Annotated in this window: 51 protein-coding genes, 1 tRNA gene and 1 pseudogene (1 of these 53 running past the window's edge); 15 read left to right on the top strand and 38 right to left on the bottom strand. The window is 61.0% G+C overall.

What is annotated here, in order from left to right:
• The 14 genes from M0814_RS13145 to M0814_RS13080 all read right to left on the bottom strand — a co-directional run.
• Positions 1-252, bottom strand: partial view of an amino acid ABC transporter ATP-binding protein gene (locus tag M0814_RS13145; protein ID WP_103485223.1) — the beginning only. The gene continues 531 nt to the left of window position 1, outside the view; 252 of the gene's 783 nt are visible here — the first part of the coding sequence; it begins with the start codon at positions 250-252; its stop codon lies beyond the left edge, outside the window.
• Complete coding sequence (locus M0814_RS13140; protein WP_003220580.1) at positions 249-908, bottom strand: amino acid ABC transporter permease; 660 nt, start codon at positions 906-908, stop codon at positions 249-251. Before M0814_RS13140 ends, M0814_RS13145 begins: the two co-directional genes overlap by 4 nt.
• Complete coding sequence (locus tag M0814_RS13135; RefSeq protein WP_003220579.1) at positions 889-1,554, bottom strand: amino acid ABC transporter permease; 666 nt, start codon at positions 1,552-1,554, stop codon at positions 889-891. The genes M0814_RS13140 and M0814_RS13135 overlap by 20 nt, the downstream gene beginning before the upstream one ends.
• Positions 1,555-2,133: 579 nt before the next feature.
• Positions 2,134-2,931 carry a MetQ/NlpA family ABC transporter substrate-binding protein gene (locus M0814_RS13130; protein WP_003220575.1) on the bottom strand — a complete coding sequence of 266 codons (798 nt, stop codon included), beginning with the start codon at positions 2,929-2,931 and terminating at the stop codon, positions 2,134-2,136.
• Positions 2,932-3,098: 167 nt separating this feature from the next.
• A complete protein-coding gene (locus M0814_RS13125) occupies positions 3,099-4,031 on the bottom strand; it encodes a sigma 54-interacting transcriptional regulator (RefSeq protein WP_003220574.1) in 933 nt (310 codons plus the stop codon).
• 56 nt (positions 4,032-4,087) lie between these two features.
• A complete protein-coding gene (locus tag M0814_RS13120; protein ID WP_003220572.1) occupies positions 4,088-4,669 on the bottom strand; it encodes an alpha/beta hydrolase in 582 nt (193 codons plus the stop codon).
• A gap of 289 nt (positions 4,670-4,958) precedes the next feature.
• On the bottom strand, positions 4,959-5,360 hold the full coding sequence (locus tag M0814_RS13115) for a biopolymer transporter ExbD (RefSeq protein ID WP_003220570.1): 402 nt from the start codon (positions 5,358-5,360) through the stop codon (positions 4,959-4,961).
• A gap of 1 nt (position 5,361) precedes the next feature.
• Positions 5,362-6,087 carry a MotA/TolQ/ExbB proton channel family protein gene (locus M0814_RS13110; RefSeq protein ID WP_003220564.1) on the bottom strand — a complete coding sequence of 242 codons (726 nt, stop codon included), beginning with the start codon at positions 6,085-6,087 and terminating at the stop codon, positions 5,362-5,364.
• An 86-nt stretch (positions 6,088-6,173) separates the two neighbouring features.
• A complete protein-coding gene (locus M0814_RS13105) occupies positions 6,174-6,989 on the bottom strand; it encodes an energy transducer TonB (RefSeq protein ID WP_003220562.1) in 816 nt (271 codons plus the stop codon).
• A 274-nt stretch (positions 6,990-7,263) separates the two neighbouring features.
• Positions 7,264-7,599, bottom strand: a complete 336-nt coding sequence (locus M0814_RS13100) for a hypothetical protein (protein WP_003220559.1) — start codon at positions 7,597-7,599, stop codon at positions 7,264-7,266.
• Positions 7,600-7,654: 55 nt separating this feature from the next.
• Positions 7,655-7,978 carry a hypothetical protein gene (locus M0814_RS13095; RefSeq protein ID WP_003220556.1) on the bottom strand — a complete coding sequence of 108 codons (324 nt, stop codon included), beginning with the start codon at positions 7,976-7,978 and terminating at the stop codon, positions 7,655-7,657.
• 162 nt (positions 7,979-8,140) lie between these two features.
• The gene (locus M0814_RS13090) at positions 8,141-8,467 is read right to left on the bottom strand and encodes a hypothetical protein (RefSeq protein WP_003220553.1); all 327 of its coding nucleotides are present in this window, start codon (positions 8,465-8,467) and stop codon (positions 8,141-8,143) included.
• A 189-nt stretch (positions 8,468-8,656) separates the two neighbouring features.
• Positions 8,657-10,000: an aryl-sulfate sulfotransferase gene (locus M0814_RS13085; RefSeq protein WP_103485224.1), complete on the bottom strand. Its 1,344-nt coding sequence runs from the start codon at positions 9,998-10,000 to the stop codon at positions 8,657-8,659.
• A gap of 23 nt (positions 10,001-10,023) precedes the next feature.
• Entirely contained in the window at positions 10,024-12,384 is a 2,361-nt protein-coding gene (locus M0814_RS13080; RefSeq protein WP_103485225.1) for a TonB-dependent receptor, read from the bottom strand.
• Between the two features lie 165 nt (positions 12,385-12,549).
• Between M0814_RS13080 and M0814_RS13075 the strand changes: the two genes are divergently transcribed.
• The gene (locus M0814_RS13075) at positions 12,550-13,494 is read left to right on the top strand and encodes a LysR family transcriptional regulator (RefSeq protein WP_103485226.1); all 945 of its coding nucleotides are present in this window, start codon (positions 12,550-12,552) and stop codon (positions 13,492-13,494) included.
• A 190-nt stretch (positions 13,495-13,684) separates the two neighbouring features.
• Complete coding sequence (locus M0814_RS13070; protein ID WP_103485227.1) at positions 13,685-15,301, top strand: alkaline phosphatase family protein; 1,617 nt, start codon at positions 13,685-13,687, stop codon at positions 15,299-15,301.
• A 107-nt stretch (positions 15,302-15,408) separates the two neighbouring features.
• Here M0814_RS13070 and M0814_RS13065 read toward each other — a convergent pair whose 3' ends face one another.
• Positions 15,409-16,329 carry a TauD/TfdA family dioxygenase gene (locus M0814_RS13065; RefSeq protein WP_103485228.1) on the bottom strand — a complete coding sequence of 307 codons (921 nt, stop codon included), beginning with the start codon at positions 16,327-16,329 and terminating at the stop codon, positions 15,409-15,411.
• Positions 16,330-16,509: 180 nt separating this feature from the next.
• Here M0814_RS13065 and M0814_RS13060 point away from each other — a divergent pair, with 180 nt between their 5' ends.
• The gene (locus tag M0814_RS13060) at positions 16,510-17,430 is read left to right on the top strand and encodes a LysR family transcriptional regulator (protein ID WP_045122247.1); all 921 of its coding nucleotides are present in this window, start codon (positions 16,510-16,512) and stop codon (positions 17,428-17,430) included.
• Between the two features lie 122 nt (positions 17,431-17,552).
• On the opposite strand, the gene M0814_RS13055 is transcribed toward M0814_RS13060, so the two are convergent.
• Positions 17,553-18,566: an ABC transporter substrate-binding protein gene (locus M0814_RS13055; RefSeq protein ID WP_003220542.1), complete on the bottom strand. Its 1,014-nt coding sequence runs from the start codon at positions 18,564-18,566 to the stop codon at positions 17,553-17,555.
• Between the two features lie 407 nt (positions 18,567-18,973).
• Here M0814_RS13055 and M0814_RS13050 point away from each other — a divergent pair, with 407 nt between their 5' ends.
• From M0814_RS13050 to M0814_RS13040, 3 genes are read left to right on the top strand one after another with little or no spacing between them, the layout of a single operon-like run.
• The gene (locus M0814_RS13050) at positions 18,974-20,572 is read left to right on the top strand and encodes an ABC transporter permease (protein WP_103485230.1); all 1,599 of its coding nucleotides are present in this window, start codon (positions 18,974-18,976) and stop codon (positions 20,570-20,572) included.
• A complete protein-coding gene (locus tag M0814_RS13045; RefSeq protein ID WP_103485231.1) occupies positions 20,569-21,384 on the top strand; it encodes an ABC transporter ATP-binding protein in 816 nt (271 codons plus the stop codon). Before M0814_RS13050 ends, M0814_RS13045 begins: the two co-directional genes overlap by 4 nt.
• Positions 21,385-21,397: 13 nt before the next feature.
• Positions 21,398-23,008, top strand: a complete 1,611-nt coding sequence (locus tag M0814_RS13040; protein ID WP_103485232.1) for an arylsulfatase — start codon at positions 21,398-21,400, stop codon at positions 23,006-23,008.
• A 103-nt stretch (positions 23,009-23,111) separates the two neighbouring features.
• Here the strand turns inward: M0814_RS13040 and M0814_RS13035 are convergent, their stop codons facing one another.
• Positions 23,112-24,185 carry a fatty acid desaturase gene (locus tag M0814_RS13035; protein ID WP_103485233.1) on the bottom strand — a complete coding sequence of 358 codons (1,074 nt, stop codon included), beginning with the start codon at positions 24,183-24,185 and terminating at the stop codon, positions 23,112-23,114.
• Positions 24,186-24,285: 100 nt separating this feature from the next.
• On the opposite strand from M0814_RS13035, the gene M0814_RS13030 reads away from it, so the two are divergent.
• On the top strand, positions 24,286-25,290 hold the full coding sequence (locus M0814_RS13030; RefSeq protein ID WP_003220532.1) for an AraC family transcriptional regulator: 1,005 nt from the start codon (positions 24,286-24,288) through the stop codon (positions 25,288-25,290).
• Between the two features lie 3 nt (positions 25,291-25,293).
• On the opposite strand, the gene M0814_RS13025 is transcribed toward M0814_RS13030, so the two are convergent.
• From M0814_RS13025 to M0814_RS13010, 4 genes are all read right to left on the bottom strand, one after another.
• A complete protein-coding gene (locus tag M0814_RS13025; RefSeq protein WP_103485234.1) occupies positions 25,294-26,517 on the bottom strand; it encodes a type II toxin-antitoxin system HipA family toxin in 1,224 nt (407 codons plus the stop codon).
• Entirely contained in the window at positions 26,510-26,758 is a 249-nt protein-coding gene (locus M0814_RS13020; RefSeq protein ID WP_003220528.1) for a helix-turn-helix transcriptional regulator, read from the bottom strand. Before M0814_RS13020 ends, M0814_RS13025 begins: the two co-directional genes overlap by 8 nt.
• Positions 26,759-26,872: 114 nt before the next feature.
• A complete protein-coding gene (locus M0814_RS13015; protein ID WP_103485235.1) occupies positions 26,873-28,261 on the bottom strand; it encodes a heavy metal sensor histidine kinase in 1,389 nt (462 codons plus the stop codon).
• On the bottom strand, positions 28,251-28,931 hold the full coding sequence (locus tag M0814_RS13010) for a heavy metal response regulator transcription factor (protein ID WP_103485236.1): 681 nt from the start codon (positions 28,929-28,931) through the stop codon (positions 28,251-28,253). Before M0814_RS13010 ends, M0814_RS13015 begins: the two co-directional genes overlap by 11 nt.
• 136 nt (positions 28,932-29,067) lie before the next feature.
• Between M0814_RS13010 and M0814_RS13005 the strand changes: the two genes are divergently transcribed.
• From M0814_RS13005 to M0814_RS12995, 3 genes and pseudogenes are all read left to right on the top strand, one after another.
• Complete coding sequence (locus M0814_RS13005; protein ID WP_103485237.1) at positions 29,068-29,553, top strand: heme-binding protein; 486 nt, start codon at positions 29,068-29,070, stop codon at positions 29,551-29,553.
• A gap of 11 nt (positions 29,554-29,564) precedes the next feature.
• Complete coding sequence (gene uraH / locus M0814_RS13000) at positions 29,565-29,975, top strand: hydroxyisourate hydrolase (protein ID WP_097086822.1); 411 nt, start codon at positions 29,565-29,567, stop codon at positions 29,973-29,975.
• Positions 29,947-30,096 (top strand): annotated as a pseudogene (locus M0814_RS12995) (metal ABC transporter ATP-binding protein); the annotation flags it as partial. The gene uraH and the pseudogene M0814_RS12995, both read left to right, overlap by 29 nt.
• Positions 30,097-30,101: 5 nt before the next feature.
• On the opposite strand, the gene M0814_RS12990 reads toward M0814_RS12995, so the two are convergent.
• Positions 30,102-30,779: a Crp/Fnr family transcriptional regulator gene (locus M0814_RS12990; RefSeq protein WP_103485238.1), complete on the bottom strand. Its 678-nt coding sequence runs from the start codon at positions 30,777-30,779 to the stop codon at positions 30,102-30,104.
• 82 nt (positions 30,780-30,861) lie between these two features.
• Here M0814_RS12990 and M0814_RS12985 point away from each other — a divergent pair, with 82 nt between their 5' ends.
• The gene (locus M0814_RS12985) at positions 30,862-31,386 is read left to right on the top strand and encodes an Mpo1-like protein (protein ID WP_103485239.1); all 525 of its coding nucleotides are present in this window, start codon (positions 30,862-30,864) and stop codon (positions 31,384-31,386) included.
• A gap of 95 nt (positions 31,387-31,481) precedes the next feature.
• On the opposite strand, the gene M0814_RS12980 is transcribed toward M0814_RS12985, so the two are convergent.
• The 6 genes from M0814_RS12980 to dibA all read right to left on the bottom strand — a co-directional run bounded on the left by M0814_RS12980 (position 31,482) and on the right by dibA (position 37,950).
• Complete coding sequence (locus M0814_RS12980; protein WP_003220514.1) at positions 31,482-32,471, bottom strand: sulfate ABC transporter ATP-binding protein; 990 nt, start codon at positions 32,469-32,471, stop codon at positions 31,482-31,484.
• Between the two features lie 3 nt (positions 32,472-32,474).
• Positions 32,475-33,347, bottom strand: a complete 873-nt coding sequence (gene cysW, locus M0814_RS12975; protein ID WP_003220512.1) for a sulfate ABC transporter permease subunit CysW — start codon at positions 33,345-33,347, stop codon at positions 32,475-32,477.
• 12 nt (positions 33,348-33,359) lie between these two features.
• Positions 33,360-34,178 carry a sulfate ABC transporter permease subunit CysT gene (gene cysT, locus M0814_RS12970; protein WP_003220511.1) on the bottom strand — a complete coding sequence of 273 codons (819 nt, stop codon included), beginning with the start codon at positions 34,176-34,178 and terminating at the stop codon, positions 33,360-33,362.
• 229 nt (positions 34,179-34,407) lie between these two features.
• Positions 34,408-35,421: a sulfate ABC transporter substrate-binding protein gene (locus M0814_RS12965; RefSeq protein ID WP_027611146.1), complete on the bottom strand. Its 1,014-nt coding sequence runs from the start codon at positions 35,419-35,421 to the stop codon at positions 34,408-34,410.
• A 136-nt stretch (positions 35,422-35,557) separates the two neighbouring features.
• A complete protein-coding gene (gene oscA, locus M0814_RS12960; protein ID WP_003220508.1) occupies positions 35,558-35,740 on the bottom strand; it encodes a sulfur starvation response protein OscA in 183 nt (60 codons plus the stop codon).
• Positions 35,741-36,030: 290 nt separating this feature from the next.
• A complete protein-coding gene (gene dibA, locus M0814_RS12955; protein WP_103485240.1) occupies positions 36,031-37,950 on the bottom strand; it encodes a phosphodiesterase DibA in 1,920 nt (639 codons plus the stop codon).
• A 146-nt stretch (positions 37,951-38,096) separates the two neighbouring features.
• On the opposite strand from dibA, the gene desA reads away from it, so the two are divergent.
• Both desA and M0814_RS12945 read left to right on the top strand, forming a co-directional pair.
• Positions 38,097-39,281: a delta-9 fatty acid desaturase DesA gene (gene desA / locus M0814_RS12950; protein ID WP_103485241.1), complete on the top strand. Its 1,185-nt coding sequence runs from the start codon at positions 38,097-38,099 to the stop codon at positions 39,279-39,281.
• Positions 39,282-39,528: 247 nt separating this feature from the next.
• The gene (locus M0814_RS12945) at positions 39,529-40,518 is read left to right on the top strand and encodes a sensor domain-containing diguanylate cyclase (protein ID WP_103485242.1); all 990 of its coding nucleotides are present in this window, start codon (positions 39,529-39,531) and stop codon (positions 40,516-40,518) included.
• 138 nt (positions 40,519-40,656) lie between these two features.
• Here M0814_RS12945 and M0814_RS12940 read toward each other — a convergent pair whose 3' ends face one another.
• From M0814_RS12940 to gabD, 3 genes are all read right to left on the bottom strand, one after another.
• Positions 40,657-41,868 (bottom strand): response regulator, encoded by a 1,212-nt coding sequence (locus tag M0814_RS12940; RefSeq protein ID WP_003220504.1) that lies wholly within the window; start codon positions 41,866-41,868, stop codon positions 40,657-40,659.
• 140 nt (positions 41,869-42,008) lie between these two features.
• Complete coding sequence (gene gabT, locus M0814_RS12935) at positions 42,009-43,286, bottom strand: 4-aminobutyrate--2-oxoglutarate transaminase (protein WP_003220503.1); 1,278 nt, start codon at positions 43,284-43,286, stop codon at positions 42,009-42,011.
• 185 nt (positions 43,287-43,471) lie between these two features.
• Entirely contained in the window at positions 43,472-44,914 is a 1,443-nt protein-coding gene (gene gabD, locus M0814_RS12930) for an NADP-dependent succinate-semialdehyde dehydrogenase (RefSeq protein ID WP_003220501.1), read from the bottom strand.
• A gap of 445 nt (positions 44,915-45,359) precedes the next feature.
• Here gabD and M0814_RS12925 point away from each other — a divergent pair.
• Positions 45,360-45,436 (top strand) — tRNA-Arg (locus M0814_RS12925).
• Between the two features lie 77 nt (positions 45,437-45,513).
• Here M0814_RS12925 and M0814_RS12920 read toward each other — a convergent pair.
• Positions 45,514-45,786 carry a hypothetical protein gene (locus M0814_RS12920; RefSeq protein WP_247868490.1) on the bottom strand — a complete coding sequence of 91 codons (273 nt, stop codon included), beginning with the start codon at positions 45,784-45,786 and terminating at the stop codon, positions 45,514-45,516.
• A 171-nt stretch (positions 45,787-45,957) separates the two neighbouring features.
• Entirely contained in the window at positions 45,958-46,518 is a 561-nt protein-coding gene (locus M0814_RS12915) for a YbhB/YbcL family Raf kinase inhibitor-like protein (RefSeq protein WP_003220497.1), read from the bottom strand.
• A 139-nt stretch (positions 46,519-46,657) separates the two neighbouring features.
• Between M0814_RS12915 and M0814_RS12910 the strand changes: the two genes are divergently transcribed.
• Positions 46,658-48,181: an FAD-dependent oxidoreductase gene (locus M0814_RS12910; protein WP_103485243.1), complete on the top strand. Its 1,524-nt coding sequence runs from the start codon at positions 46,658-46,660 to the stop codon at positions 48,179-48,181.
• Between the two features lie 31 nt (positions 48,182-48,212).
• On the opposite strand, the gene pgaD is transcribed toward M0814_RS12910, so the two are convergent.
• The 5 genes from pgaD to M0814_RS12885 form a co-directional block, all read right to left on the bottom strand.
• On the bottom strand, positions 48,213-48,740 hold the full coding sequence (pgaD, locus tag M0814_RS12905; RefSeq protein ID WP_003220491.1) for a poly-beta-1,6-N-acetyl-D-glucosamine biosynthesis protein PgaD: 528 nt from the start codon (positions 48,738-48,740) through the stop codon (positions 48,213-48,215).
• The gene (pgaC, locus tag M0814_RS12900; protein ID WP_103485244.1) at positions 48,737-50,092 is read right to left on the bottom strand and encodes a poly-beta-1,6-N-acetyl-D-glucosamine synthase; all 1,356 of its coding nucleotides are present in this window, start codon (positions 50,090-50,092) and stop codon (positions 48,737-48,739) included. Before pgaC ends, pgaD begins: the two co-directional genes overlap by 4 nt.
• A gap of 1 nt (position 50,093) precedes the next feature.
• Entirely contained in the window at positions 50,094-52,091 is a 1,998-nt protein-coding gene (gene pgaB, locus M0814_RS12895; RefSeq protein WP_103485245.1) for a poly-beta-1,6-N-acetyl-D-glucosamine N-deacetylase PgaB, read from the bottom strand.
• Positions 52,092-52,103: 12 nt separating this feature from the next.
• Positions 52,104-54,584 carry a poly-beta-1,6 N-acetyl-D-glucosamine export porin PgaA gene (gene pgaA / locus M0814_RS12890; RefSeq protein ID WP_103485246.1) on the bottom strand — a complete coding sequence of 827 codons (2,481 nt, stop codon included), beginning with the start codon at positions 54,582-54,584 and terminating at the stop codon, positions 52,104-52,106.
• A 260-nt stretch (positions 54,585-54,844) separates the two neighbouring features.
• Positions 54,845-56,347, bottom strand: coding sequence for a YdgA family protein (locus M0814_RS12885; RefSeq protein WP_103485247.1), 1,503 nt, complete (start codon positions 56,345-56,347; stop codon positions 54,845-54,847).
• Positions 56,348-56,564 lie beyond the last annotated feature (217 nt).

The raw sequence follows: 56,564 nt of genomic DNA, 5'->3' as shown, positions 1-56,564 counted from the left end.
CATGCCGATCTGCTGACGGATCTCGCGCCAGTCGGTGGCCTTGTCCAGCAGTTCCCGGCCGACAAATTTCAGGCTGCCGCTGTGGGCCTCCTCCAGACCATTGAGGCAACGCAGCAAGGTGCTTTTGCCACAACCGCTGGGGCCGAGGATGACGATCACTTCGCCGCTGCGCACTTGCAGGTCGATGCCCTTGAGCACCTGCTGTTCGCCGTAGAATTTGTTGAAACCGTGAAACTCGATCAATGCGCTCATGCTTGCGTCCAGCGCCGCTCCAGCACGCGCGAGGCGGCCGACAGCGGGTAGCAGATGAAAAAGAAAAACAGAAACAGCGCGCCGTAGATCAACACCGATTCGTAGGTGCGCTCGATGATCTGCTGGCCGACCTTGATCACGTCGACCACGCCGATCAGCACCGCCAGCGAGCTGGTCTTGATGATCCGCGTGTAGACGTTGATGGTCGGCGGCGTCATGCGTTTCAGCGCCTGCGGCAGCAACACGTAGCCGTACAGTTGCGCCGCATTGAGGCCGATCGACAATCCCGCCTCACGCTGCCCGCGCGGCAACGAATGCAGCGCGCCACGGGCCACTTCGCCGACCTCGCTGGCACCCCACAGCGATAGCACCAGCACCGCGCACCAGAAGCTCGGCAGGCTCAGACCGAAGAAAATCGGCAGGCCGAAAAACAGCAGGTACAGCCAGACCAGCACCGGGATCGCCCGGAACAGTTCCAGATAGACCCGCAGGATCGCGTTCAGCCACGTCACGTTGAGCGTGCGCAATACGCCGTAGAGCACGCCGCCTATGGTGCTGATCGCGATGCTCAGGAACGAGATCGACAAGGTTTGCCCGGCGCCTTTTGCCAGTTGCGGCAACGACACCCAGAGCAGTTCAAGACCCGAACTGGCCATGCTGGAGCCTCCTTTCCAGACGGCTGAGCAGCAGCGACAGCGGCAAGAACAACAGCACGCAAATCAGCGTCAGCACGGCGAGCATTTCGTAGGTTTTGTAGTAGAGCGCGATGTAGCTCTTGGTGGTGTAGAGGATTTCCGGCACGGCCACCGCCGAGACCACGGTGGTTTCCTTGAGCAGGAAAATGAAATTGGCGAACAGCGACGGCAGGCTGAGAATCCCCGCTTGCGGCAGGATCACGTAGCGCAGCAACTGGCCGTGGGACAAGCCGATGGAACGCCCCGATTCCAGTTGCGCCTGCGGCACCGCGTCGACGCCAGCGCGCAGCACTTCAGTGAGGTAGGCGCCACCGAGAAACGTCATGGTGATGATCGCCGCGGTGAACCCGGAAACCTTGATCCCCAGCGCCGGCAGGGCGAAGTAGACAAAGAACAGTTGAATCAGCAGCGGCGTGTTGCGCGCCAGTTCTACATACAGGCCGACGGCGCGCTGCAGGTAAGGCGTGCGAAACACCAGAATCGTCGCGTTGAGCAGCGCCACCAGCAACGACGTGCCGATAGCGATGAACCCGACCTGCAGCGTCACGCCCACGGCTTTGAGAAAGGCCGGCAGGGTGCTGAGGATAAATGCGTAATCGAATGTCATGAAACGTCCTGACGCCACTCGGTAAGTGGCGGTGGTGCAGTCCATGGACAGCGGGTGGCTGTCCGGCAGGCACTGACTTTATAGGTATAAAAACAAGAATTTAAATACCGTTAAAGCATATTGATATCACCCAAAAAACTATCCTGTGGGTTTGCCGGGAAGGAATAAGAAGGCTATTTTCCCTTGCGCTGTAGGAAGGATCTTTTTTGCATGAAAGCCCTCCAAGGACGAACAGCTTTTGGCCAGACTCCTCCGGCCAAACCATTACAAGGAAGACAACATGGACGTAAAAGTGCCGCAGCGACTGGATCCGCAAGACATCGTGAAATTGCTCGTGGCGTTGCGCCGGGCGTTGAAGACTCAAGTGGCCTGAGTCAGCGAAAAAATCAAAAGATCGCAGCCTTCGGCAGCTCCTACAGGAGATCGCATTCCTCTGTAGGAGCTGCCGAAGGCTGCGATCTTTTGCTTCTGGCTATAGATTTTGTGTCGATCGCACAAATCGAGCACACACAAAAACGCCGATGACCATCACTGGCCATCGGCGTTTTCATACCTTGAAGGGGTGGTTCACGCGTCGGATCAGAACGCCGGCAGTACCGCGCCGTTGTACTTCTTCTCGATGAACGCTTTGACTTCCGGGCTGGTCAGGGCAGCGGCCAGTTTCTGGATCGCGTCGCTGTTCTTGTTGTCCTCACGGGCCACCAGGAAGTTCACGTACGGCGAGTCAGCGCCTTCGATCACCAGCGCATCCTTGGTCGGGTTCAGCTTGGCTTCCAGCGCGTAGTTGGTGTTGATCATGTCCAGATCAACTTCCTTCAGGACGCGTGGCAGCAGGGCCGATTCCAGTTCCTTGAACTTGAAGTTGTGCGGGTTCTTGGCGATGTCTTTCGGGGTCGCCAGCGCATTTTTCGGATCTTTCAGCTCGATCAGGCCAGCCTTCTGCAGCAGGATCAGCGCACGGCCGCTGTTGCTGCCTTCGTTCGGGATGGCGATGGTCGCGCCGTCCGGCAGTTCAGCCAGAGTCTTGTACTTGCTCGAGTAGCCACCGAACGGTTCAATGTGCACGCCCTTCACGGTCACCAGGTACTTGGCTTTGTCGTCCTTGTACTTACCGGCGTTGAAGCTGTTCAGGTACGGTTCGGTCTGGAAGTAGTTGGCATCCAGACGCTTCTCACCCACTTGCACGTTCGGCTGCACGTAGTCGGTGAAGACCTTGATTTCCAGATCCACGCCTTCTTTGGCCAGGGTCGGTTTGATCAGCTCGAGAATTTCCGCGTGCGGCACCGGAGTCGCCGCCACCACCAGTTTCTCGCCGGCCTGGGCCAGGGAAGCAGTCAGAGCAGCCGCCAATGCGGTAAACAACAGAACCTTTTTCATGCAGTGTCCTTATCGAGAATCACGGTCGCGAATGGCGACGGCTATTAATACGAGTGCCAGTGAAGTGCTATCTCTGGCGTGGAGCGGACAATACCGGGATTTTTTATTCCCGGACAATAACGTTTATTCACTTTGATATTCCATTTCGTTCATACAGAACCAAACGGCTACAACTGCTGGCTCAAACCAATCAGCAGATCTTTCAAAGCCTTACGTTCGTCAACGCTACCGCCGATATTGATTTGTGCTACCAGTCGTTCGATCTGAAGCTGCGGCCCAGACACCTCGGGCAGGTTCAGGTGCTCCGGGAGGATTTCGTCGCCGGTGCTGACCAGCAGCGCAAAGTGAATGACGTTTTCCAGCTCGCGGGTGTTGCCCGGCCAGCTGTGTCGCTCCAGCAGGTGCTGCGCCGCTTCGCTGATCAACGGCACCGGCAGATCCAGGCGCTGGCTGTAGATGCCGAGGAAATATTCCGCCAGCGACAGGATGTCGCCAATCCGCTCGCGCAGGGCCGGCAATTCCAGCTGCCCTTCGCTGAGGTAGTGATAGAGCCGTTCGTGGAATTTTCCGGCGTCCACCGCTTGTGCCAGATCGATGCTGGTGGCTGCGACCAACCGCACATCCACCGGGCTTGGCTGATGCGCGCCAACGCGGGTGACTTCATGATTTTCCAGGGCGGCGAGCAGTTTGATCTGGATCGGCAACGGCAGATCGCCGATCTCATCGAGGTACAAGGTGCCGCCGTTGGCAGAACCGAACCAGCCGGCCCGACTGCTCGCCGAACCTGTATAGCTGCCGGCGGCATAGCCGAACAGCTCGGCATCGGCGTAGGTCGGGCTGATCGCGCCGCAATTGACCGAGACGAACAGACCGCTGCGATCACTGGCACGGTGGATGTGGCGCGCGAGCAATTCTTTGCCGGTGCCGGTCTCGCCGCGGATCAATACCGAGATGGCGCGCGGCGCCAGGTGCTCAAGTTCTTCGCGCAACTGGCGGGAGCGGGGATCGACGAACACCAGCGCCTTGGCGCGAATGCTCAGGGGACTTTTTTCCGCATCGGGAAAGGTCAGCAACGGCTGACCGAACGTTTCGAAACTCATGGCAGACTCCCGCCCAGAACCGCCGGCAGACGGGGGCGTTCAGAAAAGAAAAAGGTTCAAGCGCGACGCCGGGCGTGGTGTTCCATGCGGTTTTGCAGGCGATACAGATAAGCGAAACCCTGCTCCCAGCGCTGATGCCCGGACTTGACGTTGATGTGCCCCGCCCCGGCAAGAATTCCCGCCTCGGCGCCCCAGTTGCGCGCCAGCTCAAGAGCGCGCGGAGCGCTGACGGCGGCGTCGTTGTCGGAACTGACCACCTGGCTCGGGAACGGCAACAGATCGGTCGGGATCGGCGCAAAATTGCGCAACGCAGGCGCGCAGGCCGGACGCTCGACATCGGCAGGTGCGACCAGCAACGCACCGCGCACCTGACGCAGGTATTGCACAGGCGCGGTAGCCGCCCAATGTGCAACGGTGATGCAACCCAGGCTGTGAGCAATCAGGATCACTGGCGTGCTGTCGGCAGCAATCGCTTCGGCCAGCGCCGCGACCCAGTCTTCACGGCGCGGCGTCAGCCAGTCGGCCTGCTCCACGCGTGCGCTGTTGGGCAGACTGTTCTGCCAGTGGGTTTGCCAATGATCTTCTGGCGATCCTTGCCAGCCCGGCACAATCAGATAGCGGATTGATTCGTTGCGCATGGGGAGCTCTCCTGCGTCGTGTCTGTTCCTGATCGAGTATAGGGACGGGATTTATATTCTTTAAGGAATAAGAAGCTATTTATTAAGACCCAAAAAGAATATTGGATGCAGCCCTGTGGGAGCGGGCTTGCTCGCGAATGCATTCTTTCAGTCACAGATAAATTGACTGACCCAGCGCCTTCGCGAGCAAGCCCGCTCCCACAATGAATCGCTGGTGAGGCTTGTTTTGCGGGATAAAAAAAGGGCCGCACCCTGCCAAGGAGACGGCCCCGGAAAAACGTAAATCCTGTTACCGCGCGGTGATCACCGACAACTTGGTAATCCCTGCCCGCTCGATCGAGGCCATGGCCCGCGCCACTTCGCCGTAGTTCACCCCGTCGTCGGCCTGCAATTGCACGCGCACTTCCGGGTCCTTGGCCTTGGCCGACTTGAGGTTGAATTCCAGCAAGTCCGGCTGGATTTCATCCTTGTTGATAAACAGTTTGCCGGCGCCGTCGATGCTCACCACCAGCGGATCTTTCTGCTCGACCGGTGCTACCGCTTCGGTCTTCGGCAAGTTGATCGGGATCGCGTTGGTCAGCAGTGGCGCGGTGACGATAAACACCACCAGCAGCACCAGCATCACGTCCACCAGCGGCGTCACGTTGATCTCGCTCAGCACCTCGTCGCTGTCTTGCGTGGAGAAGGCCATATCAGGACGCCTCCTTCACTTTTGTTGCGTTGCCCGGTGCCGCTACCTTGTTTGCAGTCGGGTGGATCAGCACTCGGAACGCACTCTTCTGCGCCAGGCTGTAGAAGTCGTGGGCGAAGTCATCCAGATCCGCCGCCGTCAGTTTCAGACGCCGCAAAAAGTAGTTGTAAACCAGCACCGCCGGCACTGCGACCGCGATCCCCACTCCGGTGGCAACCAGTGCCGCACCGATCGGACCGGCGACGGTTTCCAGGCTCGCCGAGCCTGCCGCGCTGATGCCTTTGAGCGCTTCCATGATTCCCCACACCGTGCCGAACAGACCGATGAACGGCGAGGTGCTGCCAATACTCGCGACCACCGCCAGACCGGTTTCCAGCGAACGCCGTTCGCGGACGATCTGCTGACGCAAGGCACGCTCAAGGCGATCCTGATGGTTGATCGCCTGACTCAGGTCATTGGCCTGTGGCGCTTCGCCGACCTGGATCGCCGCATAACCGGCCTGTGCCACCCGAGCGGCAGCGCCGGGTTGGGTTTCGCTCAACTCGGCGGCGGAGTCGAGACTCGACGCCGCCCAGAAACGTTTATGAAACTTGCGATCCTGCGCCTTCAGACGACCGAACTGCACAGCCTTGAGCAGCGCCAGTCCCCAGGTGGCAACGGAAAAAACCACCAGCAGCCAGATCACCGCGCTTTCGATGGATTCCAGTGGAGAGGCCAGTAACGTCATGATGTATTCCCTCGTGTGTGGGAGCCGAGCTTGCTCGCGATGGCGGTTCCAGACACACCGCGAGAATAAAGTCAGCTGATTACCAATTAATGAATCTTGAAATCGATGGGCACGCTGACCCAGCCGTCCTGGGCGACATCACCCTGCTTGGCCGGCACAAAGCTCCACTGCTTGACCGCGCTTAGCGCCGCATCGTCGAGTTGCTGCCGACCGCTGCTTTTCTGAATCTGGATCTCACCAGGCTTGCCGTTGGCCAATACGTGCACCCTCAGCATCACCGTGCCTTCCCAGCCGCGACGCTGGGCCAACGATGGATATTCCGGCGCCGGGTTCTTCAGGTAAGCCGCGTTGGCCGAGGCCGGTGTCACTGGCGCGGGGGCCGGTGGCGCGGGCGGTGCCGGGGCCGCGACCGGAGCGGCCGGTTGGGGCGGCGCCGGAGGCTGCTCGAGCGCTTTGGGTGCCGGTTTCGGCACCGGTTTGGCCACCGGTTTCGGCTTGGGCTTGGGAATCGGTTTGGGTGGCGGCGGCTTCACCGCCAACTCGTCTTCAACCGGCGGCGGTGGCTCAACCACCGGTACCGGTGGCGGCGGTTCGACCACCGGCGGCGCGGGTGGCGCCGGACGCGAAAACTCGATGGTCATCGGCGGAATTTCCGGCGGCACGATCGGCAACGCCGGCGTCGGATGCTGGTTGATCCAGTAGATCACCGCACCGTGCACCAGCAGCGCCAGCACGCCGAGCAGAATGGTTTCACGGCGGCTCAGAATGCCCTTGGGCGCACGCTGCAAACGCAGCTGCCCCAGCGGCACACGATGAGGCCGGCCGAGATCGACCAATTCGCCACTCGGTGCCTGGCGCCACAGCACCTCCTGTGCACTGGCGGCGGTCTGGACATTGCCCATTGATTCACTCCCTGCGGTCTCTTTGCGAAGTACCCGACGGGTCGCCGCAAACATCCCCCGGGCGACCGGTCGTTGGGTGAATCATTGGAGCAATTGCTTATCTCCGAAAGTAACTTTTATTGATGTGCTTAGTCTTTTTGAGAATATAAATTTCTGCCGAATGTCGCGAAGCCGCGGCCGGCAAGGGCTAGCGTCCGGGCGCAGATTTACAATGCTTTTCAAGCATGAAAAATATTCGGCGAAGGCATGCGAAAACCGTTCAATCCAGGCTTTTTCACGGCTCTTGTCGGACAAATTCCAGGCCGGTCAGCGCGACATCCCCTGACAGGTCGGCCGCACTACCCATTGCACGCAGGCGTGCATAGGTCTGATCGGCGGAGAACATTACCCACGCTTGTCGCCTGCCATCGGTCATCTGCGTGCTGAAGGTGATGGCGATCGTGCCTGTTGAAAAGCCGTGCTTGAAATGAAAATTGCCAAACGCGAGCGGGTGGTCGATCCCGGACAGCGACAATGTGCCGGTGAAACTGCCGGTGCGGTCATCGCCCTCGGTCAGGGTCAACGTTGTCGCGGAAGGCTCGTGGCGATAAACGCCGTTGATCGTGGACATGTGCAGCATCCTTGCTTGGTTTATTTGAAGAGAGACAGCGGGCGCCGGCGGTGCCTCAGGCATTGCGCAGCAAGTCACCGGGCAACGTGCTGACCGCACCGTCGTAGGTGACGCGCACGCAGTGGCCGCGCAGCTCGTGGGTGCCACGGCTTGGCGAAAACAGGGTCAAGGCGAAGTAACCGTGATCCTGGTTAGCCGCCAGGAGCGAAACCACGGTGGGAGGCTGATAGCCGTTGAGGCTGGAATAACGACCGTTGACGATGCTGTAGTTGACGCCTTCGTGATGCAACGTGCCACCGAAAACGCCGGTGCGATCATCGGAATCGACAATGGTCAGAGAGGGACCATCAAGGGTATTGGAATAAAGTCCGTTTTGCATGTACGCATCCTGATCGAGTGATGAAGTTCGCAGCGAGCTTAGAATCATGCACAAGCAAACTCTGTCATCCAAAGGAAGTACGATAGACATGAAAACGACTTATTGAGTGTAAGAAAAAGCCGCCGAGCTTAAATAGCGGGGCGGCTTTTTTGTGACTCCAGATTACTGTTTGATAAATTCTCCAGCCAGCCCCACAACATCACCATCAAAGTTGGTACGCGAACCCACCGCACGAACTTTCGAATAGTTGTGATCCGGTGAGAACAGCGTCCAGGATTGATAACCGGTGCCGTCATTCAGAGCCGCGAAGGTGATGATCGTAGGCTGCCCGGTGCTGTTCTGGAAATGGTAATGCCCGTAAGCGATGTCGTAGTTCACGCCGTTCTGACTGAACTTGCCGCTGAAGGTGCCGTTGGAGTCGTTGCCATCGGTAATCGTCAGTTTGGCGCCAGCGTTAGCGTTCACATAATTGCCATTAATGCTCGACATAACGAGATTTCCTTTATCGTTGGATAAGTGTCTTCCGATGAGAGCAAGTTTCCTCCTGGAAACTCACGACACTCAGGATGGTTGGCCATTCACTTATTGTCCACGCGACTTTTCAACGAAATTGCAATAAGCACTATTCATCTCCCACATAACTTATCGCCATTCATTCGAGCATTAATTCCTTTTCAACTAACGACTGACGCTGACTTGTTGCGCGGACGGTGTCGGGGCGACAACCGCAGTCTCGGAACGCGGGGTTCCGGCCGGCACCCAGTCATAACTCACCGGCAACGCCCGATAGACCCAGTTGCTGATCGCGTCACTGCCCGGCGCTTTGCCCAGATACGGGCTGACGTATTCCCAGACGTTTTCACCGCTGGCCGTGATCTGGAAGAACCGCCCGTTCATGCCTTCGTCGACCAGCGTATTACCGTTGGGCAAGCGTCGCGCGCTGCTGATGAACGAACTGTAGAAGGCCCACCCCGGCTGCTTCGAATTCGCCGCGCTGTACTGCCAGACAATTTCATTTTTCAGCGGATCGATTTCCAGCACCCGCGAACCGGAAATCAGCCCGAGGGTGACGTTCGGATACCCCGCCGAACCCTGGTTGTCGAACACCAGCAGGTTGCCCGCGCCGGGCAGCCCGGCCGGGATGATGTGCGCGTCGTGCTGGCCAACGAATTGATCGACCGGACGCGGCAGTTTCTGCGCGGTTTTCGGGTTGATCAGCGGCAGGTTCGGACCGAGGCGCCAGACCACTTTGCCGCTGTGCTTGTCGATGATCGCGATGAAGTTGGCGTTGCGCGAATCAAGCAAAAGGTTGTCCGGGTTGAAGCGTTTGTCACCAGCATCGAACCATTTGTTCGGCCCGACCACGCTGAGGTTGTTGATGTGCAGGTAATCCGGGTTGTCGCTGGCGCGTACCAGCTTCAATTGCTCCGGGGTGAAACCGAATTCGTTCAGGTGTTCCGAGGCCAGCCACTGCCATTTCACCTGCCCGTCGGGGCTGACTTCATAGATCGCATCGTCGATCACCTCGGGCACTTTGAAGCCTTTGACCTGGTGCACCTTGTTCGCCAGCACCACGGTGTTGCCGTTGCTCAGGCGCCGCTGGTCATGGTGTTGCTGCGCCGCGCCACCGGGCGCCTTGTCGCCCCATTGCCAGACGACTTTACCGTCCCAGTCCAGCTCGCCGACGCTCTGATTGCCCAGGCCATTACCGGCGGAGCCAAGCTTGCCCGGATCCTTGTCGCTCAGTTGCAGCAGCACATGCCCGCGCTCGCCGCCGACCAGTTGCGGGTCGATGATCGCCGATGGGAAACCCGCCTGCGGCCAGGTTTTCACCTCGTTGCCGTTCATGTCGATCAGGTGCGTCTGCTTGTCGGCGCCACTGAAGATCACGTACTGGTTGAACGCCTTGTCCGGGTCATAACGGGTGACGCCGGTCGGGTACACGCTGGGGGCGGCGAGCGCCCCGGTGCTTGACACTGCGCCGGATAACAACAGCGCTAAAGCGGTTTTGCCTGGCAACATGATGCAGCTCCTTGAATGACAGATCAGAAGTCGTAGCGACCGGTAACGCCGAGGGTGCGCGGCGTACCGAGCAGGCCTTCATAACCGCCGTTGCCGCCAGTCCACAGGGTCGTGTAGTAGGTCTTGTCGAAGGCGTTTTTCAGCCACAGCGAAACGTCCCACTGGCCCTGATTGAAATCGCCGCGCAGACCGGTGGACAGGTTGACCACCGCGTAGCTCGGGATCTGCCCGTAGTCGGAATCTTCGACCGTGCCCACCGCTTTCGAGCGGAACGCGTAGCTGGCGGTGACGTAGGGTTCGAAGCCGTTGGCCAGATTCCATTTGTATTCGCCGTTGGCGTTGCCGATCCATTTGGAAGCGCCGACCACCTGGTGGCCGCTGAGATCGCAGGACGCCGGTGCGCCCGGGGCCTGGCTGATTTCCGGTGGGCATGGCGCATCTTTGTACGAGAGGTAGCTGACGTCGTTGTACGAGCCGTTGAAGTTCAGCGTCAGGCCGCGTAACGGGATCACCGTGCTTTCGAATTCGACGCCGCGCGAGCGCACCGAGCCGGCGTTGGTCAGGTATTGCACGCGGTTGACGTCGTCGTAGGCGTTGGTCTGATAGGCGTTGACCTGAGTCCAGAACACGTTGGCGTTCAACTGCAGACGCCGATCCCACAGGGTGCTCTTGAAGCCGAGTTCGGCGTTGTTGGCGCGCTCGGTGCCGATCAACAACGAGTCGGCGCCAGCGGTTGGCGCCGAACCCACCGCGAGGTTCACGCCACCGGATTTTTCGCCGTGGGACAGCGTGGCGTAGCCGAGCAGATCATCTGTGATGCGGTAGCTGAGGTTGAGCAACCCGGACGGACTGGAGCTGTACTGGTTGAGATCGCCGGAATCGTAGGCGCCAGTGCGTCCGCGTCGTGCAGTGGCCGCGGCACCGGTCACCACAGCGCCACCGACTGGTGCATCGCGAGTGACCCAGGCGGTTTTTTCTTCATAGGTGCCGCGCACCCCGGCGGTGAAATCCAGGCGCTCGGTCAGGTGCCAGGTGCCTTGGGCGAACAACGCGAAACTGTCGGTCTTGATATGGCCGTTGCCCACGCTGTCGACGTTAGCCAGTGCACCCCGTGGCGTGCCGTTCCAGATGTCGGCCTGCGGGCCGTAATAGGCGAAGGATTTGTTGTCCAGATCCGAGCCGAAGTAGTACGCGCCCACCACGTAATCGAAGAACTCGCCCTTGGGCGAGGCCAGGCGAAATTCCTGCGAGTACTGTTTGTCTTCGACCGAAACGCCAGCGTTGTAGGTCGCCGCGACGTTGAGACCGTCGTCGTTGGCCGGGGTGAAATTCCAGAAGCGATAGGAGCTGATCGAGGTCAGGGTGAAATCGCTCGGCAGCGTCCAGTTGGCCTCCACCGACGTGCCGCCCTGATGCACGGTGACGTGCTGATCGTTGTCCAGATTGACCTTGCGGTGCGAGCCGTTGACCAACGTCGCACCGGCGGCATCGGCCCGCGACTGGTACAGGTTGACGCCATTGATGGTCGGCCCGGTGTTGTACAGCACGCGGGTGCCGGCGCTGGAGTCCTCTTCGTTGTAGTCGCCGATCCAGCGCAGGTTGAAGTCTTCGTTGGGCTTGAACAGCAACTGCGCACGGAAGCCATCGCGCGAGCCACCGTTCAAATCATGGCCGTTGTATTCGTTCTTGATGTCGCCGTCGCTGCGGGTGCGATAGGCCGAAAAACGTCCGGCCAGCTCATCGTTGATCGGCCCGGAAATCGTGCCCTTGGTCTGGAAATAACCGTCCTCGCCGAACGAGGTTTCGATGCTGCGCTCAGGGGTGAATGTCGGCGCGCGGGTGCTGATGTTGATCACCCCGGCGGTGGTGTTCTTGCCGAACAGCGTGCCCTGCGGCCCGCGCAGGACTTCGAGCTGTTCGATGTCCATCAGGTCGAACACCGCCATCCCCGGACGGCCCAGATACACGTTGTCGATGTACAGACCGACACTGCCCTCCAGACCGTCGCTGGCCGGGTTGTTGCCGAGGCCGCGAATCGACACGCTGGACTGGCGCGCATGCATGTAGGCGACGTTGACGCTCGGCACCAGTTGCTGCAAATCCTGAATCCGGTAAACGCGCTGGGTCTCCAGTGTCTGGCCGCTGACCACGCTCATCGGCGTTGGCACATCCTGCGAACTTTCTTCGCGGCGGCGGGTGGTGACGGTCACGGTCTCCAGCTGCGAGCTGTTGGCCGCAGGCTTGCCGGCGGGAGCCGGTGGCGGGGTGTCGGCGTCGGCGGCGTAGCTGTGAGTCCAGCTGGCACTCCCCGCCAGCAACAGGGCCAGAGGCAGGCGTTTGAGCCGTCGTGGCGTTAAGGGTGACGCAAGGTTCAACGGACTCATGGCGCGGCTCCTGGTCAAAAAACACACAGTCAACTTTTGCGCTGCATATTCTTTAAAGTTATTTATTTATGTTTTTACAAAGATTTACTGCATAAGAGATTGCCTTTATAAGGAGTCGACCTAATGCATATCCAATGCATTTCCCGGATATTTTTTATGTGAAAAATGCATATCGACTTGCGCCAACTTCGACACTTCATCGCCCTCGCCGAACAACGCAGCTTCGTCGCCGGCGCGCAGGCGGTGAACCTGTCGCAGTCGGCCTTCAGCCGCAGCATTCAGGCGCTGGAACACAGCGTTGGCTGCCAATTGGTCGATCGCGGGCGCAAGGATCTGCCGCCGACCAAGCAGGGTCAGGTGCTGCTCGAACACGCGCGGCGACTGGTCAGCGGCGCGCAGCAGATGGCCAACGAGATCAGTCAGTTCAATGGTCTGGAGGCCGGCGAACTGCGCTTCGGTTGTGGCCCGGCGCCGGCAGCCGGATTGATCCCGCGCGCCATCGGCGCGTTCATCGGGCGCTACCCGAAAGCGCGGGTGCAATTTCAGGTCGATGACTGGCAGAGCCTGAGCAAACGCCTGCTCAGCGAAGAGTTCGAATTCTTCGTCGCCGACACCCGACACTTCGAGGCCGATCCGGATTACCTCACCTATCGGTTACGCCCGCGCAAATGGCATTTCTGCTGCCGTGTTGGGCATCCGTTGGCGGCGTTTGAACGGGTCTCGGCCGAGCAACTGATGAGTTATCCACTGGCGGTGAGCATTCGTCCGCCGAACCTGCGCAAGGTCATCGTCGACCTCAGCGGCCGCCCGGACTTCACCCCCAATGTCGAATGCGAAAACAGCTCAAGCCTGCTCAGCGTGGTGCTGCGCTCGGATGCGATCGGGATTGTCGGGGCGTATTCCGATGCGCTGCATCAGGCCAAGGGTGAGCTGGTGTGTTTGCGGATCGAGGGTCTGGCGGATGATCTGGAAGAGCTGTACACCCGCTACGGGATTGTCAGTCGGGCGGGGTATCGGTTGTCGCCGCTGGCCGAGGCGATGATTGAGCAGATCAAGGCGATTGATGCGGTGGATGATGAGGTGTGTTCGCTGGAGAATTTTGCCGTCTGAGCCACCCTCTTCGCGAGCAAGCCCGCTCCCACATTTGGAATGCGTACTCCTGTGGGAGCGGGCTTGCTCGCGAAGGGGTCGCCACTCACACCGATGCATCCACTGCATAAAACCCATTCCCCAAATGCACTTGCCGAACACCCCTGCCGAAAGCGACAACCCTCGCCTGTCTTTCTGACCGGTGAACCCCATGCCCAACCCGCAAAACCCTGTGCGCAACGTGCTGTACATCATGTGCGATCAACTGCGCCGCGATTACCTGTCCTGCTATGGCCATCCGCATCTGCACACGCCAAATATCGATCGCCTGGCCGCCGCCGGCGTGCGCTTCAGCCGTGCCTACACCCAGGGCACGATCTGCGGCCCGTCGCGGATGTCGGCCTACACCGGGCGCTACGTCAGCAGCCATCAGGTCGCATGGAACGCCGTGCCATTGCCGCTGGAAGAGCTGACGATCGGCGACTACCTGCGCCCCCACGGCATTCGCACCGCGCTGGTCGGCAAGACCCACGCCACGGCCAATGTCGATGCCCTGCAGCGACTGGCGATCAGCCCGGACAGCGCACAGGCCGAGGTGCTCAACGAGGTCGGTTTCGAACCGTACTTTCGCCACGACGGAATCTTCCCCGACGACCCGTTGTTCGACGACAAACGCGAATCCGCACCCTACACCCATTACCTGCGCGAGCAGGGTTTTGACGGGCGCAATCCCTGGCACGACTGGGCCAACGCCGCCGAAGGCGAGAACGGCGAAATCCTCAGCGGCTGGCAGATGCGTCATGCGCATTTGCCAGCGCGAATTCCCGAGCAGTTCTCAGAGACTGTCTACACTACCAATCGAGCCATCGACTTCATCACCGAGCAAGGTGATAAATCCTGGTGTTTACACCTCTCCTACATCAAACCGCACTGGCCCTACATCGTACCGGCGCCATACCACGCCTTGTACAGTACGAAATCGATTCTCGAAGCGGTCCGCGCGACGCCCTCCGAAGCCAGCAAACACCCCGTATACACGGCGTTTCGTCAACATGAGGAAAGCCTCAACTTCTCCCGTGATTCAGTACGATTGAATGTAATCCCTACCTATATGGGCCTGATCAAGCAGGTGGATGACCAACTCGGGCGGCTGTTCGATTTTCTGCAGAGCCACGGACGTTGGGATGACACCTTGATCGTGTTCACCAGCGATCACGGCGACTTTCTCGGCGATCACTGGCTGGGCGAGAAGGAGTTTTTGCTCGAGCAAGCGGTGGGCGTGCCATTGATCGTGCGCGACCCGCGCGCGGCGGCGGATATCACCCGGGGTACGGTGGATGAGCGGCTGGCGGAAACCATTGATGCGTTGCCGACGTTTCTCCAGGCCCTGGGCCTGCCGGGGGCCGAGCATCGCCTGGAAGGACGCTCGCTGATCCCGCTGCTGCACGGCGAAAATCCCGACTGGCGCCGCTACGCGATCAGCGAATACGACTACGCATTTCAGGCCCCGGCGCGCGAGCGACTTGGCCAGCCGATCGACCGCTGTCGCATGACCATGGTGCGCAGCGAGCGCTGGAAATACCTGGCGTACGACGGCTTCCGGCCGCAGTTGTTTGATCTGCTGAATGATCCGCAGGAGTTGCGCGATCTGGGTGAGGACCCGGCATACGCGGCGGTGCGCGAAGAGCATGCGGGGTATCTGTTCGAATGGGTGCGCGGCTTGAAGCGGCGGACCACGATCAGTCATCAGGAGATCGATTTGCGCGGGCAGCGGTTTCGCTATGGCGAGCCTGAGACCGAGAAAGTCGTGCAGATTGGCGTTTGGTAAAAGAGCTTCGCGAGCAAGCCCGCTCCCACAGGGTTCTGTGTCGTTCACATCCACTGTGTTCAACACATTTCCACTGTGGGAGCGGGCTTGCTCGCGAAGAGGCCCGATCAGACGCCGACGAGCTCGGCACCTTTGATGGTTTGACTACGCTGCCCCGAAACCCCAACCGGAACTTCCCCCTTGAGCGTCACCCGCCGCACGATGCGATCCTGGGTGCCATAATCATCAATCGCATAATGCTGGGTCGAACGGTTATCCCAGATCGCCACGTCACCCGCCTTCCAGCGCCAGCGCACGGTGTTTTCCTGACGAATCACATGGCTCTGCAACAGGCCAAACAAGTGCGCCGAATCGGCCTGCGAATACCCCTTGATGCGTTTGACGAAGTGCCCCAGCAACAAGCTTTTCTCGCCGCTGATCGGGTGTACGCGCACCACCGGGTGTTCGGTCTCGTAGACGGTCGAGGTGAAGATCTTGCGATAGCGCTCAAGCTTCTCCGGCGACACGTCCGGCTTGGCCCCGGCGTAGTCGTATTCGTTGCTGTGTACGGCGACCAGTTTGTCCGCCAGCTCGCGCAGTTCGGTCGGCAGTTCGTTGTAGGCAGTCGCGGTGTTGGCCCACAGGGTGTCGCCACCGAAGGCCGGCGCCACCACCGAGCGCAGGATCGAGGCTTTCGGGTAGGCGTCGACGAACGTCACGTCGGTGTGCCAGGAGTTGGCGCGCTGGCCTTCGGCCCCGTCCAGCTCCAGCAGATAACGCGTGCCCTCACGCACCGGTACGGTCGGATGCGCCACGGGCTCGCCGAGCAGATGGGCGAAGGCTTCCTGGCGCTGATCGTCGAGCTGGGTCTGCTCGCGGAAGAACACCACCTTGTACTGGATCAGCGCCTGCTGAATGGCTTCGACCGTGGCGGCGTCCAGTTCACCGGACAGGTGCACGCCACGAATCTCGGCGCCGATACGGCCGGCCACCGGGTGGATTTCCAGCGCGTGGACAGCGGGTTTTACAGCGAGTGCGGCATTGCTCATGGGTAGACCCTCATCGACTGCTTGCGGTTGGCGGCAGCGAAACATCGCTCTATCTATATTCCATTTACATCTAATAGATATTCACATGCTTCGTTGACGGAATAAGAGCTTGCATTTAAAACCTCAAGCAACCCTCGTCGCAAATGCCTTCGAGCTATTTTTAGGATGCCGGAAAAGCATATGGATCTTCGCCAGTTGCGCTACTTCATCGCCCTCAACGAACACCGCAGTTTTGTTCGTGCGGCGGACGCCATGGGCATCACCCAACCGGCATTCAGCCGCAGCATTCAAGGGCTGGAGCAAGAGTTCGGCTGTGTGCTGGTGGATCGCGGCAACAAGGATTTGCGCCCGACGCCCGAAGGCCAGGTGGTGCTGCAACACGCCCTGACCCTGGTGCAAGGCGCGGCGCTGCTCAGCGCCGAAGTGACGCAGATGACCAAGCTCGATGCCGGTGAGCTGCACTTCGGCTGCGGCCCGGCCCCGGCGGTGAAACTGGTGCCGGATGCGGTGGCGCAATTCATCAACGCGCACCCGAAAGTGCGCACCTGTTTTCAGGTGGATAACTGGGAAAAACTCAGCCGTGCGCTGAGCCGTGAAGAGATCGAATTCTTCATCGCCGACATCCGCCACTTCGAAGCCGACCCGAACTTCCAGACCCAGGCCCTGACGCCCAAGCGCGGGGTGTTTTTCTGCCGGCCCGGGCACCCGCTGCTGGCCAAGGAAAGCCTGTCGACCAACGACATGTTCGACTACCCGCTGGCAACCACGCTGATCCCGCCGGGGATTCGCAAACTGCTGGCGAACCTCAGCGGCCGGATCGATTTTTCCCCGACCATCGAGACCGAGCACTTCCCGGCGCTGGTGAAAGTGGTGCTGCAATCGAATGCCATCGGCATCGGTACGGAAGAAGCGTTTTACGAGGACATTGCCCAGGGTTCACTGGCGCTGCTGCACTGGCGCAACCTGCCGCAGAACCTGGAGAGCATGAACGCGCGCTGCGGGATTGTCAGTCGTACCGGGTTTCGTTTGTCGCCGGCAGCGCGGGCGATGATCGAGACGCTGGTGGCGGTGGACAAGCAGGAAGTCAGCGTCGCGGTTTGAGGACGCCTTCGCGAGCAAGCCCGCTCCCACAGGGGACCGTTGTGAATACAAAATCTGTGTTCACTGAAGATCCTTGTGGGAGCGGGCTTGCTCGCGAAGAGGCCCGTCCAGACACTGAAGATTCAGAGCTTGGCCGCCGCCAGTTCAGGCGCCACCCAATCGCTGACCTTGAACGGCTTGCGAATCAGCTTCTGCTGCGCCGCCAGATCCACCGAGTCCTGCAATTTGCCGAGGAATACCGGGTCCAGCGTCGACGGGAACACTTCGCTGAGTTTCTGATCCTGCAGGTCCTGGGTCAGGATCACCGGTGGATAACTTGCCAGCCCCGACACCAGCTGCACGTAGGCATCCTTGTTGCTGTCCTGGGTCAGCCAATCCACCGCCTGCTGCTGCGCCTTGAGCAGTTTCGCCACGACCTCCGGATGCCCGTCGACAAACTTGCCGGCCCCCACCAGCACCGATTGCACGCTACCGGCGCCCCCCAAGTCCTTGGTGTTGAGCGGCAATTCGGCCAGCCCCTTGCTCTGCAAAGCGGCCAGACCTGAGCTGCCCCACGACGCATCAATCTGCTTGGCCGCCAGCGCGGCGGTGGCCCCGCTGAAGTCGAGATTGATCACCTTCAGATCCTTCTCGCTCAAGCCTTGACTGGCCAGCGCCGCATCAAACGACAACTGGGTGGCGGTGCCACGGAAGATCGCCACGCGCTTGCCTTTCAGATCCTGCAGGGTCTTGATCCCCGACCCCGGCACCACGCCCAGATACTGTTTCACCCCGCGCGCACTGGCGCTGAGCAAACGTGTGTCGAGGCCATTGGATTTGCCGATGATCGCCGCGAGGTCGCCCAGATACGCCAGATCGACCTGACCGTTGGCAAACGCCTCGTTGATCACCGGCCCGGCGCCCTTGAAGAAGCTCCATTGAATCTTGATGCCCTGATCGGCGAAGGCTTTTTCGAAGATCTGCCGATCACGCAGCACGTCCACCACACCGCCGCCGCTGTGCTGGGTGCCGGCGCTCAGGTCGGGCACGGCGATCCTGATTTCCTTGAGCTCGTCGGCCTGCGCGGTAAACGCCAGCAGGCCCGCCAACGCAGGGATGGCAAACAGACTGAAGACTCGTTTGAAGGGAAGGTTCATGGGTACGGCTCCTTGATCACGACGGGCGTTGAGGAGCCGAAAGTAGGCCGAAGCATGACCTTCGCTTAAATACTATAAATGCACATTTTTATAGCTTTTGACGCTAAGCAAGCAACGACGCGGGTTGCAGCGGCGTATGCATTAACAGCATCGAAAATATTCTTCGAATGCATTGGATGCGCGTCGGGCTGCAAGCCTTAAATGGTCTGGCTTATCTCTCAATAGAATTGATTTGAATTTTTATAGATCTAATTTGCATACACCGCTAGCCAAATGTGGGAGCGGGCTTGCTCGCGAAGGGGTCGCGTCATTCGCCATCACCGGCGCCTGACACTGCGCCTTCGTGAGCAAGCCCACTCCCACCAAGCAAAGCGGTTCGCCATGCAACCCGACAACGGAGGTCACCCATGGCCCGTGATTCCCTGCTCAGTCTGCCACTGCCGGCGCCGCCACTGAAAAGTCGGCGCGCGTGGCCGAGCCTCAACCAACGTCTGTTGCCATGGCTGCTGCCGATCAGCCTGTTCGCTTTGTGGTGGCTGGCCGCGCGCAATCAATGGATGAGCGAGCAGATCCTGCCGGCGCCATCGCTGGTGTGGAACAGCGCCATCGAGCTGTCCCAGGGCGAGCTGTGGAGTCATTTGTGGATCAGCCTGCAACGCCTGCTCTGGGGCTTGCTGGCAGGGATCTCTGCGGGCGCGGTGCTGGGTGCTGCGCTGGGCTTCAGCCGGCGTCTCGAACGCCTGGTTTTCCCCACGTTCGCCGGTCTGGCACAAGTGCCGACGCTGGCTTGGATTCCGCTGTTCATGGTGTTTTTCGGCATCGGCGAAGTGCTGAAACTGGTGGTGCTGATCAAGGCCATCGTGGTTCCGGTGACCCTGCACACCTTGGTCGGCGTTCGTGATGCGCAACCGAAACTGCGTGAAGCCGCCGCCGTATTACGCCTGCCGTCGTACCTGCTGATCCGGCGCCTGGTGCTGCCCGCTGCACTGCCGGCGTTCATGGCCGGCGTGCGTCTGGCCCTGGCTGCTGGCTGGACTTCATTGCTGGCGGTGGAGCTATTGGCGTCCAGCGAAGGCATCGGTTACCTGATGGTCTGGGCACGGCAACTGTTCATGCTCGACATCGTATTCGTGTGCATCGTGGTCATCGGTGTGCTCGGTGTAGCGATGGATCGCAGCATCGGATTTCTCGACCGCAAACTGGTGCACTGGCCGCACCCGGCGACTGCGGAAATCCGCCGTGGCCCGCGTTATGAAGGCTGGCAGCGGTTGCAACCGTGGCTGCTGCCACTAGGCCTGATTGGCGTCTGGCAAGTGGCGAGCGATCAGCAGTGGGTCGATGTGAATATTCTGGTCAGCCCGCTGGCGGTACTGGAAACGACCAGGAACGGTCTGCTCGACGGCACGCTGATCAGCGGCATGGCCTTGAGCCTCGGTCGTACCCTTGGCGGGTTGCTGCTGGGCGGCGGACTCGGTTTCGCCCTCGGCCTGTTGCTGGGTCTGTCGCGCACCAGCGAGCGGCTGCTCGGCCCGACCCTCGCCGCCATCCGCCAGATCGCGATTTTCGCTTGGGTGCCGCTGCTCACCGCTTGGTTCGGCTTGGGTGAATTGTCGAAGTGGGTGTTCGTCGCCCTCGCCGCGTTTTTCCCGCTGTTCATCGCCACCCAGCGCAGCGTCGCCAACCTCTCGCCACAACTCAACGAGGCCGCGCAGGTGTTGCGTTTGAGCCTCGGTCAGCGCCTGCGCCGACTGGTGCTGCCGGGTGCGGCGCCGGGGATTTTCGCCGGGCTGCGCCTGAGCCTGATCTACGCCTGGCTCGGCACCATCGGCGCCGAATATTTCATGCCATCCAACGGCGGCATCGGCAGCCAGATGATCGGCGCTCAACAACTGCTGCGCATGGACCTGATCATGGCCGGGATGCTGCTGGTCGGCCTCACCGGCGCCCTGCTCAACCTCATCGGCCAACGCCTGGAAATTCGCGCCACTCGCTGGAGACACGCATGAACGCACCGATTGTCAGCTTCACCCACGTAGGCAAATCCTTCGATGTCGACGGTTTCGAACTGGAGGCGATTCGCGAATTCAACCTCGACATCGCCGAGGGCGAATTCGTCGCCATTGTCGGCTCCAGCGGCTGCGGCAAATCTACCTTGCTGCGCTTGCTGGTGGGTCTGGATACGCAGTTTCGCGGGCAGATCAGCGTCGATGGCAAAGCCGTCAGCGGCATCGGCGGCGAGCGTGGCATCGTGTTTCAGGAGCACCGTTTGTTCCCGTGGCTGACGGTGGCCGACAACATCGGCCTCGGCCTGGTCAACGAACCATTGAGCGCCGCTGAAAAGCAGCAGCGCATCAACGATTTCATCGATCTGGTCGGCCTGCGCGATTTCACCCGCGCCTATCCGCACCAGCTCTCCGGCGGCATGGCCCAGCGCGTGGCGATTGCTCGCGGGCTGGTCGCCAGTCCACGGATCCTGCTGCTCGACGAACCGTTCGGCGCCCTTGATGCGTTGACCCGTCAGCAAATGCAGGACGAGCTGCTGGCGATCCGTAACCGGGCAAAAATCACCACGATCCTCGTCACCCACGACGTCGAAGAAGCGATCTTTCTGGCCGACCGCGTGGTGGTGATGGAGCCGCGTCCGGGGCGGATCAAGCAAGTGGTCGATATCGCCCTGCCGCACCCGCGCCAGCGCAGCAGTTTCGACTTCCATCAGTTGCGTGAAGAGCTGCTGCACGAACTGACCAGTGACGACCATTACCAACCGAGCCTGCCGGTCCAGATCCGCGATCTGCCGCTGTCGTTCATTGCCTGCTGAGAGGAGCTTTTCGATGCCGCAACGCCCCAACTTTCTGGTGATTCTGGCCGACGATCTCGGCTTCTCCGACATCGGCGCGTTCGGTGGCGAAATCGCCACGCCGAACCTCGATGCCCTGGCCAATAACGGCCTGCGCCTGACCGATTTCCACACCGCGCCGACCTGCTCGCCAACCCGCTCGATGCTGCTGACCGGCACCGACCACCACATCGCCGGCATCGGCACCATGGCCGAAGCGCTGACCCCGGAGTTGATCGGCAAACCGGGTTACGAAGGCTATCTCAACGACCGCGTTGTGGCCCTGCCCGAGCTGCTGCGCGAGGCCGGTTACCAAACCTTGATGAGCGGCAAATGGCACCTCGGCCTGACCGCTGAACTGGCGCCGCAGGCTCGCGGTTTCGAGCGTTCGTTCTCGCTGCTGCCGGGTGCGGCCAACCACTATGGTTTCGAGCCGACTTACGATGAACACACGCCTGGCCTGCTGAAATCGACGCCAGCGCTGTACATCGAAGACGACACCTTTATCGATGAACTGCCGAAGAATTTCTACTCGTCGGATGCCTTCGGCGACAAGCTGCTGCACTACCTCAAGGAGCGCGATCAGAGCCGGCCATTCTTCGCCTACCTGCCCTTCTCCGCACCGCACTGGCCGTTGCAGGCACCGGCCGAGGTGGTCGAAAAATACCGTGGCCGCTACGACGCCGGTCCCGAAGCCTTGCGCCTCGAACGCCTGGAAAAACTCAAGGCGCTGGGGCTGATCGAGCCGGATGTCGAGCCACATCCGCTGATTCAACTGAATGCGCAATGGGACGCGCTGAGTGATGAGCAACGACAGATTTCCGCGCGGGCCATGGAAGTCTACGCGGCCATGGTCGAGCGCATGGACTGGAACATCGGCCGGGTGGTCGATTACCTGCGCCAGCAGGGCCAACTCGATAACACCTTCATCCTGTTCATGTCCGACAACGGTGCCGAGGGCGCACTGCTGGAGGCGTTTCCCAAGTTCGGCCCGGAACTGCTGACCTACCTCAATCAGCATTACGACAACAGCCTCGACAACATTGGCCGCGCCAATTCCTACGTCTGGTACGGGCCGAGCTGGGCGCAGGTGGCGACCGCGCCGTCACGGCTGTTCAAGGCGTTCACCACCGAAGGCGGGATTCGCGTACCGGCACTGCTGCACTATCCGCAATTGCCGATCAAAGGGCAGATCAGCCACGGTTTCGGCACGGTGATGGACGTCACCCCGACCATTCTCGATCTGGCCGGCGTGCGCCATCCGGGCAAGCAATGGCACGGCAAACCGGTGGCGCCGCTGCGCGGTAAATCGTGGCTGGGCTTTTTGTCCGGCGAGACGGCGCAAGTGCACGACGAGCACACCGTCACCGGTTGGGAATTGTTCGGCCGTCGGGCAATTCGCCAAGGGTCGTGGAAAGCGGTGTGGATCCCCGGGCCGGTGGGGCCGGCGACCTGGCAGCTTTATGATCTGAGCAGCGATCCGGGAGAGATTCATGATCTGGCGGCGCATCAGCCGGACAAGCTCAACAGCTTGATCGGGCATTGGCAGCAGTATGTGGAGGAGACCGGGGTGATTCTCAGTGCTTCGCCGTTTCAGCCGGATTGAGGTTGCCTGATCCGGTGCCTTCGCGAGCAAGCCCGCTCCCACAGTTGGAATGCGTTCCCCTGTGGGAGCGGGCTTGCTCGCGAAGAGGCCCGCAAATTCACCATCAAGCCTGAGCCGTACGCGCCTCCTCCGCTACCACTTCATCCCGACGAACAAACCGGTTCGCCCGCCCAAACGTGCCGAAATCATTGAACCGAACGCCCATCTCACGCATCACCTTGTGCGCCACCGGCACGGTCATCTGCCGGATGTAAAACGGCTCCTTCACCACAAAATGGTGAATCCCGTGGCTGCTGCCAAAGTTGAAGCAGAACGCCTGCAACGGCCACAACCACCACGGGTTCAACACCTGGCATTGCTGCAGCACATTACCCGCCTCGATGTCGCCGTAGTAATGCATGTTCGAGCTGATGAAGTGCAGGCAAAAGGTGCGCAGCACATTCGGGCCGATGATCACCACTGCCGCGATGTCGATCACCTGCATCACCGACAGCGTGGTCGCCGACCATTCAATCGGTGAACCCATAAGGTAGGCGATGCCATTCGCCGCATGAAAACCGAGGAACACGTACCACGCGGCCCAATGCACCAGCGCCAGCGGCGCGTAGACCTTCAGGCTGCGTTTGATGATGCTGAATTTGTGCGCCCAGGTCTTGGCCCGCAGCATGCGGATGAACGCCGACATCACGTTATCGCCGACCATCAGCAAGCGCGCAAAACCCCATGGTTCGCCGTTGGTGATCGCCCGCTCCTCCATGTCGGTTTCGGTGCCGGAGACCTTGTGGTGATTGAGGTGCAGGTGACGGCGGATCCACGGATTGATCGTGCTCGGCCGCGCCAGCCACACCAGGCCCATCATCAGGTTGTGCGGCAGCCGTTGTTTGCGGAAATACATGCTGTGGATCAGGTCGTGTTCCAGCTCATGGGTCAAGGAGGCGAAAAACGCATTCAGCAGCAGACACACCCACCACGCCATGTGGCCAGTGATGTACAGCGCTGCCGAGCCGATCATCCCGGCCAGGGCGAAGGCCAGAATGCCGGCGCCGAGGGCATCCTGATGCTGCAGAATCGGATAGCGCTCACGCAGTTCGACACCCTTGGCCAGCACCACTTCACGAATATGCGCTGATCGCTGGGCAGCATTGTGTCGCGGGGGACTTGCAGAAGTACGGTCCATGCTTCCATCCTCTGGTTATTGATGTTCGCATCCTGCCTTGCGAAAGCTTTATTGATGATAGCCGTGAACGCCAACCTGTTGACCGGAAGCGCCAATCAGCATGAAGGAACCGACCTCTCTCGCCAGCTGGACCCGTGCCTTGCGCAAGCAACTCGATGCGCTGGGGCTGGACAGTCTCGGCCTGTGCCAGCAGGCCGGGCTCGACCCGCAGTTGATGGACGACCCGAACGCACGTTATCCGTTGTCCGGCACCACGCGCCTGTGGCAACTGGCGGTGCAGTTCAGCGGGGATCCGGCGATCGGCCTGCGGGTGTCGCGGTTCGTCAGCCCGACCACGTTCCATGCGCTCGGTTACGCGCTGGTGGCCAGCGGCAGTCTGCGCGAAGTGTTCGAACGCATCGTGCGTTATCACCCGGTGGTCAGCGATGCGCTGGAACTGGAGTTGAGCCGCAGCGATGACCGCTATCTGTTTCGTCTGAAAATTCCGTCAGGCAATCCGGCGCCGGCCTTCGAAGCCATCGACGCGTTTGCCGCGATCTACGTGCGTACCTGCCGCAATCGCCTGGGTCGCGATTACGCGCCGCTGGCGGTGTACCTGCGCCGCCCGGAACCGTCCGATGCGCATCAGTGGCACAAGGTGTTCCGCGCCCCGGTGCATTTCTCCTGCGCCGAAGATCGCCTGGAATTCGCCCTCGCCGACTTCGACAGCCACCTCGACGACGCCAACCCGGAATTGGCCGAACACAACGAAGCGGTGCTCAAGCGCACCCTGGCCCAGCTCAAACCGCTGACCTGGGAGCGCAAGGTGCGCGATGCCATCGAGGAGCAACTGCCCGAAGGCGAACCCAGCGCCGAACGCATTGCTCAAGCCTTGCACCTGAGCCTGCGCAGTCTGCAACGGCACTTGGCGGATGAGGGCTGCCGCTTCGACACGCTGCTCAACGAGAGCCGCGAAAACCTCGCGCTGCTGCACCTGCGCGATCCGCATTGTTCGTTGAGTGAAGTCAGCTACCTGCTGGGGTTTGCCGACACCAGCAGCTTCAGCCGCGCGTTCAAGCGCTGGACCGGGATGACGCCGGGGCAGTTTCGCGATCAGCTGCGCTGAACGTCAGCCCTTGATCAAGCTGCGTTGCAGGCCGGATGTCCACTGTTCGATCATCGCCTCGCCTACTTCGGCAAACTCGGGATGCTGGCGGCTGTGTCTGGCCATTTCCTCGATCGCCATCTGCATGCCATGAGCCACTTGTTGCAGTAATTCGTTGCAACGCGCCTCGGTCAGGTTGCATGCCGTGCGACCGAACCGCACCAACATCTTGTACTTGGGCCAGGCTTTCGAACCGCCCAGCAGCAGCGCCATGCTGTCGCTCTTGATATAAACCGACGTTGTGATGATGTCGTAAGCCGGCGCGAGCCTGACGGATGACTGCTCTGCACAATCCTCGTAAAGCACGCCAAAATTCTTCAGATGCGCATCACCATTTTTCAGCCCCGCAGACAACGCGACGATCTTGAAAAACGCTTCCAGGGCAGAGCCCAGCAACTGCGGCGAAACGAATGCCTTGATCTGCCGCGCGGCACCTTCATAGGAACCGTCGTATTTGGCCTTCGACGGCCACCCGTTCAGTACACAGAAATCTTCGAAACCGAGGTACCCCGAATCGCTCAGGTCAAAACGCTCGACCACCAGAAATTTGCCGCGCTCGCTGAGCTCGAATTTTGGCACTTCGAGACCGCAGTGCTGCGCCGCCCGCATACAGAAATATTCATTGGTTGCCAGCTGCGGATACTCTTCGGCGCGAAAGGCCTTGACCAGATGAGTCGCCCCCCGATGAGTCAGGCGATCAATCGCGGCGGCGCTGTCACGCACCAGCACTTTGGGCTGCACGCCTGACACTCCGGAATACTGACCGTAGGTCTGTAACAGATCTTCGAACAAGCCTTGAGCACCATCGTGCACCAGCAGATCGCGAAGGGATGTTGCGGGAGGCTGCTCGGTCGCCGGTGCGCAGGCAATTGCCAGACGGCCGAGCTGATGGGGCCCGACGATAGCCAACAAAGCAAAATCATCGAAGCCACGCACTGCTTTACTGAAGCGCCGCATCAACTCCTCACGCAGCGCGCCTTCGGGCAAGTTCATCTCGAAGACGGGGTGGATGCCATGTTCCCAGCCATAGCTGTCCAGGCGAGTGGGCATCGTCAGCGATACAGCATTGTCTGCGCTGGCATCTTCACGGTAGCTGAACACACTGTCGTCGCGAACCTGCCCGCGCCCCAGTGTCCCGACCACCTGTTCACCCACACGGATTTGCAACCTGTCCGGCGTTTCAGTCATGGAAATTCACTTTTTGCAGAGCGTCGAGGGTTGGGCGATTTGACTTCCGGGGAACGGCAATCAGCTCGTAACCGAAGCCATTAAGAATTGCTTCAACCTTGCGCAGCCCGATTTCGGAGACCGTATTGTTTTCGATCCCCGAGATAGTGGCGCGGCTCATGCCATATTGTTGAGCCAGTGCCTGCTGGGAGAGTTTGCGCGCCTTGCGCAAGCTTCTGATCAGTTCGCCGATCTGTTCCATTACGCATTACCTGCACTATTTACGATGCATTTATAAAGAAAAAAGCAATATGCATCGTATGCGATACACAGATAGACAAACTCTAGCGGAGTTTCAGAAGACTTGCACGGCGCATCATGGGCTCAGAACAAAACCCAGCTCAAACACAGTCCCAGTGACATCACTGCTCACCCGCACCCGCCCGCCATGCAATTGCATGATCGACTGCACAATCGCCAGCCCCAGCCCACCCGAGTCCCCAGGCTGCGTCCGTGAAGGGTCGACGCGATAGAAGCGGTCGAACAGTTTGCCCAGATGTTCTGGCGCGATCACCGGACCGTGGTTGTGTACCTGCAACCAGCACACGCCCGGTTCATCGCGGCGACGCAGGCTGATCAGCGTGCCTTCATCGGCGTGGCGCACCGCGTTGGCCAGCAGATTACCGAGGGCGCGCTGCAGCAGTTGCTGGTCGGCCAACAGTTCGCCGTGCAGCTGGTTTTCCAGGTGCAACTGGCGATCATCGGCCAGGGCTTCGAAGTAATCGCACAGCTCGCTGCCGACGCTGTGCAGATCCAGCGTTTGCAAGTCGAGCGCGCGCTCTGCCTGTTCGGCGCGAGCAAGGAACATCAGGTTCTCGGCCATGCGCTTGAGGCGTTCGAACTCTTCCATGTTCGAGGCCAGCAGCTCCTGATACTCCGCCGTGCTGCGCGGGTGGTTCAGCGCCTGGCCGTTGCTGGCGAGCAAGGTGTGCAACGGGGTGCGGATCTCATGAGCGAGGTCGGCGGAAAACTGCGACAGCCGCTGCACGCTGTCGTCCAGTCGCGCGAGCATGCCGTTGAGCGCCTGCACCGGTTCGAGCAGTTCGGCGGGGGTGCCGCTGGCGGGCAGTCGCTGGTCGAGGCTGCGCAGATCAATCCCGCGCACCGCCGCGCTCAACTGGCGCAACGGTTGCAGACCACGGCGCAGCAGCACCAGGCCCAGCGCGAACGCCAGCAGCGCGCCCAGCCCGACGGCCAGATACAAGCGCAAGCGATAACTGGCGAGCATCTGTTCACGTTCAGTGAGCACCTTGCCGGCGATCACCGTCAGCGGTTCGCCGTTCGGCCCTTGGGCGTCACCGGACAACAGCGCCAGCTCGGCGCCGTCCGGCGCTTGCCAGGTCAGCACATCGCGGCGCTGTGGCGTTTGCTCGCGCGCGATTGCGTTCAATGGCGGTAGGTCGCGCTGGCGCGGGTTGATCGCGATCACGTTCGAGCCATCGGCCCGCCGCACCAGCAACAGGCTGTCGAGGTTACCGAGCATGTTCTGGTACAGCCGTGGCCGCGCCTGCAAGGCGCCGAGGCTGTCGCTGTCGGCGAGCAAGGCGCGCACCTGCTCCAGTCGACCGAGCAACGCCAGATCATCCCGGTAGGCGATTTCCGAGGCCAGCGAGCGGTAGAGAAACACGCCAATCACGCTCAACACCAAAGCGCAAACAATCGCGAACGCCAGCGCCAGGCGCCAGGCGATCGACTTAGAGCGCATCGTCCGGCGCTTCCAGTTGATAGCCGACGCCGCGCACGGTATGGATCAGTTTCGGCATGTACGGGTCATCGACCTTGGCCCGCAAACGCCGCACCGCGACTTCGACCATGTTGGTGTCGCTGTCGAAATTCAGGTTCCACACCTGCGAGGCGATCAGCGTGCGCGACAACACTTCGCCCTGGCGGCTGGCGAGCAGTTGCAGCAGGGCGAACTCCTTGTTGGTCAGGGCAATGCGCTGACCGCCGCGACTGACCCGACGCCGTAGCACGTCGATTTCCAGATCGGCGATGCTGTAGGACTCGGCCTCGCGCAGCGGCCCGCGCCGCAATAACGTGCGCACCCGCGCGAGCAATTCGGCGAAGGCGAAGGGTTTGAACAGGTAATCATCGGCGCCCAATTCGAGGCCGCGCACGCGGTCTTCGATGGCGTCCTTGGCGGTCAGGAACAACACCGGGGTGGCGCCGCGCTGGCGGATCAGTTGCAGCAGCTGCCAGCCATTGAGGCCCGGCAGCATCACGTCGAGGATGATCAGGTCATATTCCTGCTGCTCGATGAAATAGCGCCCATCGAGACCATTGAGCGCCACGTCCACGGCAAAACCCGACTCGCCCAGGCCCTTGGCCAGGAAATTCGCGGTTTTGGCTTCATCTTCTACGACCAGCAAACGCATGGCACACCTCGATTGATCAGGCACACAGGCTAGGCGCCTTCGGCCCGATTGCCCATTACAAACTTGTAATCCGACTGACGGGGTTCTGACGAAGAGCGGCGGCTAAGGTGATGTCCTTCGCTTTCGGAGCCTGTCCATGACCGTCAAATACCTTGCAGCGAGCCTCGCCCTCGGCATCAGCGCCGGTGTTTTCGCCGCCCCTGAACTGCCGCGCCACGCTGACCTCGATCTGAAAACCGCACGCTTGCTGGCCGACACGGCGCTGAGCAACTGCACCGCCACGGTATCGGTGCTCGACCGTGGCGGCAACTTGCTGGTGACCCTGCGCGGCGATGGCATCGGCCCGCACAACACCGCTGCCAGCCAGCGCAAGGCCTACACCGCGCTGTCGACGAAAACCCCGACTCGGCTGTTCGCCGAGCGCGCCCGCAGCAATCCGGAAACCGCCAACCTCAACACCCTTGATGAGCTGCTGTTGCTCGGCGGCGGGATCCCGTTATTCGCCGCTGATGAACTGGTCGGCGCCATGGGCGTGGCCGGCTCCGGCGGCGGCGAGCAAGACGAAAGCTGTGCCATCAAGGCCGCCGAAAAGGCCGGCCTTACCCTCACCCGTTCCCAATAAGGAGACTGACCATGACCACCCTGCGCATGACCTTCGCCGCACTCGGCCTGAGTGCCTTCTCCAGCCTGGCGCTGGCCGCCGGCAACCCGCTGAGCGTGCACGTGCTCAACCTGGAAAACGGCCTGCCCTCGCCGGGCGTCAACGTGACCCTGGAAAAACACGTCGGCCAGAACTGGCAGCCACTGGCCCAGGGCACCACCAACGAGCAGGGGCGCATCGCCGAACTGTTCCCGGCCAAACAGCCTTTCGAGGCGGGCGAATACCGGGTGGTGTTCAAGACCGGCGAGTATTTCGAGAAGAACAAGCGCGAGACGTTTTTCCCGGAGATTCCGGTGATTTTCCAAGTGAAGCAGACTGACCAGCACTACCACATCCCGTTGCTGCTCAGCCCTTATGGGTTTTCGACCTATCGCGGCTCCTGAATCAACACAGATCAAAAATGTGGGAGCGAGCCTGCTCGCGAAGGCGTCGGTTCAGTCGACATCACCGTTGAATGACCCACCGCTTTCGCGAGCAGGCTCGCTCCCACAGGGGATCTCAGGTGCCTGTCAAATTGTGGCAAGCGCCCGCAATCGCTCGGCATCGAGAATCTCGATCTCGCCATACCCCAGCCCGATAATCCCCTGCCCCTGCAGATCCTTGAGGATCTGGTTGGTGGTCTGGCGTGACAACGACAACATCGACGCCAGCTGCTCCTGCGGCAGTTGCAGGACCCGGCGTGGCGCATCGATTTCGCCGTAGCCCTCGGAGATCATCAGCAAGCGATGGGCCAGGCGAGCCGGGGCCGGCAGCAGGCTCAACTGTTCGAGATTGATAAAGGTCAGGCGCAGTTTGTGGCTCATCAGCAACGCCAAGTGCCGCCAATACACCGGCTGTTCGTCGAGGATTTTCAGCAGCGTGGCCTGCGGGATATTCAGCAGGGTGCACGGCCCGACCGCGTAAGCATCGTGAGTGCGTGGCTGGCCATCGAACAGGCAGATTTCGCCGAACCAGTGCGGTGCCTCGACCAGGCTCAGCAACGCCTCCTTGCCCTGCTCGCTCACCGCCCCGATCCGGATCGCGCCGTCGAGCACCGCGTACAACCCGCAAGGCGGATCACCGCGCTGGAACAAGCGCTGCCCCGCCGTCAGCCGCCGCTCCCGAGCCGCCGCCAGCAGACTATCCTGAAAGGATGCCGGCAGATGACTGAACCATTGCCCGGTCAGCAGCCGTGAACGCTTATCCATGAACACTCCCAATTGTCGCCTGCCTGACAGAGCGAACGCCGAACCCGAGGCATGCTGCACGCACCCTACAGGAGGAACAACAATGAAAAGCCTCGTCGACCATCTCAGTCAATACGCCGCCTACCACCGCGACCCGCGCAACATCGCCAGCCACTTTATCGGCATTCCGCTGATCGTGGTGGCGGTGGCGGTGTTGTTGTCGCGACCAGAGTGGTCGCTGGGCGGCTTGTGGCTATCGCCGGCGGTGCTGCTGGCACTGGCGTCGGCGTGGTTCTACCTGCGCCTGGAAGTGAAACTCGGCGTGTTGATGACGGTGCTGATGGGCCTGTCGGTCTGGGCCGGGCACACGCTGGCGCAGCAGAGCACCATGGTCTGGCTGAGCAGCGGTCTGGCGATGTTTGTGATTGGCTGGGTAATCCAGTTTGTCGGGCACCACTACGAGGGGCGCAAACCGGCGTTTGTCGATGACGTGAGCGGGTTGATTGTCGGGCCGCTGTTTGTAGTGGCGGAAGTGGCTTTCCTGCTCGGGATGTGCCATGAGTTGAAAGAGCAGATCGAGGCGCGGGCGGGGGTGGTGCGGGTCAATCCGAATCGTGCAGCCGTGTAGAGCGCTTTCGCGAGCAAGCCCGCTCCCACAATGGAATGCGTTCCAAAGGTGGGAGCGAGCTTGCTCCGGGCGGCGATCCGACGAAGCTTTTGATCTTAAAGACTGGCGACTTTCTGCCAGACCTTCGGCTTGAAGAACAGCGTTTCACCCTTGGCCAGACCAATCAGGCTGTCATGGTCTTTCACCACTTCCGCCTCGATCAGATCGGTCTGCCCCTCCACCTTCAACGTCACTCGCGTGGTCGCACCCAACGGGCGAATATCGCGCACTTCAGCGGCGTGGTGATCTTCCAGCTCATGCTTGGACAACGACACTTCGTGCGGACGGAACAGCACATGGTTGTCGTCGCTGAGCAGCAAGCGGTTCGAATCACCGAGGAAGTGATAAACGAAATCGCTGGCCGGGTTTTCGTAGACGTCGCCCGGTGAGCCGATCTGCTCGATCACGCCCTTGTTCATCACCACGATGCGGTCGGCGACTTCCATCGCTTCTTCCTGGTCGTGGGTCACGAACACCGAGGTCAGGTTGATGTCTTCGTGCAGGCGCGCGAGCCAGCGGCGCAGCTCTTTACGCACCTTGGCGTCGAGGGCGCCGAACGGTTCGTCGAGCAGCAGCACTTTCGGTTCCACCGCCAAGGCACGGGCCAGGGCGATACGCTGACGCTGACCGCCGGACAGTTGCTCCGGATAGCGATCCGACAGCCAGTCCAGTTGCACCATGTTCAGCAGTTCGTGAACCTTGGTCGCGATCTGGCTTTCGCTTGGGCGCTGGTTTTTCGGTTTCATGCGCAGGCCGAACGCGACGTTGTCGAACACCGTCATATGGCGGAACAAGGCGTAGTGCTGGAACACGAAACCGACGTTGCGATCACGTACGTCGTGGCCGGAGACGTCTTCGCCGTGAAACACGATGTTGCCCTGATCCGGGGTTTCCAGGCCGGCGATGATCCGTAACAGCGTGGTCTTGCCGCAGCCGGACGGCCCGAGCAACGCCACCAGTTCACCGCTGTGGATATCCAGGCTGATGTTGTCCAGCGCCTTGAACGCATTGAAGTTCTTGCTGACGTTACGCACTTCGATCGACATGAATTATTCCTCCGCGGCGCTGGCGCGCAGGCGGTTGATACGGTTTTCGCTCCACTGCTTGAGCAGCAGGATGAAGAGCGCCAGGATCAGCAACAGGCTCGCCACGGCGAACGCGGCCACGTGGTTGTATTCGTTGTAGAGGATCTCGACGTGCAGCGGCAAGGTGTTGGTCACCCCGCGAATGTGCCCGGAGACCACCGACACCGCACCGAACTCACCCATGGCCCGCGCGGTACACAGCACCACGCCATAGATCAGGCCCCACTTGATGTTGGGGACGGTGACATGCCAGAACATCTGCCAGCCATTGGCGCCGAGCAGCCGCGCGGCTTCTTCTTCCTGCGTGCCTTGTTCCTGCATCAGCGGAATCAGCTCGCGGGCCACGAACGGCACGGTAACGAAGATCGTCGCCAGCACAATGCCCGGCAGGGCGAAGACGATCTGGATGTCGTGATCCTGCAGCCACGGCCCGAACAGGCCCTGAGCGCCGAACATCAACACGTAGACCAGACCGGCGATCACCGGCGACACCGAGAACGGCAGGTCGATCAGCGTCACCAGCATGCTCTTGCCACGGAACGAATACTTGCTCACGCACCACGCGGCACTAACCCCGAACACCAGGTTCAGCGGCACCGAGATCAGCACGGCGATCACGGTGAGTTTCAGCGCCGACAAGGCGTCCGGTTCAAAGATCGCAGTGAAGAACGCGCCGAGGCCATTCTTCAAACCCTGCGAAACCACGATGAACAGCGGCAACACCAGAAACAGGAAAAAGATCAGCCAGCCGAGACCGATCAGCACGCGCCGTGACGTAGCACTGCCGCGGCGCGCAGCGTTGGCCGAGGACGCGGCCGCAATAGACGATTGGGACATTTTCGCGCCTCCTTATGGGGTTTCGATGCGCCGCTGCAACAGGTTGATCAGCAGCAACAGGACGAAGGAAACCACCAGCATCAGCACGCCGATGGAAGTGGCACCGGTGTAATCGTATTGGTCGAGTTTGACCATGATCAGCAGCGGCAGGATCTCGGTTTTCATCGGCATGTTGCCGGCAATGAAAATCACCGAACCGTACTCGCCGACACCCCGAGCGAACGCCAGGGCAAAACCGGTCAGCCACGCGGGCAACAGCGCCGGCACCAGAATGTGACGGAACACCTGCAGCGGTTTGGCACCGAGGCAGGCGGCGGCTTCTTCGACTTCACGGGGAATGTCAGCCAGTACCGGCTGCACCGTGCGCACCACGAACGGCAGGGTGACGAAGGTCAACGCGAGGGTGATGCCCAGCGGCGTGTAGGCGATCTTGAAACCGAGGTCGGCGGCGAACTGGCCGACCAGACCGGTCGGGGTGTACAGCGCGGTCAGGGCGATACCGGCCACCGCCGTCGGCAAGGCGAACGGCAGGTCGATCATCGCGTCGATCACCTTGCGTCCCGGGAACGTGTAGCGCACCAGTACCCAGGCCAGCAGCGTACCGATGATGCCGTTGATGATCGCTGCACACAGCGCCGTGCCAAAGCTCAGCTTCAAGGCGGCGAGCACGCGCGGCGCGGTGATGATCGTCCAGAACTGATCCCAGGTGAGTTGAGCGGCGTGGACGAACATCGCCGCCAGCGGGATAAGCACAATCAGGCTGAGGTACACCAAGGTGTAGCCCAGCGTCAGCCCGAAGCCGGGTATGACGGGGGAGATACGACGCGACATAAAAGTCCTTGGTTAAAAACGCATCAATGTGGGAGCGAGCCCTGTGGTGAGGGGATTTATCCCCGACCGACTGCGAAGCAGTCGCAAAACCAGAGTTCGCGGTAGATTTGATTCACCGCAAAGGTCGGCATTGGGGCTGCTGCGCAACCCATCGGGGATGAATCCCCTCACCACAAAAGCTCACTCCCACATCTCAAGTGCCTAAACTTCAGGCTCATTGTGGGTCAGATTACTGCGCCTGATAGATCTGGTCGAACACGCCACCGTCGTTGAAGAATTTCGGCTGCGCGGATTTCCAGCCGCCGAAGTCCTTGTCGATGGTCACCAGTTCCAGTTTAGGGAACTGTTGGGCGTACTTCGCCGCCACGTCCTTGTCACGCGGACGGTAGAAGTTCTTCGCCGCGATCTCCTGACCAGCCGGGCTGTACAGGTGTTTCAAGTAGGCTTCGGCGATCTGCTCGTTGCCCTTCTTCTCGGCGTTCTTGTCGACCACGGCCACCGGTGGCTCGGCAAGGATCGACAGCGAAGGCACAACGATGTCGAACTTGTCGGCGCCGCCATCTTCTTTCAGCGCCAGGAACGCTTCGTTTTCCCAGGCCAGCAACACGTCACCCTGACCGTTGTTGACGAAGGTGATGGTCGAGCCGCGAGCACCGGTGTCCAATACCGGCACGTGCTTGAACAGGGTCTGTACATATTCTTTGGCTTTTTCTTCGCTGCCGCCGTTGGCTTTCAGGCCATAGGCCCACGCGGCGAGGAAGTTCCAGCGTGCACCACCGGAGGTTTTCGGGTTCGGGGTGATCACCGAAACGTCGTTCTTGACCAGGTCGCCCCAGTCCTTGATGCCTTTCGGGTTGCCCTTGCGCACCAGGAACACGATGGTCGAGGTGTACGGGGTGCTGGCATCCGGCAGACGCTTCTGCCAGTCGGCCGGCAGGGTCTTGCCGAGCTTGGCGATTTCGTCGATGTCGCCGGCCAGGGCCAGGGTCACGACGTCGGCACGCAGACCGTCAATCACCGCCCGGCCCTGCTTGCCTGAACCGCCGTGGGATTGCTGGATTTTCACGGTGTCGCCGGCATGATCCTTCTGCCAGAACTTGATGAATTCGGCGTTGTAGTCCTGATACAGCTCGCGCGTCGGGTCGTACGACACATTGAGCAGTTCGTAATCCTTGGCAACCGCGGAACCGGCAAACACGGCACTGGCCAGCGCGGCCAAAGCGTAACGGCGAATCGACGACATGGTGAAAGCTCCTGGAATTCTTGGTGGTGGCTTTTTCTTATGTGTTGCTGGAATCGGGTGCTCATTCAAAGATCGCCGCCTGCGCCAGCGCTTGCGCACAGCCCCCTGCAAAAGCTGGCGCAGGCTGCGATCTTTTTCAGCTCGGCTTGTTACCCGGCTGCTGCAAACGGAATTTCTCTTTGCGTTCGATCTGCACGACTTGAGCGTTGTGCACAGTGATCTCCACCGCGCCAAATCGCAGATCGCGCAGGGCGCTCTGGATCTCACGCAAAATGGTGGTTTCGTCCTGACCGTCAACGCTGCGAAGGGATGCGCTCATGGTGCTGCTCCTTTGAATGGGAAATGCCTGGCAGTGGGCGGCACTGCGTTCGGCGTGGGAGCAATATAAGAGAGGCGCAGATATTCTTAAAAAGACTATTTAAGAATGTTTATATAACTGGAAAACATTATCTGACGGAGCAAGGGTTTGCGCGGTGTTCCCGCTTCGAAAGAACACCGCCCCCCCTGTGGCGAGGGAGCTTGCTCCCGCTCGAGTGCGCAGCGCTCGCCGTTTTTTTGGGCCTGCTACGCAGTCCAGCGGGAGCAAGCTCCCTCGCCACAGAATCGGACTCAATCGATAAACGGTGCCCGCGCCCAATCAATCTCCCCCGCCGGCACCGGCCGCCCAAACCAGTAACCCTGCCCCAGATCACATTCCTGCTCCAGCAGAAACGCCGCCTGCTCGGCCTGCTCGATGCCTTCGGCATGCACCTGCATGCCCATGCTGCGAGCCAGGGCGATGATCACCCGGACGATCGCCGCATCATCCTCGTCCCACGGCAGACCGGCGACGAAACCCTGATCGATCTTCAACTTCTGCACCGGCAGGCGCTTGAGCCGCAGCAGCGACGAGTACCCGGTGCCAAAGTCATCAATCGCCAGGCGAATACCCAACTCACGCAGACGATGCATCTGCTCCAGCGCCACTTCCGGGTCATCCATTACCGCGCTTTCGGTGACTTCCAGTTCCAGATACGCCGGATCCAGCCCGGTCTCGTGCAGCACCTGCGCCACCTGCTGGTACAGCTCACGCCGGGCAAACAGGCGCGACGACACATTCACCGCCACAAACGACAACACCACCCCGGCCTGCTGCCATTGGCACATCTGCGAACACGCCTGGCGCATCACCCAGGCGTCGATTTCGGCAATCAGCCCGGTGCGTTCGGCAATCGGGATGAATTCCGCCGGTGACACCAGACCACGCTGCGGATGCTCCCAGCGCACCAGCGCTTCGACGCCGATCAGCCGACTGCTGTGCAAATCGTGAACCGGTTGGTAATAGACGCGCAGCTCCTGCTGTTCCAGCGCGCGACGCAGCTCGAAGGCAATCTCGACCCGTTGCTGCGCATGCGCGGTCAACTCTTCGGTGTACAGCGCGTAGCCGTTACGCCCGCTGCTCTTGGCCTTGAACAGCGCGGCGTCGGCATTGCGCAGCAATTGATCGGCACTCAATGCATCGCTGGGGAACAGGCTGATACCGATACTGGCGTTGATGAACAGCTCATGCCGATCGATGCAGAAGCGCTCCTTGAGCGCATCGAGAATGCGTTGGGCCAGCGCCGCCGCCTGAACCAGCTGTGGACAACTCTCCGCCAGCACCGCGAACTCGTCACCGCCAAGCCGCGCCAGGGTAATCCCCGGGCCAAACAGTTCCTGCAGGCGCGCCGACACCGCTTTTAGCAGGCGATCTCCAACGTTGTGCCCGAGGCTGTCATTGATCATCTTGAAGTGATCCAGATCGATCAGCAGCAGGGCGCAGCCACGTTTGTGGATCTGCGCCGACGCCAGCGCCTGCTCGGCGCGGTCGCTGAACAACAGACGATTGGGCAGATCGGTCAGCGGGTCGTGGTGGGCAAGGTGCTTGAGTTCGTGTTCGGAGTCCTTGATGGCACTGATGTCGGAAAACACTGCCACGTAGTGACTGAGCCGGCCCTGATCATCGTTAATCACGCGGATGGTCTGCCACTGTGGATAAATCTCGCCGCTTTTACGCCGGTTCCAGATTTCTCCGCTCCATTCACCCTCCGCCTCCAACGTGGCGAACATCGCCTGATAGAAGCCCGGCGGATGGTGGCCGGACTTGAACAGGCTCGGTTGATGCCCGAGGACTTCTTCGCGCTGATAGCCGGTGATCTCCATGAACGCGCGGTTGACGTGCACGATCAGGCCCTGACGGTTGGTGACCAGCACGCCTTCTCGGGTGCAATCGAACACCGCTGCCGCCTGGCGCAGGCGCTCGCGATCAGCCTGCCGCTCACGCAACCGCGCGCCGATGCCGAGAAACTCGCACAAGCGCACGCGGGCCAGAAAAATCAGCCCGGCACTGAGCGCCGCCCAGACGTAACCGTTGATCAGTTGCCAGCGCAGTTGATCGACGGACTCATCGAAGAAATTGTTTAATAAATAACCAGTACCTTGCAGCCAGACGGCGGCAAGCACGAGATAGAGCAGCGCTGCACGCAAGGCATCGCGATAAGTGGCAGACATTCGGCTGTCCATGTCCCTACAAAAAGGTTGGAATTATAGGTCAAGAAACATCCAGCGACTCTTATCTGAAAGGGCGACTGGTTTTATCTGTGTGCTTGGTGATAATGCAACGGCTGTTTTTATCTTTATCGAGGGCCCTATAGCCTATGTGGTACGAAGGTTTTCTTGGCTTGTCGGCCTGGTCACTGGTCGCGGTCACCCTGCTGATGACCCACGTGACAATTGTCGCCGTCACGGTCTATCTGCACCGTTACTCGGCCCACCGTTCGCTTGAGCTGAACGCCGGTCTGAAACACTTTTTCCGCTTCTGGCTGTGGCTGACCACGGCGCAGAACACCCGCGAGTGGACCGCCATCCACCGCAAACACCACGCCAAATGCGAAACCGAAGATGACCCGCACAGCCCGGTCATCAAGGGCCTGTCCACCGTGCTGCGCAAAGGCGCCGAGCTGTATCGCGCCGAAGCCGAGAACCCGGAGACCCTGCGCATCTACGGCAAGAACTGCCCCGAAGACTGGATCGAACGCAACGTCTACAGCCGCTATCCGCTGCTGGGCGTCGCCATCATGGGCGTGATCGACCTGCTGCTGTTCGGCACCATCGGCATCACCATCTGGGCGATCCAGATGATGTGGATCCCGGTCTGGGCGGCCGGCGTGGTCAACGGTCTCGGCCATGCCATTGGCTATCGCAACTTCGAATGCCGCGATGCGGCAACCAATCTGGTGCCATGGGGCATCCTGATCGGTGGCGAAGAACTGCACAACAACCATCACACCTACCCCAACTCGGCCAAGCTGTCGGTGAAGAAGTGGGAGTTCGACCTCGGCTGGGCATGGATCAAGGTCTTCAGCTTCTTCGGTCTGGCCAAGGTGCAGCGTGTGGCGCCGATCGCCCACCGCGTCGAAGGCAAGGGCAGTCTGGACATGGACACCGCCATGGCGATCCTCAACAACCGCTTCCAGATCATGGCCCAGTACCGCAAATTGGTCATCGGCCCACTGGTCAAGCAGGAGCTGGACAAGGTCGATCATTCGGTACGCCACCAATTCCATCGGGCCAAGCGTCTGCTGTCACGGGAGACCAGCCTGCTGGAAGATCGTCATCACTTGCGTATCCAGAACATGCTCGAGCACAGCCAGGCGCTGAAGGTCATTTATGAAAAACGCCTGGCCCTGCAGCAGATCTGGGTCAAGACCAGCGCCAATGGCCACGACATGCTCGCCGCCATCAAGGAATGGGTGCACGAGGCCGAGGCCAGCGGCATCCAGTCCCTGCGTGAATTCGCCGACCAGTTGAAAACCTACTCGTTACGCCCCGCCGCAGTCTGACTGCGGTGAATGAGTCCCCTGTGGTGAGGGGATTCATTCCCGATCGACTGCGCAGCAGTCGTAGACCAGGCGACGCGTTTTGACAGACAAAACGCGTCGTTCCTACCGCCCGGCGGGAGCAAGCTCCCTCGCCACAAAAGCGCGGAACTAAGCCAACAATCCCCTATCTCAAAGACACTTCGCCACCCCGGCGGGCAGTACTGTGGCCGTTGTCGATATTGCGGCACGCCCTTTGAGATAAGTGCCGATGGTCAACAACAATCAAAAAGACTCATCCCTCCCGCAGTGGCCCGAAGCCGCGCAAACCCTGATGGCATTGATGCACGCCCAAGGTGAGGTGGCGCGCCTGAGCGAACGCGAACAGCTGTTCAGCTCGCTGCTGGTGAGCGTCAACGCGGTACTCTGGGCCTTCAATTGGGAAACCCGTCAGGTGCTGTATGTAAGCCCGGCCTACGAGCGGATTTTCGGCCGCTCCGCAGGCCTGTTGCTGGCCGACTACAACCAGTGGCGCGACAGCATCTACCCCGACGATCTGGATTACGCCGAACGCAGCCTTGCCGAAGTCCTGCACAAAGGCGCAGTGGAAGACCGCGAATACCGGATCATCGCCGCCGACGGCCAGGTCCGTTGGCTCAGCGACAAGTGCTTCATCAACCGTCAGGATGAGCCTGGGCAACCGGTGATCATCGTCGGTATCGCCGAGGACATCACCGACAAAAAGCACATGGAAACCGAGCTGCAACGTCTGGCCACCACTGACGTGCTGACCCAGAGCAGCAACCGCCGCCATTTCTTCGAATGCGCCAACCGCGAGTTCGAAGAGGCGCGCCTGCAAGGTGCGCCTCTAGCCTTTCTGCTGCTGGATATCGATGACTTCAAGCTGATCAACGACAGCTACGGCCATCCGGAAGGTGACAATGTGCTGCAGCGCATCGCCGAGTGCGGGCGCGCGTCGTTACGCCGCGGCGATCTGTTCGGACGTATCGGCGGCGAGGAGTTCGCCGCCGTGTTCCCCGCTTGCGCACCGGACATGGCGATGCAGGTGGCCGAGCGGCTGCAGCAGGAGATTCAGCGGTTGAGCTTCAATATCGACGGCCAGACCTTCAGCATCACCGTCAGCCAGGGATTGACCAGCCTGAAGGACGAAGACCAAAGCCTCGACAGCCTGTTCGCCCGGGCGGATGCGGCAATGTATGAGGCCAAGCGTCAGGGCAAGAACCGGATCATCTCTGCCTGATCCAGAATTTCAGCCACTCAGAGATCCAATGTGGGAGCGGGCTTGCTCGCGCAGGCGCTGGGTCATTCAGCATTTGTGGTGCTGATAGACCGCCTTCGCGAGCAAGCCCGCTCCCACAGGGGGTTTATGCAAATCCGGTTACTTACGCATCCGCATCAATTCCGGCAGCCCGATCTTCAGCAGCCGCGCCGTGCGACTCTTCGCCAGCTCTTCAACGCCCTCATGCTCGGTCAGACGGGCCATTTGTGCCGCCATGTTCATCACCAGCGCCTCCCGGGAATACACCCCGCCACCGAGCTGGTAGACCGACGCAATCAACTCGCGCAACTCCAGCGGCAAGCGCCAGCGTGTGCGCAACGCCGAACCGTAGGCCGCGCCGAATTCCGCCAGCGCCTCGCCGACTTCCTCCAGTTCATCCAGTGCGCCACCAGCCTGCTGCCACTCCTGCAAACAGCGCAGCAACGCCAGGTCACCGAGACGATGCAACATACCGGCGCAGTAGCAGCGCTCCTGATCCAGATCGAGCAGGCGCGCCAGCGTGCGCGCGTATTCCGCGGTGTGCAGCGACAGCCCCCAGTAGCGCTCGGCGTAGTCCGCCAGGCACGGGTCACTGAGCTTGGCGCTGCGTTTGAGCGCCAGGCCGAGGATCAGGTTCATGCTCTGCCCGGTGCCGAGCCGATGCAGCGCCTGCCCCAGGGTCTGCACCGCGGCGCCATGATGCTGCGCCGCGCTGTTGGCGGCGGCGATCAGCACGGCGGTGATCTGCGGATCAGTGCGGATCTCTTCTTCCAGCAGCTTCAGGTCGAGGCCATTGGGATTGAGGCTGCGTTTGACCGCCACCTGCACATCGGTCATCAACGGCGCGCCGTCGGCCTGCTCGCGGCGTCGCTCGAGGAACACCGACAAGGTCATGCCCGGCGCCAGCGTCGGCACTTCGCAGAACACCTCTTCACCCGCGTTCAGCAGCAAACCCTGCAGCCGCTCGGTCAGGCTTTCCATGTTCAACGGTTTGGTCAGGTAGGCCGTCGGGGCCAAAGGTATGGCTTCGCGCACACTGGCGCTGTCGTTACGACTGCTCATCAGAATGAACGGCAGCGGCGGATTGCGTTTGCGCTGGCGTACGCTGCGCAGCACGCTCAGACCGTCGATGCCCGGCAACTCCCAATCGACGATGGCCAGGTCATACGGCACTTCGCTAAGCAACGACAGCGCTTGCTGGCCGTCGGCACACAGATCCAGTCGCGCATCGCAGCGCACATTGAGCAGCACTTGTTTGAGCAGGTCACGAGACCATGGGTCAGCCTCGGCAATCAGCACTCGGGGTACGGCGGGTAAATCAACGGCAGTCATGCGCGCTCTCCCTTGCAATGCCTGAACCTTAGCCAATGCTGGCCTTTCGATACAGCGCAAAAGCGCCTGATGTGTTTCAAGGGGCGTAAAAAAACCCGCCGAAGCGGGTTTTTTGTCGAGCCGATCACACAGTGCCGGGCTTACAGCTCCGAGAAGCACTCTTCGATGATCGCCAGACCTTTGTCCAGTTGCTCGTCCGGCGAGGTCAGCGGTACGAGTACGCGCAACACGTTGCCGTAGGTGCCGCAGGACAGCAGGATCAGGCCCTTGTCACGCGCCTTGGCCACGACTGCCGCAACGGCAGTCGGGTTTGGCTTGTGGCTGTCGCCGTTTTCGAACAGCTCGACTGCGATCATCGCGCCCAGGGCACGCACTTCGCCGATCACTGGGTACTTGGCCTGAATGGCCTTCAGGCCAGTCACCAGACGCTCGCCGACAGCCTTGCAGCGGTCCAGCAGTTGCTCTTCTTCGAACACTTCCATCACGGCCAGGGCCGCAGCGCAAGCGATCGGGCTACCGGCGTAGGTACCGCCCAGGCCGCCTGGAGCGATGGCGTCCATGTATTCGGCCTTGCCGCAGACACCGGCCAGCGGGAAGCCGCCAGCGATGGATTTGGCGAAGGTGGTCAGATCGGCAGCAACGCCCATCTGTTCCATGGCGAAGAAGGTGCCGGTACGGCCAGCGCCCGTCTGCACTTCGTCAGCGATCAACAGGATGCCGTGCTGGTCGCACAGGGCACGCAGACGCTTCATGAATTCTTTCGGCGCGACGTAGAAACCACCTTCACCCTGCACAGGCTCGATGATGATCGCGGCGATGTCTTTCGGCTCGGCGTCGTTCTTGAAGATGCGTTCGATGGACGCGATCGAATCGTCGATGCTCACACCGTGCAGTTCGTTCGGGTACAGCGCGCGGAAGATGCCGCCTGGCATCAGGCCCATGCCGGCCGAGTAAGGCACGACTTTACCGGTCAGGCCCAGGGTCATCATGGTGCGACCGTGGTAAGCGCCGGTGAAGGCGATCACACCGGCACGGCCAGTGGCGGCACGGGCGATTTTCACGGCGTTTTCCACGGCTTCGGAACCGGTGGTCACCAGCAGGGTTTTCTTGGCGAAATCACCTGGCACCTTGGCGTTGATCTTTTCGCACAGCTCAACGTACGGCTCGTAGGCCAGTACCTGGAAGCAGGTGTGGGTCAGTTTGTTCAGCTGTTCGGTCACGGCCGCGATGATTTTCGGGTGCACGTGGCCGGTGTTCAGCACAGCGATACCGCCGGCGAAGTCGATGAATTCACGACCTTCAACGTCAGTCACGGTAGCGTTCTTTGCCGATTCAGCGAAGATCGGGTGAATCTGGCCAACACCACGTGGAACAGCTGCGGTACGGCGGGCCATCAGTTCAGCGTTAGTCTTGCTCATTACAGTCCTCATTCACCGCTCATCGGGCGGCGTGGTTCAAGGATTAAGCGGGAGGAATCGGCGGTGGCAGCATGCGATGATCGACTGCCACGGCGTTCCCGGCCGCAGAGAAAATTCCGGTTTGAAACGACGCAAAGGGACAGCGCTCTCGTGCCCTTTGCGTTTGCAGCGATCCCTTTCCCGGCTTAGATGCCCAGGCAGAGGTATTTGATTTCCAGGTAATCCTCGATGCCGTACTTGGAGCCTTCACGGCCCAGGCCCGACGCCTTGATGCCGCCAAACGGCGCGACTTCGTTGGAGATCAACCCGGTGTTGACGCCGACCATGCCATATTCCAGGGCTTCAGCCACACGGAACACCCGGCCCAGGTCGCGAGCGTAGAAGTAGGAAGCCAGACCGAACTCGGTGTCGTTGGACATCGCGATCACTTCGGCTTCGTCTTTGAAGCGGAACAGCGGTGCCAGCGGGCCGAAGGTTTCTTCCTTGGCGACAGCGGCATCTTTCGGCACGTTGGTCAGGATGGTCGGCTCGAAGAAGTTGCCTTCCATCGGCTTGCCACCGGCCAGCACGGTGGCGCCTTTGGCCACGGCGTCAGCGATGTGCTCCTGCACCTTGGCCACGGCTTTCTCGTCGATCAGCGGGCCAGTGGTGGTGCCTTCTTCCAGACCGTTGCCGATCTTCAGCTTGGCCACCGCGACTTTCAGCTTCTCGGCGAACGCGTCGTAGACCGAATCCTGAATGTACAGACGGTTGGCGCAGACGCAGGTCTGGCCGTTGTTGCGGTACTTGGAGATGATCGCGCCTTCGACGGCCTTATCCAGGTCTGCGTCGTCGAACACGATGAACGGCGCGTTGCCGCCTAGCTCCAGCGAGACTTTCTTGATGTCCTTGGCGCATTCCGCCATCAGCTGACGACCGATTTCGGTCGAGCCGGTGAAGGACAGCTTGCGCACGATCGGGTTGCTGGTCAGCTCGCTGCCGATGTCGCCGGCGCTGCCGGAGACCACGCTGAACACGCCTTTAGGGATGCCGGCGCGCTGCGCCAGTTCGGCCAGGGCGAAGGCGGAGAATGGCGTTTGCGACGCCGGCTTGAGCACCATGGTGCAACCGGCGGCCAGCGCCGGACCGGCTTTACGGGTGATCATCGCCGCCGGGAAGTTCCACGGGGTGATCGCGGCGGTCACGCCGATCGGCTGCTTGATCACGATCAGGCGCTTGTCTGGCTGGTGGCCCGGGATCACGTCGCCGTAGATGCGCTTGGCTTCTTCGGCGAACCACTCGATGAACGAAGCGGCGTAAACGATTTCGCCCTTGGCTTCGGCCAGCGGCTTGCCCTGCTCGAGGGTCATCAGGCGCGCGAGGTCGTCCTGGTTCTCGATCATCAGTTCGAACCAGCGACGCAGCTTGCCTGCACGCTCCTTGGCGGTCAGTGCACGCCAGGCCGGCAGCGCTTTGTCAGCGGCTTCGATGGCACGGCGGGTTTCGGCGGCGCCCATTTTCGGCACGGTGCCGAGGATTTCGCCGGTGGCCGGGTTGTTGACCTTGATCGTCTGACCGTTGTCCGCATCGACCCAAGCGCCATCAATGAAGGCTTGCTGGCGGAACAACTGGGTATCTTTAAGCTGCATGTCGGCTTTCCTTAACAGCACCGCGGCCTGCGCGGAGCAAAATTATGATTGTAGAAAGGCGCCTCGCAAGGCTGCCGTCAGGGAAATCATGGACCGGGCTGAAACCTCTAAATAGCGCACGGTTGCAAACACGTGCGGCTCAACACCCGATCAAAGAGCGTTTGAAATCTCAAACGGATCGTAGGAGCAAAGGGGTTAAAGGACAATAGGCCGTTCGAAAAAAAGAACAAAAACCCAGCGTTTGCTGGTTTTTTCAGATCAACGAGCAAAAACCCCCGGCCGCAGCCAAACCATAGATCAGCCGGGAAAAAGCGCCAAGCGAGGGTTTTGCAGGACGTTACAGCTTTAAGGAATGCAGCGTCTGCGCACCGACACGCGCACTGACAAAACCCGCCCAAACCCGGCATGGACGCCCCGAGCCGACCTAGGTATGATGTCGCCCGCTGCACCAGTAGCTCAGCTGGATAGAGTACTGCCCTCCGAAGGCAGGGGTCGTGGGTTCGAATCCCGCCTGGTGCGCCATGAATTGAAACGAGAAAGCCCCGGACTGTGATGGTCCGGGGCTTTTTTGTGGGCGCAACGCAGTCCTCTGGCGGCGGTCACTCCGTCGTCCAGTCAAACTCGTCGTAATCGTCGTCTTCGTCTTCCTGATCTTCCCCAACCTCCTCAAAAACCTCGTCCTCTTCCACGACGTCTTCTTCCGACTGGTTCAGCAGAAACTCCTTGCGAGCCTCGGTAATCGCTCGCCGCATCTCCTCGCCCTTCTGCGGGCAGTTGAGGAGTTGGGCGATGCGGTCGATTTTTGGTGCCACTTTGTTCTCCAGCGCTTCAACCATGGCCCGATAGTGCGCGTTTTTGCCGGGCAATGCCAAATGGCTGGAGATTCATCCGCTCGCTGGCAGCGGATTTGTTCGCGGCACAGGCGTCGCGGTAAAGGCAGGCAACGAAACATGGGGCTGCCCGCCTCAGTGAATGAACGTGATCATTCATCCACTGAGGCAGGCAGCCCCTTCAGATCGGGTTAAACGCCGCTGAAATTAGTTTCAGCGGTGATAACGCCGCACCACGCTGCTGTTACGCAGTACGTGGCCTTTGATTTTGTCCATCAGCTCGGCGCGGGTCAGGCCGGCGGGCAAGGCGTCCGGGGCCAGATCGAGGGCGTAGATCTGAATGATGTAGTGGTGGGCGCTGTCGCCGACCGGAGGGCAAGGCCCGATGTAGTGGGTGGTGCCTTTGGTGTTGGTACCGCCCACGCCTTCCAGGTTGGATTTGGCGCCGACACCGGCCGGTATCTGCCGGGTGGTGGCCTTGATGCCGTAGTGAATCCAGTGATCGACGCCCAGGCCTTTCTGGCCGTCCGGATCGTGCATGACGATCGCGTAGCTCAGGGTACCGGCAGGGCCCGCATTCCAGGCCAGCGCCGGCGACTGGTTCTTGCCGCCACAGCCTGCCGCATCGCTCGCGGCAGCCGAGGTGAACAGGCGGTTGTCCGAGACACCGGGGATGTCGAGGGTAAAGCGCTCGGCCGCCTGCGCCGGAAACTGCACGCAAAGGGCGACGGCGACGGCCGCCAGCCAAGGGTTTAGAGAGGTCAATCGGGTCATTCCGGGAGCACCTTGTGCAGTTGGGCCTTCGTCGGCTTGCAAACTATAGCCGTACCGTTCGTGCCGTGGCAGTAGCAATTGGCTGAACCTCGCACTGCGCCGCAAACTCGTAAGAGAAATACCTGCCAGGAGCACGAACATGAGCCTGCACCGTGTCGCCCGTTTCGCCGATGTCCCTGAAGACCGTGGCCTGCCGGTGCAGATCGGCGACTGCAAGCTGGTTTTGTTGCGTGTCGCCGGCCAATTACGTGCATTTCAGGGCGAATGCCCACACGCCGGCGCGCCATTGGCTGACGGAGCGCTGTGCCATGGTCGTCTGATCTGCCCGTGGCACAAAGCCGCGTTCCGCGCCGAAGACGGTGCACTGTGCGAACCGCCGGCGCTGGACAGCCTCAAGCGTTATCCGCTGGAAATGCGTGGTGATGAAGTCTGGGTGGATGATCAGCCGATATTCGATCCGCATGTTCCGCCGGCCGATGATGCGCGCATCTTTGTGATCGTCGGCGCCGGAGCGGCAGGCACGGCGTGTGCGGCGGCGCTGCGGGAAAAGGGCTTTGGTGGCCGCGTCGTGATGATCGACCATGAACCCGATGCCGGCTATGACCGTACGGTGCTGAGCAAATTCGTCCTCGCCGCAGAGATGCAAGTCAGCGAAACCCCGCCGCTGCGTGATGACGATTTTTACCGCGAACAACGCATCGAACGCCTTCAGGACGAAGTCCGGTCAATCGATGTCGACGGCAAAATCCTGCACCTGCGCGAGGGCCAATCCCTGCGTTACGACGCGGCCGTGCTGGCCACCGGTGCTGTGCCCAATTCACTGGAGCTGCCCGGCGCCGATCTGCCGCAAGTCTTTGTCCTGCGCTCGAAGGCGCAAGCCGGGCAGATCATGAGCGCAGCCAAGGCGGAGCAACGCGCGGTAATCATCGGTGACAGCTTTATCGCCCTCGAATGCGCTTCGGCGTTGCGCCAGCACGGCCTCGAAGTGACCGTGCTGGCGCGGCACCAGGTACCATTCGCCGCGCAGTTCGGCGAAGCCGTGGGCAAAGCGATCCGTGCACTTCACGAAAAAAACGGGGTGAAGTTCATCGCTGAGCATCAAGCGCGGGAAATCGTTGGCGAAGGCAAGGTGGAGGCAGTGCTGCTGCATAACGGCCTGCGGGTGAAGGCGGATCTGGTGCTGGCAGGGATCGGCGTGCATCCGGCCACCGAGGCCTTCGCCTCGCTGCCCAGGGAAAAGGATCAGTCATTGCGGGTCGATGCCGGCATGCGCGTCGCTGAAGGCCTGTGGGCGATTGGCGACATCGCGACCTTTCCCTTGAACGGCCAGCCACAACGCATCGAACACTGGCGCCTGGCCCAGCAACACGCGCGCATCGCCGCCGCCAACATGCTCGGCGCTGACGAACATTATCTGGACGTACCGTTTTTCTGGACCTGGCACTTTGGCAAGAACTACGACTACCTGGGCCACGCCGAACATTGGGATGAAGTGGAGTTCATCGGCGAGCCGGAACAGCCACCGTTCCTCGGCCTGTTCGGCAAAAACGGCGTCGTCGTTGCCGCCGTGGCGTGCGAGAAAGAGCGGGAGATGGCCATGCTCGCCGAACGCATGAAGCAACCGCTGGAGATGGAAGAAGCGTGGGAGCTGATTCGCGGGTGAATACAGCTCCTACCGAGGTTGCGTGAGCCGTTCAGTGAGCCGTCGGCCCGCGATTGTCATCGTCTTCCGAGTGCAGAAAGATCACCCGTGGATGCTCCAGCGGAGCCAGCGGCGGTGGCAGTTCCGTGGCCTCGACTGGCCTGAAGTTCAGCACGACACGGCTGACATCGCCCTCCTGGTCGTTATGAATGGTGATCACCCCGGGGGTGCGCAGCTGCTGCAAGCGGTCATCGCAGATCTTGAAGCTCTTGCTCAGGCCTTCGTCATCGACAACCGGTGCCGGTAATCGACGCTGCGCGAAGCTTCGGCTTTTGCGCTGCTGATAACGCGCCCAGCCAATCAGAATGACCGCATTGACCAGCGCCACCCACAGGTAAATCTCCAACGTACCCAGGGCCTCGAACGCCGAACTGTCGATGCGCGGCCCGCCGGCGTGCGTCTCGATCAATGGCCACAACCCGCGAATCAGCAGGTACAGCAGGCCAACCCAGGCCAGCACGGTGAGGATCACATCGACGACCACCAGAAATGGCCGCTGGCGGGTCCGGATGATTTTCATTTGATGACCTCCTCTTCGTCGTCTCCGGCCGGTTTGATACCCCGGTCAGGACTGACCCAACGCGCACGCTTCTGATGTTGGCCGAACAGCACTTTGGGAAAACTGACGAGCGTGGTCAGCAGGCTGATGAACCAGAACACCAGCGGATACCACACCACCCAGAACATGGTTCGGCCCAGCCCCGGTTCGTAGCGCCGGTCGATAACGATACTGACCGCGAACTGCACCAGACAGACGAACGCCAGCAACAGTCCGGTGAACGCCGGCGGCATCAGGTGGTGTACGGCGATGGCGTCGGGCATGACCACGAACTTGCCGATCGCCCAGAAAATCACCGACAGCAGGAAGGTGAACGCCCAACCGGTCGACAGGCAGTATTCGAACAGCAGTGGCCACAGATAACGATGGCGGTACTGCCAGATGCCGCGGATGTTCTTGAACAGCACTTCGGCGCCACCCTGCGCCCAGCGCAGGCGCTGCTTCCACAGGCCGCGCAAGGTCTCCGGCATGAGGATCCAGCACAGCGCACGCGGTTCGTAGAAGATGCTCCAGTGATCGAGTTGCAGCTTCCAGCTGATGTCGATGTCTTCGGTGATCATGTCCGGGCTCCAGTAGCCGACCCGGTTCAGCGCCGTACGGCGGAACGCGACGATCACGCCGGACACGGTGAAGATCCGCCCGAACACCCGTTGCGTGCGCTTGATCAGCCCGATGATCGATGAGAACTCGCCAACCTGCACTCGCCCGACCAGCGTCGACCGTGTGCGGATTCGCGGGTTGCCGGTCACCGCGCCGAGGCGCGCGTTGTCGAGCATCGGCGCCACCAGATAGGCCGCCGTGTTAGGCGCCAACAGCGCGTCGCCGTCGATGCACACCAGATATTCGCTGCGCGCAGCGATGGCGCCCATGCGCAGGGCCACGGCCTTGCCCTGGTTTTCCGCCAGATGCAGCACACGCAGCCGCGGGTCTTCCTTGGCCAGCCGGTCGAGCACTTCGGCGGTGTTGTCCTTGGAGCCGTCGTTGATCGCGATGACTTCGATGTTCGGGTAATGCTGGGCCAGCGCCGCATGAATGGTGTCGGCGGCGTTTTCACCTTCGTTGTAGCAAGGAATCAGGATCGAGATCAGCGGCTCGCCTTCCAGTGGCGGCGGCAGGGTGTCGTCCTTCCATGGCCAATGGCGCTCCCAGTGCAGCCAGAAATACAGGCCGCCGGCAATCCACAGCCCGGACATGAACAACGGGTAGAAGAACACGAAGTCCATCAGGAACTGCCCGGTGACCAGGAAGATCAACCCCAGCGGCACGCCGAGGACGAGCGCCAGAACAAGCAGGGCTAACAGTCTATCCAGCATGTCATGGGTTCCATTTGTTGGAGAGCGCAGGCCTTACGGTTTTCAGGTCCGGCAGGTTGTCGAGGAAGTTGTCCGGGTAGTAACCGAAGCTGGTCGCACCCTGACGCTTGAGCCGGCCCATCCAGTCGGCCAGTTGCGCACCGTCGATGTCGGCCTGATCCTTTTTCGTCCAGTCGCGGGCCTGCAGTTCGAACACCGTGCGATCCAGTGCACCGGGGCGCTGCTTGATCTTTGCCACCAGTTCTTCGAGCCACGGGCCGGATTGCGCCTGGGTCTGTTTTTCCATCAACGGCATGGCCATCGGCGCCGTCCAGTCGTAGGTCACGAGGAAGTCGTCGAGGTTCTGCGCAAACCAGGCTTCGCTGTCGGGATTGAGCACCGGTTCAGCGAAGATATTGCGCGCGGTCAGCACCTGTGGGCCACGGATAGCCCGGACTTTGGCGGTCAGCTCGTTGGTGAAGTCGATCAGGTATTGGCTCTTGAAGCGCGTCCAGCGCTGCATCGCCGCCGGATCGGCGCGCAGCGCGGCAATCGAACCCGGCAAGCCGTGCGCTGCATAAGCTTTCAGCGCTTGCGGGCTGGCATCTTCGAAGTCCGACAGCACCGCGTCGTCGTGATAAAGAATGCCGTCGACCGAGGTCAGGCGCGCCACGTCTTCGTAGATTTCGCCAATGATCCGCCGTACTTGCGGATCGAACGGCGACAGACGCTGGTACTGGTCCGGATCCACCGCAGTGGTGCCGGTCTTCGGATCCCAGCGAGTCACGCGCGGCAGCTTCGCATCGAGGCCGAAACTCAGCACCGGCATCCACGCGAACACTTTCACGTGGGCCCGTGTCCGCAGTTGCCAGGCTACACGGTCGAAGATATCGGCGCGCACCGGCAAGTGACGGTTGGGGAAATACAGCGAGTGCACCAGACCATCGCCTTTCGGATCGGCGAAAGCTTGCAGGAACACGGTGTTGGCGCCCATGTCGGCCATGCGCTGGATCAGTTTGCCAAGGTTGATTTCCTGCTGCGCCGGATCAGGGTCGTAGACATTGTCCAGATCCACGTGTACCACGCGCATGGTGAAATCCGACTGCACCGCGACGATGCTGTTGGCGAAGTGTTCGCCGTCAGGATCGGAGGCAACGAGGAAGCGCGGGCTGCTCATCAGGTTGTCGAGAGCGTCGAGACCGTCGTCGAGCGTCAGAGCCAATTCATAGCCTTCTTCGCCAATCACCGTCAGCGAAGTGCCATCCGCCGTCCCGTAAGGCCAGACCCAGACGCGCGGCTTCTTGCCGGTGACCTTGCGGATTTTTTCCGAAATGGTCACCACGTCGTTGCGAATCCGTGCGCGGAAATCATCTTCCGATTCATAGCGTTTGGTCACCGGATCATAACGCCGGGTCGCGGCCGCTGGCTGCAGGTTGCCCTGGGGGTTGGCGAGGATGCCCTTGTGGCTCGCGTCGGTGTGAGCAGCGATTTCCACCAGCCCCGATTGCGAGATTTCCCGCACCTGGTCCCAGGTCAGAAATTCGGAACGCGGACGCATATCGCCAGCGAAATCCACCCGTTGGTTGGAGGGTGTATCGATCCAGGTGCCGACCGGCGCGAGCAGTGCGTGCCAGTTGTAGGCGCGCAGCACCGGCAGCACGCGGGTATAGAAGCTCGAATAACCATCGTCGAAACTGAGCAGAATCGCCTTCGGCGGCAGCTCCGGCCCACCCTTGCGGGCGGCCATGATCTGGTCGACCGTCACCGGCTTGTAGCCGTTCTCGCGCAGCCAGGCCAGTTGTTCGATCATGCGCTCGGTGCGTACTGCCACCACCGCCTGATCCGGATCGCGGTCTTCGATGTCGTGATAAGCAATGCCCAGCACGTGATTTTTCGGCCACGGCTTTTCGCTGGCCGCCAGCGGTCGTTCCGACGGCGGCGCGAAGGCCGGGGCTTGCTGGGCACAGGCGCTGACCAGCAGCACTCCCAGCAGAAGGATGAAACGCGAAATCAAAGGCATCTTCAAACTCTTCTAGAAGCGGAAAGTGAGGTCGACGAGCAGACGCAGATCGGTTTCCCGATCGCCGTCGTAGGGCCGGTTGATCACACTGAACAAGCCGCCCACCTCGAACACGTCGTTCCAGGCATAACGTTGGCCATAACCGAGCATCGCCATGCCGCCAGTACCGTAATCACGCTGGCTGTAGGTGCCCGCACCGGCCTGGAACTGCTGGCTCCAGGAGGTTTCGTAGCGGTGGTACAGCACGTGATTGACGTTGACCGTGGGCATGACGCTGAAGTCCGACTTCGGGTTGAAGTACGGCACGTCTTCGGAGTTGGAGTTGTGGCTGGTGCCGACTTCCAGACCGGCGTCGACCTGCACGTGCGGCGTGCTGTAGACGCCCTCGCGCCCGGTGAGCAAGGCTTCGACGCGGTTGTTGCCGTCGCTGAAGTGCGATGGGCTGACGGAGAGTTTCCACTCGCGGCTTTCGTTGGCGCGCCAGCGGATGAACGCGTTGCCGCCGTTGGCCTTGATATCGCTGTTCAACGCACGCAACGGCGTCTCGGCCGACAGATAGGAGAAGCTGCCGCCGTACTGCCAGTTGTCGTTGATGTCGCGGGCAATCGCCACGCGCGCGCCTTGCTTGTCGCCATAGCCGTAGTCGTGGTTGGAGACTTCGGCTTCCAGGGTCATGTCGCGGGTACGCCGCTCCAGACCCACGCGCTGGAAGCGGTCGGTGCCGGTGCCTTCGGCAAAATCACCAGTGGCATAACCGGCGCCGACGAATACCCGCCAGTCTTCATCGATCGGCGGGCTGTACAGCGTGCTCTGGATGCCGAAATCACGGCTGCCGCTGACCGCGCCGGCGCCGCTGCTGCCGCCGCCATTGGCCTTGCCGCCGTAGGCTTCGACGCGCAGTTCGGACATGTCATGCACTTCTCGCTCACGCTCGGCGCGCTGCACCTGGCGATTGTCAGGGAAACGCTCGACGAGGTCGTCGGTCAGCGCATCCATTTGCCGCCATTCCTGCAGGGTCATGGCGGTGCGCGCCTGAGCGAGTTCCAGGCTCATGTCGCGCGGCACCATGCTCTCGACTTCCTTGAGCTGACTCTCGGCGCGGCGCGGCCAGTCACGGGCCAGATACAGATCCGCCTGGGCCACGCGCAAGCCGACGTTGCCCGGCGCCTGGTCGACCAGGGCTTGCAGGCCTTCTTCGCCGTGAGGCAGGTCGGCGCCGTACGTCCCGGCCTGCGCGGCCAGTTGCTGAGCGTCCATCCATTCGTCGTTGGGGTTGCCGATCGGCAGACCCTTGAGTTCGACCCGTGGCTTCTCTGACTTGGCCAGATCATCCGCAACCTTGCGGGCCTCCTCGGGGTGATCACTTTCCAGCAGCGAGTAATACAGGGCGGTGGTGTCTTCCAGACGATCCCCCGGATCGGCGTCAGGTGCCGCCAGCACCTGACGGTACAGATCGGTGGCGATTTCCGGCTGGCGCTGATCCAGATACGACGCCGCGACCCAACGCAAGGCGTAGGTCGGGACCTTCACGCCTTCGGCTTGCAGCTTCTGGTATTCGCTGATGACTTCAGCGGTTCGCGTCCGTGCCTTGAGGGCGCCCATGCGGTCGATGCGCCAGCGAACCACGTCGTCGTGGGCACTGGCGTCGGGGGTCCAGGTGGCGAGCAGTTTGTCGTAGTCGGCCAGCGCGCGGTCGGCGATGACGTAGCGCTCTTTTTCGCTGCGAGTGGCGAACTCGGCGAGGCGCACACGCTCGGCGGCCAGGTCGCCTTCGAGGCGGCGCAGGGTTACCGGATCGATCAGCCCCGGACGCTGGTTGGCCAGACGCAGTGCCGGCTCCGGCAGACGCGCCTTTTGCAGCGCCACCACGTACTCACGGGCAACGTCCGGTTTGCTGCCGGCGCGGATGAACGCCTGATCATATTCAAACAGGGCATCGTATTGCTTGCCGGCGCGGGTCAGGGCATAGCCCAGTGCGAGGCGACGAGTCGGATCATCGGGTTTGGCGGCGACCAGAGCCTTGGCGCGGGTCACGGCTTCGTCGGGTTTGCCCGAGTCGGCCTGGGTCAGCGCCAGCCCCAGTTGCAGATCAGCGTTGCTCGGCTCCAGCGCCAGGGCTTTGTTGTAGACCTGGATTGCCTGATCCCAACGCTTGAGGTTGCGATAGGCACGGGCCGTGGCGGTCAGTGCCTGCACCGGCAGCGCACGGTCGCGACCCTGGGTCTCATAGACCTGTACCACTTCGGCATCGAGACCGGCCCAACTGGCGATCTGCAGGTGATCGCTGATCTGGCCGGTGGTCGATTGCCCGGGCGGCACCTGACGCAGCACATTCAGCGCAGGCGTTGTCTGCCCGGCACGGGCATCACGCACCATCTGATCATAGGGCGTATCGGCAAACGCCAGTGCCGGCCAGAGCAACTGGCTGCACAGCGCGACACGAAACAACGGGCGTAAACCACGATGTAGAACAGGCACATCAATACGCGGCATTCGTCAGCATCCTTACATGGCCAGCCGGGTCGCAATGCCCCCCTTGCCCATTAGTAACGGCGGCCAAGTCGAGAGCACTCGGCCAAGCTTAGTCAGGCAGTCTTGCATGCAAGCGTAGACCAATATTCAGAACACAATAATTGTTCAGATTCGTGACGCAGCGTCTGCCCCCAACCTGAGCAAAGCCTGATGCCAGACAGCAAAACGCCCGGCGTCTGCATTGCGCAGAGGCCGGGCGTCGCTTTTGGAACGCGCGGGTGTTACTGGATCTGAACCCCGGCGAATTTGCTCATCAGGAAGCCGACGAACTGTTCCACGGTCATCTTCTGGCCGTTGAACTCCACCTGGTTGGCGGCGTAGTGCAGTTTGGTCACCACATTGGTGCCGTCGAGAGTCGCCAACTGCGAACCGACTGCCATGCCGGCAAACATGTCGGCGCCGGCGCTGGCCTGATCGACAATGGCTTTGGCATCGGTCTGGCCATCGACTTGCGCCTGCACGCTGAGCAGATCGACCAGCATCGGCTTGGACACCTGCACATTGAGGTCGAGCAGTGCGATCAACTGTTTGACCAGTTGGTCCGGCGGCATATCCATCGAGGCCGGTTTGGTCAGGTCGATCACCAGATTGGCGCGGCTTTCACCGTTGGCGGTTTTTAGCGACAGGTTTTCCAGCGCCAGTTGCGGGCCGGCGGCCAGCAGTTTTTGCAGATCGGATTTGACTTGCGCGTTTTCCGCCTCGGTCAGATTCAGCTCCGGAGCTGGCAGGCCAGCGGCAGCGGCATCAGCAGCAGCCTTCTCGTAAGGCTGCAGTTTGGTCTGATAGATCTGCATCAACGACAGGGTCGACGGGATGTCGAGGTTCTTCAGGCTCATGGCCAGTTGCGCCGAACCGATCTTTTTGTCGTTCAGCGACACTTCACCGATCTGGTAATCCGCACGGCCGGAGGCGTTGCTGCCATTCTCTTCGGTGAGGTTCTTCATTTCGAAGTTCTTCACGCCCAGCACCGACTGTTTGGCACCGAAAGTGGTTTTGCTGCTGGTCAGCTCCAGGGTGTTTTCCCCGGTGTAGTAGCCGTAGCTGCTCTTGGTCAGGTTGCTGGCCAGGGTCAGACCGTTGAGTTCGACCTGCACCGGCGCCTGGTCTTGCGCCACGGTGACCAGTTTCAGGTTGTCCATGTAACCGTCAGCCTTGACCTTCTGCGCCTGGGCACTGGCGGAGATGTTCATGGTCAGGCCGGAGAATTTCAGGCTCGATTGCTCGTCCAGCGCGGTTTCCAGTGGCAGCAACTCGAGGCTGCTGGTAGTGGATTCGTCGTAGCCGATGTTGGTCACGCCCTTGAGCGGCGCGGCGCCTTTGGTGGCGGCAAACCATTTTTCGGTGGCCGGGCTCTTTTCCAGCTCGTAATTGCTGGTGGCCATGACCGGCAGCCACTTCAGCGATACCAGACGCGAGAACGGCAGCGGGCCGTGTTCGATATGGTCGACGAACAGCAGCTCGACCGGCTTGTCACCGAACATCTCGCCCTCGCCCTTGAGGCGGTAGTGCGCGGTGCTGGTGAAGGTGTGACGCTCCAGCGACACCAGCTCCAGCGATGCGGTGCCATTGGAGCCGGCCATCGCGGTCTGCAGCTCTTTGTTGGCGTTGGTGACGGCGTTGTTCAGCACGCCTTCGATCTTGGTTCCGGTGTACCAGGCCCCGCCGGCGCTGATGGCACCGATGGCTACAACAATCCCGAGAAGCACGCCTGCTGATTTATTCATGAATGACCTGATCAATGTCCGTGGCTGAAAATGTGGTCGTCTTCCCTGAACCCGTGACCGGGTCGCGGCTCGACTCCGCTGAAATTAGCGGTGGAGATTAGCACTGGCAGCGCGAGGCGGCCCAATGTTTAAAGGTTAAAGAGTGTCTATGGGGAGTGTGGACAGCTGACAGGCGGGGAGAGTTGCAGTGTTTTTGAGGACGCTATCGCGAGCAGGC

The organism is Pseudomonas sp. MWU12-2020 (assembly GCF_023100605.1).
Taxonomy (GTDB): domain Bacteria; phylum Pseudomonadota; class Gammaproteobacteria; order Pseudomonadales; family Pseudomonadaceae; genus Aquipseudomonas; species Aquipseudomonas fluorescens_H.
Note: the sequence above shows the minus strand (reverse complement) of the source record. Positions and strands in the feature narration are given on the sequence as shown.

Bases quoted from the DNA above. Each gene is read 5' to 3' on its own strand.
- M0814_RS12910 (WP_103485243.1), top strand. From the start codon at position 46,658: ATGAGCCTGCACCGTGTCGCCCGTTTCGCCGATGTCCCTGAAGACCGT.
- pgaA (WP_103485246.1), bottom strand. From the start codon at position 54,584: ATGCCGCGTATTGATGTGCCTGTTCTACATCGTGGTTTACGCCCGTTG.
- M0814_RS12885 (WP_103485247.1), bottom strand. From the start codon at position 56,347: ATGAATAAATCAGCAGGCGTGCTTCTCGGGATTGTTGTAGCCATCGGT.
- cysT (WP_003220511.1), bottom strand. From the start codon at position 34,178: ATGTCGCGTCGTATCTCCCCCGTCATACCCGGCTTCGGGCTGACGCTG.
- M0814_RS13035 (WP_103485233.1), bottom strand. From the start codon at position 24,185: ATGGACCGTACTTCTGCAAGTCCCCCGCGACACAATGCTGCCCAGCGA.
- M0814_RS12940 (WP_003220504.1), bottom strand. From the start codon at position 41,868: ATGACTGCCGTTGATTTACCCGCCGTACCCCGAGTGCTGATTGCCGAG.
- gabD (WP_003220501.1), bottom strand. From the start codon at position 44,914: ATGCAGCTTAAAGATACCCAGTTGTTCCGCCAGCAAGCCTTCATTGAT.
- M0814_RS13045 (WP_103485231.1), top strand. From the start codon at position 20,569: ATGAACGCACCGATTGTCAGCTTCACCCACGTAGGCAAATCCTTCGAT.
- M0814_RS13010 (WP_103485236.1), bottom strand. From the start codon at position 28,931: ATGCGTTTGCTGGTCGTAGAAGATGAAGCCAAAACCGCGAATTTCCTG.
- M0814_RS13015 (WP_103485235.1), bottom strand. From the start codon at position 28,261: ATGCGCTCTAAGTCGATCGCCTGGCGCCTGGCGCTGGCGTTCGCGATT.
- dibA (WP_103485240.1), bottom strand. From the start codon at position 37,950: ATGTCTGCCACTTATCGCGATGCCTTGCGTGCAGCGCTGCTCTATCTC.
- uraH (WP_097086822.1), top strand. From the start codon at position 29,565: ATGACCACCCTGCGCATGACCTTCGCCGCACTCGGCCTGAGTGCCTTC.
- M0814_RS13125 (WP_003220574.1), bottom strand. From the start codon at position 4,031: ATGAGTTTCGAAACGTTCGGTCAGCCGTTGCTGACCTTTCCCGATGCG.
- M0814_RS13085 (WP_103485224.1), bottom strand. From the start codon at position 10,000: ATGTTGCCAGGCAAAACCGCTTTAGCGCTGTTGTTATCCGGCGCAGTG.
- M0814_RS13115 (WP_003220570.1), bottom strand. From the start codon at position 5,360: ATGGCCTTCTCCACGCAAGACAGCGACGAGGTGCTGAGCGAGATCAAC.
- M0814_RS13040 (WP_103485232.1), top strand. From the start codon at position 21,398: ATGCCGCAACGCCCCAACTTTCTGGTGATTCTGGCCGACGATCTCGGC.
- M0814_RS13095 (WP_003220556.1), bottom strand. From the start codon at position 7,978: ATGCAAAACGGACTTTATTCCAATACCCTTGATGGTCCCTCTCTGACC.
- M0814_RS13050 (WP_103485230.1), top strand. From the start codon at position 18,974: ATGGCCCGTGATTCCCTGCTCAGTCTGCCACTGCCGGCGCCGCCACTG.
- M0814_RS13080 (WP_103485225.1), bottom strand. From the start codon at position 12,384: ATGAGTCCGTTGAACCTTGCGTCACCCTTAACGCCACGACGGCTCAAA.
- M0814_RS13140 (WP_003220580.1), bottom strand. From the start codon at position 908: ATGGCCAGTTCGGGTCTTGAACTGCTCTGGGTGTCGTTGCCGCAACTG.
- M0814_RS13100 (WP_003220559.1), bottom strand. From the start codon at position 7,599: ATGTCCACGATCAACGGCGTTTATCGCCACGAGCCTTCCGCGACAACG.
- M0814_RS12965 (WP_027611146.1), bottom strand. From the start codon at position 35,421: ATGTCGTCGATTCGCCGTTACGCTTTGGCCGCGCTGGCCAGTGCCGTG.
- M0814_RS13065 (WP_103485228.1), bottom strand. From the start codon at position 16,329: ATGAGCAATGCCGCACTCGCTGTAAAACCCGCTGTCCACGCGCTGGAA.
- M0814_RS13055 (WP_003220542.1), bottom strand. From the start codon at position 18,566: ATGAACCTTCCCTTCAAACGAGTCTTCAGTCTGTTTGCCATCCCTGCG.
- M0814_RS13020 (WP_003220528.1), bottom strand. From the start codon at position 26,758: ATGGAACAGATCGGCGAACTGATCAGAAGCTTGCGCAAGGCGCGCAAA.
- M0814_RS12945 (WP_103485242.1), top strand. From the start codon at position 39,529: ATGGTCAACAACAATCAAAAAGACTCATCCCTCCCGCAGTGGCCCGAA.
- M0814_RS12985 (WP_103485239.1), top strand. From the start codon at position 30,862: ATGAAAAGCCTCGTCGACCATCTCAGTCAATACGCCGCCTACCACCGC.
- desA (WP_103485241.1), top strand. From the start codon at position 38,097: ATGTGGTACGAAGGTTTTCTTGGCTTGTCGGCCTGGTCACTGGTCGCG.
- gabT (WP_003220503.1), bottom strand. From the start codon at position 43,286: ATGAGCAAGACTAACGCTGAACTGATGGCCCGCCGTACCGCAGCTGTT.
- M0814_RS13025 (WP_103485234.1), bottom strand. From the start codon at position 26,517: ATGACTGAAACGCCGGACAGGTTGCAAATCCGTGTGGGTGAACAGGTG.
- cysW (WP_003220512.1), bottom strand. From the start codon at position 33,347: ATGTCCCAATCGTCTATTGCGGCCGCGTCCTCGGCCAACGCTGCGCGC.
- M0814_RS12980 (WP_003220514.1), bottom strand. From the start codon at position 32,471: ATGTCGATCGAAGTGCGTAACGTCAGCAAGAACTTCAATGCGTTCAAG.
- M0814_RS13120 (WP_003220572.1), bottom strand. From the start codon at position 4,669: ATGCGCAACGAATCAATCCGCTATCTGATTGTGCCGGGCTGGCAAGGA.
- M0814_RS13105 (WP_003220562.1), bottom strand. From the start codon at position 6,989: ATGGGCAATGTCCAGACCGCCGCCAGTGCACAGGAGGTGCTGTGGCGC.
- pgaC (WP_103485244.1), bottom strand. From the start codon at position 50,092: ATGCTGGATAGACTGTTAGCCCTGCTTGTTCTGGCGCTCGTCCTCGGC.
- pgaD (WP_003220491.1), bottom strand. From the start codon at position 48,740: ATGAAAATCATCCGGACCCGCCAGCGGCCATTTCTGGTGGTCGTCGAT.
- M0814_RS13060 (WP_045122247.1), top strand. From the start codon at position 16,510: ATGGATCTTCGCCAGTTGCGCTACTTCATCGCCCTCAACGAACACCGC.
- M0814_RS12990 (WP_103485238.1), bottom strand. From the start codon at position 30,779: ATGGATAAGCGTTCACGGCTGCTGACCGGGCAATGGTTCAGTCATCTG.
- M0814_RS13070 (WP_103485227.1), top strand. From the start codon at position 13,685: ATGCCCAACCCGCAAAACCCTGTGCGCAACGTGCTGTACATCATGTGC.
- M0814_RS13075 (WP_103485226.1), top strand. From the start codon at position 12,550: ATGCATATCGACTTGCGCCAACTTCGACACTTCATCGCCCTCGCCGAA.
- M0814_RS13090 (WP_003220553.1), bottom strand. From the start codon at position 8,467: ATGTCGAGCATTAATGGCAATTATGTGAACGCTAACGCTGGCGCCAAA.
- M0814_RS13005 (WP_103485237.1), top strand. From the start codon at position 29,068: ATGACCGTCAAATACCTTGCAGCGAGCCTCGCCCTCGGCATCAGCGCC.
- pgaB (WP_103485245.1), bottom strand. From the start codon at position 52,091: ATGCCTTTGATTTCGCGTTTCATCCTTCTGCTGGGAGTGCTGCTGGTC.
- M0814_RS12915 (WP_003220497.1), bottom strand. From the start codon at position 46,518: ATGACCCGATTGACCTCTCTAAACCCTTGGCTGGCGGCCGTCGCCGTC.
- M0814_RS13135 (WP_003220579.1), bottom strand. From the start codon at position 1,554: ATGACATTCGATTACGCATTTATCCTCAGCACCCTGCCGGCCTTTCTC.
- M0814_RS13110 (WP_003220564.1), bottom strand. From the start codon at position 6,087: ATGACGTTACTGGCCTCTCCACTGGAATCCATCGAAAGCGCGGTGATC.
- oscA (WP_003220508.1), bottom strand. From the start codon at position 35,740: ATGAGCGCATCCCTTCGCAGCGTTGACGGTCAGGACGAAACCACCATT.
- M0814_RS13130 (WP_003220575.1), bottom strand. From the start codon at position 2,931: ATGAAAAAGGTTCTGTTGTTTACCGCATTGGCGGCTGCTCTGACTGCT.
- M0814_RS13030 (WP_003220532.1), top strand. From the start codon at position 24,286: ATGAAGGAACCGACCTCTCTCGCCAGCTGGACCCGTGCCTTGCGCAAG.